The 56,842-nt window shown below is 51.2% G+C and carries 47 protein-coding genes; 15 read left to right on the top strand and 32 right to left on the bottom strand.

Going from position 1 to position 56,842, the window contains the following annotated elements; genetic code table 11:
* Positions 1–174: 174 nt before the first annotated feature.
* Both C7T94_RS19205 and C7T94_RS19200 read right to left on the bottom strand, forming a co-directional pair.
* Positions 175–1,431: a tetratricopeptide repeat protein gene (locus C7T94_RS19205; protein ID WP_162618771.1), complete on the bottom strand. Its 1,257-nt coding sequence runs from the start codon at positions 1,429–1,431 to the stop codon at positions 175–177.
* 11 nt (positions 1,432–1,442) lie between these two features.
* Positions 1,443–3,260, bottom strand: a complete 1,818-nt coding sequence (locus C7T94_RS19200; RefSeq protein WP_107217742.1) for a type VI secretion system Vgr family protein — start codon at positions 3,258–3,260, stop codon at positions 1,443–1,445.
* A gap of 324 nt (positions 3,261–3,584) precedes the next feature.
* Here C7T94_RS19200 and C7T94_RS19195 point away from each other — a divergent pair, with 324 nt between their 5' ends.
* Complete coding sequence (locus C7T94_RS19195) at positions 3,585–4,985, top strand: alpha-L-fucosidase (protein ID WP_107217740.1); 1,401 nt, start codon at positions 3,585–3,587, stop codon at positions 4,983–4,985.
* 19 nt (positions 4,986–5,004) lie between these two features.
* On the opposite strand, the gene C7T94_RS19190 is transcribed toward C7T94_RS19195, so the two are convergent.
* A complete protein-coding gene (locus tag C7T94_RS19190; protein WP_107217738.1) occupies positions 5,005–5,898 on the bottom strand; it encodes a LysR family transcriptional regulator in 894 nt (297 codons plus the stop codon).
* Between the two features lie 84 nt (positions 5,899–5,982).
* On the opposite strand from C7T94_RS19190, the gene C7T94_RS19185 reads away from it, so the two are divergent.
* From C7T94_RS19185 to C7T94_RS19175, 3 genes are read left to right on the top strand one after another with little or no spacing between them, the layout of a single operon-like run.
* On the top strand, positions 5,983–6,705 hold the full coding sequence (locus C7T94_RS19185; RefSeq protein WP_204353331.1) for a class I SAM-dependent methyltransferase: 723 nt from the start codon (positions 5,983–5,985) through the stop codon (positions 6,703–6,705).
* 23 nt (positions 6,706–6,728) lie between these two features.
* Positions 6,729–7,313, top strand: a complete 585-nt coding sequence (locus tag C7T94_RS19180) for a DUF4269 domain-containing protein (RefSeq protein ID WP_162618770.1) — start codon at positions 6,729–6,731, stop codon at positions 7,311–7,313.
* Between the two features lie 35 nt (positions 7,314–7,348).
* On the top strand, positions 7,349–8,191 hold the full coding sequence (locus C7T94_RS19175; protein WP_107217735.1) for a CvfB family protein: 843 nt from the start codon (positions 7,349–7,351) through the stop codon (positions 8,189–8,191).
* A gap of 33 nt (positions 8,192–8,224) precedes the next feature.
* On the opposite strand, the gene C7T94_RS19170 is transcribed toward C7T94_RS19175, so the two are convergent.
* The 11 genes from C7T94_RS19170 to C7T94_RS19115 form a co-directional block, all read right to left on the bottom strand.
* Entirely contained in the window at positions 8,225–8,914 is a 690-nt protein-coding gene (locus tag C7T94_RS19170) for a GDSL-type esterase/lipase family protein (protein ID WP_107217733.1), read from the bottom strand.
* Positions 8,915–8,917: 3 nt separating this feature from the next.
* Positions 8,918–10,261: a glycerol-3-phosphate transporter gene (gene glpT / locus C7T94_RS19165; protein ID WP_107217730.1), complete on the bottom strand. Its 1,344-nt coding sequence runs from the start codon at positions 10,259–10,261 to the stop codon at positions 8,918–8,920.
* Between the two features lie 36 nt (positions 10,262–10,297).
* The gene (locus C7T94_RS19160) at positions 10,298–11,215 is read right to left on the bottom strand and encodes a glycerophosphodiester phosphodiesterase family protein (protein WP_107217728.1); all 918 of its coding nucleotides are present in this window, start codon (positions 11,213–11,215) and stop codon (positions 10,298–10,300) included.
* A complete protein-coding gene (locus C7T94_RS19155) occupies positions 11,212–12,141 on the bottom strand; it encodes a DUF6528 family protein (protein WP_107217726.1) in 930 nt (309 codons plus the stop codon). Before C7T94_RS19155 ends, C7T94_RS19160 begins: the two co-directional genes overlap by 4 nt.
* Positions 12,134–13,546: a calcineurin-like phosphoesterase C-terminal domain-containing protein gene (locus C7T94_RS19150; protein ID WP_107217750.1), complete on the bottom strand. Its 1,413-nt coding sequence runs from the start codon at positions 13,544–13,546 to the stop codon at positions 12,134–12,136. The genes C7T94_RS19155 and C7T94_RS19150 overlap by 8 nt, the downstream gene beginning before the upstream one ends.
* 150 nt (positions 13,547–13,696) lie before the next feature.
* Positions 13,697–15,355: a DUF5689 domain-containing protein gene (locus tag C7T94_RS19145; protein WP_107217748.1), complete on the bottom strand. Its 1,659-nt coding sequence runs from the start codon at positions 15,353–15,355 to the stop codon at positions 13,697–13,699.
* A 14-nt stretch (positions 15,356–15,369) separates the two neighbouring features.
* Positions 15,370–16,929 carry a SusD/RagB family nutrient-binding outer membrane lipoprotein gene (locus tag C7T94_RS19140; RefSeq protein ID WP_107217725.1) on the bottom strand — a complete coding sequence of 520 codons (1,560 nt, stop codon included), beginning with the start codon at positions 16,927–16,929 and terminating at the stop codon, positions 15,370–15,372.
* A gap of 13 nt (positions 16,930–16,942) precedes the next feature.
* Positions 16,943–20,254 (bottom strand): SusC/RagA family TonB-linked outer membrane protein, encoded by a 3,312-nt coding sequence (locus tag C7T94_RS19135; RefSeq protein WP_107217723.1) that lies wholly within the window; start codon positions 20,252–20,254, stop codon positions 16,943–16,945.
* Between the two features lie 465 nt (positions 20,255–20,719).
* The gene (locus C7T94_RS19125) at positions 20,720–21,316 is read right to left on the bottom strand and encodes a biliverdin-producing heme oxygenase (protein WP_107217719.1); all 597 of its coding nucleotides are present in this window, start codon (positions 21,314–21,316) and stop codon (positions 20,720–20,722) included.
* A 25-nt stretch (positions 21,317–21,341) separates the two neighbouring features.
* Entirely contained in the window at positions 21,342–21,761 is a 420-nt protein-coding gene (locus C7T94_RS19120) for a response regulator (protein ID WP_107217717.1), read from the bottom strand.
* An 11-nt stretch (positions 21,762–21,772) separates the two neighbouring features.
* Positions 21,773–23,986: an ATP-binding protein gene (locus C7T94_RS19115; RefSeq protein ID WP_107217715.1), complete on the bottom strand. Its 2,214-nt coding sequence runs from the start codon at positions 23,984–23,986 to the stop codon at positions 21,773–21,775.
* 525 nt (positions 23,987–24,511) lie between these two features.
* On the opposite strand from C7T94_RS19115, the gene C7T94_RS19110 reads away from it, so the two are divergent.
* The 3 genes from C7T94_RS19110 to C7T94_RS19100 all read left to right on the top strand — a co-directional run bounded on the left by C7T94_RS19110 (position 24,512) and on the right by C7T94_RS19100 (position 26,853).
* Positions 24,512–24,880: a response regulator transcription factor gene (locus tag C7T94_RS19110; RefSeq protein ID WP_107217713.1), complete on the top strand. Its 369-nt coding sequence runs from the start codon at positions 24,512–24,514 to the stop codon at positions 24,878–24,880.
* A 49-nt stretch (positions 24,881–24,929) separates the two neighbouring features.
* A complete protein-coding gene (locus C7T94_RS19105) occupies positions 24,930–26,330 on the top strand; it encodes an exonuclease domain-containing protein (RefSeq protein WP_107217711.1) in 1,401 nt (466 codons plus the stop codon).
* A 139-nt stretch (positions 26,331–26,469) separates the two neighbouring features.
* Entirely contained in the window at positions 26,470–26,853 is a 384-nt protein-coding gene (locus tag C7T94_RS19100) for a response regulator (RefSeq protein WP_162618769.1), read from the top strand.
* Positions 26,854–26,861: 8 nt separating this feature from the next.
* Here C7T94_RS19100 and C7T94_RS19095 read toward each other — a convergent pair whose 3' ends face one another.
* Positions 26,862–27,320 carry a DUF5362 family protein gene (locus C7T94_RS19095; protein ID WP_107217707.1) on the bottom strand — a complete coding sequence of 153 codons (459 nt, stop codon included), beginning with the start codon at positions 27,318–27,320 and terminating at the stop codon, positions 26,862–26,864.
* 146 nt (positions 27,321–27,466) lie between these two features.
* Here C7T94_RS19095 and ychF point away from each other — a divergent pair, with 146 nt between their 5' ends.
* On the top strand, positions 27,467–28,567 hold the full coding sequence (ychF, locus tag C7T94_RS19090; protein WP_107217705.1) for a redox-regulated ATPase YchF: 1,101 nt from the start codon (positions 27,467–27,469) through the stop codon (positions 28,565–28,567).
* Positions 28,568–28,658: 91 nt separating this feature from the next.
* On the opposite strand, the gene C7T94_RS19085 is transcribed toward ychF, so the two are convergent.
* Entirely contained in the window at positions 28,659–29,861 is a 1,203-nt protein-coding gene (locus C7T94_RS19085) for a C40 family peptidase (protein ID WP_107217703.1), read from the bottom strand.
* Between the two features lie 145 nt (positions 29,862–30,006).
* Here C7T94_RS19085 and C7T94_RS19080 point away from each other — a divergent pair, with 145 nt between their 5' ends.
* The 3 genes from C7T94_RS19080 to C7T94_RS19070 all read left to right on the top strand — a co-directional run bounded on the left by C7T94_RS19080 (position 30,007) and on the right by C7T94_RS19070 (position 32,861).
* Positions 30,007–30,486: a GtrA family protein gene (locus tag C7T94_RS19080; protein ID WP_107217700.1), complete on the top strand. Its 480-nt coding sequence runs from the start codon at positions 30,007–30,009 to the stop codon at positions 30,484–30,486.
* Positions 30,487–30,761: 275 nt separating this feature from the next.
* Positions 30,762–32,384, top strand: a complete 1,623-nt coding sequence (locus C7T94_RS19075; RefSeq protein WP_107217698.1) for an ABC-F family ATP-binding cassette domain-containing protein — start codon at positions 30,762–30,764, stop codon at positions 32,382–32,384.
* A 36-nt stretch (positions 32,385–32,420) separates the two neighbouring features.
* Positions 32,421–32,861: a hypothetical protein gene (locus tag C7T94_RS19070; RefSeq protein ID WP_107217696.1), complete on the top strand. Its 441-nt coding sequence runs from the start codon at positions 32,421–32,423 to the stop codon at positions 32,859–32,861.
* Positions 32,862–32,949: 88 nt separating this feature from the next.
* Here C7T94_RS19070 and C7T94_RS19065 read toward each other — a convergent pair whose 3' ends face one another.
* Complete coding sequence (locus C7T94_RS19065) at positions 32,950–33,450, bottom strand: FKBP-type peptidyl-prolyl cis-trans isomerase (protein ID WP_107217694.1); 501 nt, start codon at positions 33,448–33,450, stop codon at positions 32,950–32,952.
* 41 nt (positions 33,451–33,491) lie between these two features.
* Positions 33,492–35,516 (bottom strand): thioredoxin domain-containing protein, encoded by a 2,025-nt coding sequence (locus tag C7T94_RS19060; protein WP_107217692.1) that lies wholly within the window; start codon positions 35,514–35,516, stop codon positions 33,492–33,494.
* A 72-nt stretch (positions 35,517–35,588) separates the two neighbouring features.
* Here C7T94_RS19060 and C7T94_RS19055 point away from each other — a divergent pair, with 72 nt between their 5' ends.
* On the top strand, positions 35,589–36,686 hold the full coding sequence (locus tag C7T94_RS19055; protein ID WP_107217690.1) for a mandelate racemase/muconate lactonizing enzyme family protein: 1,098 nt from the start codon (positions 35,589–35,591) through the stop codon (positions 36,684–36,686).
* Positions 36,687–36,721: 35 nt separating this feature from the next.
* Here C7T94_RS19055 and C7T94_RS19050 read toward each other — a convergent pair whose 3' ends face one another.
* On the bottom strand, positions 36,722–37,609 hold the full coding sequence (locus C7T94_RS19050; RefSeq protein WP_239495078.1) for a glycoside hydrolase family 25 protein: 888 nt from the start codon (positions 37,607–37,609) through the stop codon (positions 36,722–36,724).
* 101 nt (positions 37,610–37,710) lie between these two features.
* On the opposite strand from C7T94_RS19050, the gene C7T94_RS19045 reads away from it, so the two are divergent.
* The gene (locus C7T94_RS19045) at positions 37,711–38,541 is read left to right on the top strand and encodes a ThuA domain-containing protein (protein ID WP_107217686.1); all 831 of its coding nucleotides are present in this window, start codon (positions 37,711–37,713) and stop codon (positions 38,539–38,541) included.
* Position 38,542: 1 nt separating this feature from the next.
* Here the strand turns inward: C7T94_RS19045 and C7T94_RS19040 are convergent, their stop codons facing one another.
* The 11 genes from C7T94_RS19040 to C7T94_RS18990 all read right to left on the bottom strand — a co-directional run bounded on the left by C7T94_RS19040 (position 38,543) and on the right by C7T94_RS18990 (position 51,154).
* On the bottom strand, positions 38,543–40,129 hold the full coding sequence (locus tag C7T94_RS19040) for a M1 family metallopeptidase (RefSeq protein WP_107217684.1): 1,587 nt from the start codon (positions 40,127–40,129) through the stop codon (positions 38,543–38,545).
* A gap of 172 nt (positions 40,130–40,301) precedes the next feature.
* The gene (locus C7T94_RS19035) at positions 40,302–41,273 is read right to left on the bottom strand and encodes an MlaD family protein (RefSeq protein WP_107217682.1); all 972 of its coding nucleotides are present in this window, start codon (positions 41,271–41,273) and stop codon (positions 40,302–40,304) included.
* A gap of 6 nt (positions 41,274–41,279) precedes the next feature.
* Positions 41,280–42,050 carry an ABC transporter ATP-binding protein gene (locus C7T94_RS19030; RefSeq protein WP_107217680.1) on the bottom strand — a complete coding sequence of 257 codons (771 nt, stop codon included), beginning with the start codon at positions 42,048–42,050 and terminating at the stop codon, positions 41,280–41,282.
* 1 nt (position 42,051) lies between these two features.
* Positions 42,052–42,834 carry an MlaE family ABC transporter permease gene (locus tag C7T94_RS19025; RefSeq protein WP_204353329.1) on the bottom strand — a complete coding sequence of 261 codons (783 nt, stop codon included), beginning with the start codon at positions 42,832–42,834 and terminating at the stop codon, positions 42,052–42,054.
* A 256-nt stretch (positions 42,835–43,090) separates the two neighbouring features.
* Positions 43,091–43,324: a hypothetical protein gene (locus C7T94_RS19020; protein WP_107217678.1), complete on the bottom strand. Its 234-nt coding sequence runs from the start codon at positions 43,322–43,324 to the stop codon at positions 43,091–43,093.
* 100 nt (positions 43,325–43,424) lie between these two features.
* Entirely contained in the window at positions 43,425–44,285 is an 861-nt protein-coding gene (locus tag C7T94_RS19015) for a glucose 1-dehydrogenase (RefSeq protein ID WP_107217676.1), read from the bottom strand.
* Positions 44,286–44,347: 62 nt separating this feature from the next.
* Entirely contained in the window at positions 44,348–47,173 is a 2,826-nt protein-coding gene (locus C7T94_RS19010; protein WP_107217674.1) for an FAD-binding and (Fe-S)-binding domain-containing protein, read from the bottom strand.
* Positions 47,174–47,338: 165 nt separating this feature from the next.
* Entirely contained in the window at positions 47,339–48,424 is a 1,086-nt protein-coding gene (locus C7T94_RS19005; protein WP_107217672.1) for a hypothetical protein, read from the bottom strand.
* Positions 48,425–48,493: 69 nt separating this feature from the next.
* Complete coding sequence (locus tag C7T94_RS19000) at positions 48,494–48,856, bottom strand: response regulator transcription factor (RefSeq protein WP_107217670.1); 363 nt, start codon at positions 48,854–48,856, stop codon at positions 48,494–48,496.
* Between the two features lie 46 nt (positions 48,857–48,902).
* The gene (locus C7T94_RS18995) at positions 48,903–50,885 is read right to left on the bottom strand and encodes a PAS domain-containing sensor histidine kinase (protein ID WP_107217668.1); all 1,983 of its coding nucleotides are present in this window, start codon (positions 50,883–50,885) and stop codon (positions 48,903–48,905) included.
* 74 nt (positions 50,886–50,959) lie between these two features.
* The gene (locus C7T94_RS18990) at positions 50,960–51,154 is read right to left on the bottom strand and encodes a DUF3606 domain-containing protein (RefSeq protein WP_162618768.1); all 195 of its coding nucleotides are present in this window, start codon (positions 51,152–51,154) and stop codon (positions 50,960–50,962) included.
* 174 nt (positions 51,155–51,328) lie between these two features.
* On the opposite strand from C7T94_RS18990, the gene C7T94_RS18985 reads away from it, so the two are divergent.
* Together C7T94_RS18985 and C7T94_RS18980 are read left to right on the top strand one after the other, a co-directional pair.
* The gene (locus C7T94_RS18985) at positions 51,329–53,038 is read left to right on the top strand and encodes an FAD/NAD(P)-binding protein (RefSeq protein ID WP_107217663.1); all 1,710 of its coding nucleotides are present in this window, start codon (positions 51,329–51,331) and stop codon (positions 53,036–53,038) included.
* A 96-nt stretch (positions 53,039–53,134) separates the two neighbouring features.
* Complete coding sequence (locus C7T94_RS18980) at positions 53,135–53,323, top strand: hypothetical protein (RefSeq protein WP_162618767.1); 189 nt, start codon at positions 53,135–53,137, stop codon at positions 53,321–53,323.
* A 124-nt stretch (positions 53,324–53,447) separates the two neighbouring features.
* Here C7T94_RS18980 and C7T94_RS18975 read toward each other — a convergent pair whose 3' ends face one another.
* Positions 53,448–54,320 (bottom strand): PorP/SprF family type IX secretion system membrane protein, encoded by an 873-nt coding sequence (locus C7T94_RS18975; protein ID WP_107217659.1) that lies wholly within the window; start codon positions 54,318–54,320, stop codon positions 53,448–53,450.
* 17 nt (positions 54,321–54,337) lie between these two features.
* Positions 54,338–56,842, bottom strand: a 2,505-nt coding sequence (locus C7T94_RS18970; RefSeq protein ID WP_162618766.1) for an MBG domain-containing protein, incomplete at its 5' end; no start/stop codon positions are given.

Genomic DNA, 56,842 nt, shown 5'->3' with positions numbered 1-56,842 from the left:
ATAAAGGGAAAGGTTGTCCAGTGAAAATCAATGCCCAGCACGATGTCAAAATGTTTGCTTACATGCTGAACCGCCGTGTTCTTCATGGCCGGTTTTTCAGCTTTGATCAGCTGAAGAGGTACGGTCGGTATGCTCATAGATAGGTATTTTAGCCGGTAACCGGCGGTTCGTCACTTATTTCATTTGTTTAGGCTTTTTCGTGAGATCGATCCAGTTTTCTCCAAAAAGTGTACGCATTTCTTCATCTAATATTTTGCCAGCAGCACTTTTTTCTCCATATTTTTTTAACAGGATCCCCGCAACGTACGGCATGGAACTCTGCCGGCGTTTTTCAGGTTCCATTTCCCGTGCAATTTCGAGGCAACGTTCATAGTACCTGATGGCTTCCGCATCGCCGGTTAAAATTCCTTCCGAAAGCTGGCCAAGCAAGCGGGTACATTCCATTGCAATAAAGTCATTGCCGATTTGCTCTGCAATGTCTACAGCTTTGGAAAAGTACGTCTTGGCTTTCGCCTGCTCAGACTGGGACAAAAGGAAACTCCCATAGTTCATGTGTATCTGTGCGGCTACCAGGTTTTTTTCGCCGGCGGCGGTTATGGCGAGTTGATACTCGGAATGGGCCGGCGCCGTTTTCCCTTCGGCGGCCAGGCACTGTGCCAGCATAAGGCGGGCGGTGACCTCTGCTTCAGGCAATTTCTGGCGTCTGGCAATACGGACTGCCTTTTCAAGCGCCGCCACCGCCAGATTGTAGTTGCCTTTTGAGAGCTGGTTGCTCGCTATCAGGATTTGCTGCTGGTAATCGGCCTCGGGATCACCTTTTTTCGGATTGGTAAATTCTGCTGCATGCTGCATCATGGCGGTCAGATCGGTCTCAATCCTGAAGCGAACGGCATCAGCCGCCTTCTTGTAGGTCTGGTGTTTGTGGTGGTCGGTCAGCACCAGTTTGAGCTTGCTGATACCGCCTTTTTTCACTGCCCGGCCCCAGTCGCTGATCCAGTTTCGCAGCGCATCAAAATCGCTGACCACCGTAGGGGCGATCTGTACAAAAATGTGCTGCTCGGCCAGGTGCGGGTACAGCCTGCATAATTCAGCCAGTGCTGCGACAGGTCTGCCGGCGTCTGTACCAGTTGTAACTGTAAAATCCACACCGGGCCAGGCAGCAGTACCCTGCGGCCAGGATTTAAACGCCTCGGCCCACTCAGCCAACAGGCTCTCCCCATAGGTAAGCGGATCAGTAAAATCCTGGTAATGGATCAGGTATACATCATTTGTGCGCGCATCTTCGCGCAGCTGGTATTTGAAATAGGTTTCAAACAGGTGTACCTCGTGTTTTTCGCCAAGGCAAATAAACAGCGGAGACTGGCTGTTTTCCCTGACCACCTGCTTCCAGCGGCGGTCTATTTTTACCATCTCAAGATGAACAGGATTCACAGCGGCGTGGTTTAGTTCAGTTTGATTGTTCCGCTGCTCACATTTGCATTGCTCGTTGCGCCGATATTGATCGTATCTGAAGCAAAATTTGCTTCAGAGCTGCCACTAACCGCAAGGGTTTCTGTAGCAATATCGAGTGTGGTCGCCTCGATGGCGATCCCCGACGTCGGTGCCCCGCCTTCAGGTCCCACACCCATGCCGAGCGCCGAAGTAGCCGAGTGGCCGATGTTTTCGCCCTGCACGGTGATGTTTTTTCCCTTTATTATGATATTGCCTGACATATCCATAGAGAGGCTGCTCTCCCCGCATTTTATAACGATTGTCTGCGAGGTTTCGAACAAAGCGTTCCCTGCCCCATCAAGCGAGATCACGTTTCCGTCCTTATCCTGAACCGTGACACCCGCACCATCGTCAAGTTTCACTGTATTACCGCTTTTAGAGGTCAGGCTTTTGTTGTTATTGCCAGAGCCGCCGCCTCCACCGCTTTTGCCATGGAAGACAGACCCCATGACGATCGGGCGCGCAATATTCCCCTCTTCGAAAGCAACGACAACCTGATCGCCGGTTTCCGGCACCGAAACCATGCCCCGGTTTGTACCCACCTTGTCTGAACTGCCCGCATCAGGTGCCATGACACGCAGCCATTCTGTAGGCTCATTGTTCTGGGTAGCCCACTTGAACTGTACCTTTACACGGCCCTGGCCTTGCGGATCATTGTTGTCTACCACATTAGCAAGCTGCATATCCGGCCGGGGCCGTTTCTTGTCCTTGACCAACAGCCGCTCGGTCGAAGCGACTACAGCCTGGAAGGAATTGCTGTATTTGCCTGTGCCGTCAATGTGGTGGTGAATGGAGGTGACCAGGAATTTACCCAAGTCTTCAGTTTGAAAAGAAAGTTCCCTGCGTACACTCATGGCCACATCGATTACCTTGCCGATTCCGACCATTGGATTCGTTCCTGCCGCATTGACCTGCAGAAGCCCGCTCACATGCGCTTTCTCATCGTTAGCAACATGCTCCCTGATCTCCGAATTACTGGCCACGCGGATCGCGGTGGGCTGCGTAAATACCTTGCTGTACATGGCGTTCGATGCCCGGACAGCATGCACCAGATCAGGCTGGCCATCGGCCTGGCCCGGACTTTCACTTTCCAGCATCTGGTCCTGGCCCGGGTTGTAAGCGAATTTTTTATGTTTAATCGGAGCGACCGCTATGCCGTAATCAAGACTGTTCAGGTCACGTCCGTAAAAGAGCCGAACTTCCTGCTGCTGATCAGGTCGGCCAAAGCACAGCTGCTGTCCGTCATAAAAAAACCATTCATGATACTCTGCCGAGAGCCTGTTCAGGAATTCAAAATCACTTTCCCGGTATTGAATTACATAATCCAGCGGCGCCTTCCTGCTGGCGTTCGAGACGATCCGCAAATCATTTTCCGGTGTTTCGCGCGTAGCGATCTTTACAATGTCATCAAGGGTTTTGTTCAAGTAAGAGCCCAGGTCTTCGCCCCGGTCTATTAAGATACTTGAGCTGAAGCCGGTTACAATGACGTTACCATGAAAACCGTGCGTTTGCGACAGCCTGACACCTGTTACCAGGCCTTTAAAATCCTGCATCTGGTCCTGGCTGTATCCAAAAGACACGCTGACCGGCTTTCCGATAAATTGCCTGCTCTCATTAAGAGAAATCAGACCCGGCTCGCCGACCCGGTCATTGTAAAGCACCAGCTCAAAAGTGTGGTGCGCATTAAATTCCTGGCTGAGCCTGAACGACGAGTAATTCAGGACAGGAGTATCTTCGATGTTGATCTCGACGATAAGCTTTCGTTCCATATGTTTTTCATTTAGGTAGATGGATCATTTCAATACTCCGGGGGTAGCAACCGAAGTATTAAATCCAGGTTTAGAACAAATATAACATTCAGAATCGGGTATTTACCTTTTTCCTTGTGCCAATCTGTCAAATCGGTCTTCGTATTTCGGCGCAGGCCGGGTTCAGAAAAGCTGCCAAGTTACTGCGCACAGCGATCAAGGTCATTGTAAAAAGCCGACATTTACGTCGTTGCAGCCGCGGTGTCCAGCCCTGTTCTTAGAGTCACCTGCTGTTGAACCACCTTAATGGAAAAATCCTTATTTTGCGACAAAAAATAGGATTATATGACGCGCTTTACAAGATCGCTTTTTTGCTTCATTCTTACCTTTCAACTCCTTACCGCCATCCGGGCACAGGACAAAACGGCCCTGCCACTGACTAGCCTGCAACAGCAATTCGTTGATTTAGGCTTCGGCATGTTTATACATTACAACATCCCAACGTATATGCAAGATGACTGGGCAGATCCAGACGCCCCGCCCGCCATTTTCAATCCGAAAAGGCTCGACACAGACCAGTGGGCAAAGGCTGCTAAATCAGCCGGCATGACTTACGGCTGCCTGACAACCAAACACCACAGTGGGTTTGCCATATGGGATACAAAAACAACGGACTACAGCGTGATGAACAGTCCGCTAAAAAAAGATGTAGTCAGGTTGTACGCAAATTCCTTTCGCAAGGCCGGTCTGAAAGTGATGCTTTATTATTCCATCCTGGACACCCACCACAAACTGCGTCCCGGCCACATCACCCCCGCGCACATTGCGATGGTTAAAGCACAGCTCACTGAGCTGCTGACCAATTATGGCCAAATTTCTGCCCTGATCATCGACGGCTGGGATGCGCCATGGTCAAGAATTTCGTATGATGATGTTCCTTTTGAAGAAATTTACAAACTGATCAAATCGATCCAGCCAAATTGCCTCGTTATGGACCTGAATGCGGCCAAGTACCCGGCCGAGGCTTTATTTTATACCGACATCAAATCTTACGAACAGGGCGCCGGACAGCACATTTCAAAGGAGTCCAACCGCCTGCCGGCGCTTTCCTGCCTGCCCATTAATACCGCCTGGTTCTGGAAGCCTGACTTTCCTGAGAAACCGGTAAAAAATGCCACCCAACTGGTACATGAGATGCTCATTCCTTTTAACCAGTCTTATTGCAACTTCATTCTTAATGTTGCGCCAAACCGCGAGGGCCGTATAGACGATAATGCCGTAACAGAATTGGCAAAAATCGGCAACCTTTACAAGCGGGCTGCAAACCCTTCGAAACTGCCTGCCTATGATGCCCCGCTCATTTCCCCGAACCTGGCAAAAAAGAAACCTGTAAACGGTTCCTGGAGCGATGACATGTGGATCATGGATTTTGCAAACGACGACAGTTTTACCACGGCCTGGCGTTCGCACCGCAGCATCAGGCAGCCCTGGATTGAAGTTGACCTTGAAAAGGAATCGCCGGTAAACACCGTTTCAATTACAGAAGCCAAAGCCAATATTTCGGGGTACACACTGGAGTATTTCACCGGGAACAGCTGGAAAACGCTGGAAAAGGGTTCGCAGCCAGGGCGTGTCAAAATACACCGTTTTGACCGCGTCTGGGCTCAAAAGGTCCGCATACGTTTTACGGATTTCAGCACGCCGCCGGCTATAGCGGAAATCGGCATCTACAACGAGCGCAGGTAGGGTTCCGGCCCGGCCAACTTTAAGTTGTGCGGCTGCTGGCAGACCCGAAACGGTCGGCATAATCGTCGAGAAACAGCCCGACGGCCGCATTGGCCCGGGGCTGCCGGCAAACCAGGACCACCTCTGTATAAACCGGCAAGTTGACTGGAATAAAACGCAGGGGCAATTCGGGATGCTGTGTTTGTACGGCCGCAGGCAGGATGGAAACGCCAAGTCCCTGAGCCACCAGCCGCAGGATGGAGTAAACGTTGTTTACCTCATGACTGATATCCGGTTCGAAACCCATGCGGTGGCAGATTTCCAGCAGTTTGGCATGATACAGCGGCGCATAGTCACGGCTGAAAAAGACAAAGGGCTGCACACCCAGCCCGGCCGCACCGGTATCTGCCAGGACCATATCCTGGGGCAAAACCATCACAAAGGGATCCTGAAACAGGGATCGAACCTGCAGGCCCGCAGCCTGGACAGGGGCACGCATAATACCCGCATCGAGCTCACCGGTTTTGATGGCCTCCACCTGCCTGAGGCTGGGCATTTCAAACAACTTGATGCGCAGCAAAGGATACTGTTGCCTGACCTCCTGCAGGCTTTCAAGCAGTTTCGGATGGTAAGTTGAACTGATGTAACCGATTCGGAGTTCGCTTGCAGGGGCATCATGTAAAGAACGGGCCATGGTTTTGCTTTCTTCCAGGCGCGCGAAGATCTCGTCTACCTGCCGTTTGAAATAACTGCCGGCTGCAGTCAGCTGCACCCGCTTGTTGTTTCTTTCAAAAAGCCGTACGCCCATCTCCGCTTCAAGTTCCCGGATCTGCCGGCTTAAAGGCGGCTGCGAGATGAACAACTTTCCAGCTGCTTTCCTGAAATGCAGCTCTTCGGCAACTGTTTTAAAATACAGGAGGTGTCTTAATTCCATGATACCTTACTCATATCGTTAATTGCAAATATTGATATTTTTAAGGTATGGAGCAACAGCCTATGTTTGCTGCAAATCTGATATATGGAACATTTCGAAATTAAAAAATCTACGACCGACGAGATCAGGGCACGATTTGATGCTGATGTAGAACGCTTTTCAAACCTGGAGACCGGTCAGCAAACCATTATGGATGCGCCGCTCGGCCTTGAACTGATTACCGGTGCAGCAGCCCGGCTGCACTGGCAGGCAACCGCAGTGCTGGATATTGGCTGCGGGGCCGGTAACTTTACGCTGAAGCTGCTTGAAAAACTGCCCGGATTGGACTGCACGCTGGTCGACCTCAGCAGGCCCATGCTGGACAGGGCAGCAGACCGCGTTTCGGCTGTGACCAGCGGCAAGGTCATCACAGTTCAGGCAGACATCCGCACAGCAGACCTGACTGCGCAAGGCTATGACATTATCCTGGCCGGTGCCGTCTTTCATCACCTGCGCAGTACCGAAGAGTGGCGGGCAGTCTTCAGCAACATGTATCACCTCCTCAAACCCGGAGGCGGCATCTGGATCTCCGACCTGGTGAGCCATGAACCGCCGGCGCTGGAAAACCTGTTCCGGGAACGGTATGCCGATTACCTGGAGAACATCGGCGGACAGGCATACCAGCAGCGGGTTTTTGCGTACATCGATGAGGAAGATACTCCGCGGTCAACCGCTTTTCAGCTCCTCTTGCTCAAAGAGTGCGGATTCAGCGCCGTCGAGATCTTGCACAAGAATACCTGCTTTGCTGCATTTGGCGCGGTGAAATAAGGCAGGACACCTATATTTGCTCGGTGAACAGGTTTGAAGATATAGACTACTTAAAAGGGGGAACGGCTTCGCAGCAGGAAGTTTACGACCTGCTTTGCCAGGGCCGGTACCTGGAGCAACTGCAGCATTACAGCGTAAGGCTTACAGGCAGCTTTCCGATCGCCGTAAACATTCCCGGGAGCGATGTAGATCTGGTCTGCAGTTTTTCTGACGGGGCCGGATATGTCCGGCACCTGGAGCAGTCTTTCGGGCAGATGCCGGAATTTCGTATGCGCTGCACAGATAAATTCGGCAGCGAGGCCTGGATTGCCAGTTTCAAAGACGGCAACCTGCTTTTAGAGATTTTCGGCCAGGCGCTGCCCGTGGGCAGGCAGCTCAGTTACCGGCACCTCCTGATAGAGGACCGTGTGCTCCGCAAATACGGCAACGAATTCCGTGCAGCGGTTATTTCGCTCAAACGGCGCGGCGCCAGTACAGAAGAAGCTTTCTGCAAACTGCTCGGCCTTCCAGGCAACCCTTATATTGCCTTGCTGTCGCTCGAAAACAATGCCGCGCTGCCGCCATGGCTGCCTTCAGACACAGGAGATCGGCCTGTACATGGCAAGTAAAATATCCGTACCTTTGAAGCCCAAGTAAACAGAATATGATAGACATCGGGCGCTACAACACATTAAAAGCTGAACGGAAGGCAGAACAAGGCTGGATTCTTGAAGACATTGACAGCGACGAGAATGCGCTGCTGAGCTTCCTCGAAGTTCCGAAAGGGCTCAGGGAAGGCGACCTGACCGAAGTCTTTATTTATGCAGATAAAGAAGGGCGGCTCATTGCCACCACCAAACGTCCGTTTGCCTGTGTCGGCGATTTCGCTTACCTGAAAGTTGTATCTGCGGAAGAGTCCGGTGCCTTTCTGGATCTTGGCATTTCAAAAGATGTGTACGTTCCAAAAAAGGAGCAAAAGCGGCCGATGAAAGCAGGTGAATGGCACGTGGTTTACGTTTATCTTGATGCAGTCGACGAACGGTTGCTCGCCTCGTCGAGGCTGACCAATCATGTTGAGAAAGGAAAATACAACTTTGAAGAAGGCGATGAGGTTGAGCTGCTTATCACCGAGCGCACGGACCTGGGCTACAATGCCATTATTGACAACCACTACCCGGGGCTTCTTTACCACAATGAGGTGTTTACAGACCTGCATCCGGGCGAGCGGCACAAGGGCTGGATCAAAAAAATACGTGCCACGCATGAAGTGGACCTGACATTGCAGCCTTCAGGTTTCGGGCACATTCTTAACACGCGCGCCAGCCTGCTCGAAGCCCTGAAAAACAACGGCGGTGTGCTCAGGCTGGGCGATAAAAGCACACCTGAAGAAATTTACCAGCAGCTGCGCATTAGCAAGAATGTCTTTAAAAAAGCAATCGGCGGCCTGTATAAAGAACGGCTTGTCGAGCTCGGCGATCACGAAGTTCGCCTGATAGAAAAAGGATAAACCGGCAGTCGGCTGGCCGCCGGTTCAGGTTATTTACTGCAGGTAACCGCCTTTTTTGAGCACCTCTGCCCAGACCTGGTACCCGGCGGGGATCAGGTGCAAGCCATCGGCCGTCAGTTCTGCCCTGAGGTGTTTTTCTGCGTCAAGAAAATGCGGGTAGAGGTCGATCACCGTTACACCTTTTGCAGCAAACTTCCTGATCTGTTCATTCAGCCACAAAATGTGATCGTCTTTTCCATAGTGATTTTTAAACTTCTGAAACGAGCTGTTGACCGGAAGAAGGGTATAAAAATAGATCTTCGTTTTCCGGGACCCAAGCCTGATGCGGTCAATGATCTTATTGTAATTTGCAAGGATAATGCTGTCAGGGATATTTCTGGCCACATCGTTGATGCCGATCAGCACAAAAACTTTTGCAGGTTTTCCTTCAATGACCTCGTCCAGGCGTTCAAGCACACCAAAAGTAATGTCGCCCGAGATACCGCGGTTCTTTGCCTGGGGCAGACCGAGTAAGGTGGACCAGTTCGCGCCTGCGGTGATGCTGTTGCCGAGAAAAATAAAGTCTTTCTTGCCGTTTGGTTCGGCTCTGAAAGCAGCTACTTTCTCGGCGTACTTTGCCGGGCGGTAGGTGCTGTCCCATTTTGCGGTGACCTGCCCGTTCGCCTGTACGGCAAGCACGCCCGCAAGCAGAAAGAAAAAAACAGACTTTTTTAGATAGTTCATATGTTATACAAGTTTGAGGTTTCTTTTTTCCCGGTTCCAGGTAAAGGCTGTAAAAACGATGGCCAGTACACAAGCGGCTACGATCACTTCGAATCCGCCATCCCAGCCGAAGGCATCGACAACGTGACCAATGGCAATGTTGGCAAACAGTGCACCGCCCATGTAGCCGAACAGGCCTGTAAGGCCGGCAGCGGTACCAGCGGCTTTTTTAGGCACCAGGTCCAGCGCCTGTACCCCGATCAGCATAACCGGTCCGTAGATCAGAAAACCAATGGCGATCAGTGCGGCGTTATCGATCCAGATGTGACCCGGAGGATTTTTCCAGTAAACAAGGACGGCAATGAGCACCAGTACCATATAGATGATGGTTGCGGGCGCCCGGCGGCCCTTAAAGACTTTATCGCTGATCCAGCCGCACAACAGTGTCCCGGGAATACCTGCATATTCGTAGAGGAAATAAGCCATACCTGATTCTTTCAGATCAAAGCCTTTGGCTTCTTTCAGAAAGGTTGGCGACCAGTCAAGAATACCGTATCTGACCAGGTAAACAAAGGCATTGGCAAAGGCAATGTACCACAGCATGCGGTTGTTAAAGACGTATTGAAAAAAAATCTCCTTGGCAGAGAGCTCCTTCTCCTGCGATTCCGAGTAGTTGCGCGGATAATCATTTTTGTAGGCTTCGATCGGCGGCAGACCGCAGGATTGCGGCGTATCCCTGACCATGATAAATGCGATCAGCGCAAAGACCAGTGCAATCATTCCTGGGAAATAGAACATGCTCTGCCAGTCGGCAAAGATCTCGATAGCCAGGATCGCGATCGGACCAACCAGGCCGCCGCCTACATTGTGGGCTACGTTCCAGATTGACATCATGGTGCCGCGCTCCTTGATGGAGAACCAGTGTACCACAACCCGGCCGCAAGGCGGCCAGCCCATGCCCTGGAACCAGCCGTTAATAAACAACAGCACGAACATGACCCCGATAGACGAAGTGGCAAACGGGCTCACGCCCATGAAAATCATGGTCAGCGCTGACAGGACGAGTCCGGCGGCAAGGAAAATTCCCGCATTGCTCCGGTCAGAGACATTACCCATCAGGAATTTGCTGAGGCCATAGGCTATAGACACCCCAGACAGGGCCAGGCCAAGATCGCCTTTTGAGTAACCCTGTTTAATGAGGTCGGGCATCACCATAGAAAAGTTTTTTCGCACGAGGTAGTATCCGGCGTAGCCGAGAAATATACCCAGGAAAACCTGGATACGCATTTTTTTGTATTCCGGGTCAATGCGGTTTACCGGAAGCAGCGGCTGGTGCGGTGCCGGTGCAGGAAATAATTTAAAAGACATTCGGTGTTGGCTTGTTGATCGGTGTGTGAGTTGGTTTTAAGGTGCGAGCAGGTCAGGATAATCTGATATGATGCCATCTGCGCCAAGGGCTTTCAGGCGCTCAACGTCTTCTTTGGTATTGGGTGTCCAGGGCAGTACCCTGACGCCTTTTGCATGACAGGCGGCAACCAGGTCGGCGGTCACCGCATTATGATCAGGACTATAAAACACAGGCATGAAGCCCAGTCGTTCCAGGTTTTCAGTAACCTTCGGCGCCTTTTTCCTGTCAAGCAGATAGGACAGCATGACTTTTGGATATTTCTCATGGATGTATTGAAGGGCCCGTACATCAAACGATTGGATAATGGTCCGGTTCAGTACCTTTTTCGCTTTCAAGATCGCAATAACATGCTCGCAAAAATCCGGGATTTCTGGATGTTTTACATTGTCGCCGCCCGCCTGCGTTTTGATTTCCATATCATAGAACATCTTCCGGCCTTTTATCGCCGCATGCCCTTCAGCAGCTGTGATCAGATCTGACAGCAACGGAATGTGCGTTTCTACTTTTCTCTGGCGGGGAAACTGGGGGTGCGGCTTCAGCCCGGTTTCATATTGCTTCACCACTGCATAGTCCATGCTGTACCAGTAGAGTTTTTTTCCTTCTTCAGCGGTTATTTCGGCTCCCGCCGGAGGGGTAACAAATTGCAGGTTCACATACGGATCATGCGTAACGATGACCTGTTTATCTCTGGTAACGCCGAGATCCATCTCAAGCGTGGTCACGCCCCTGTCAATCGCATCCAGCATCGCTGGAATGGTATTTTCCGGCATCAGGCCGCGGCCGCCACGATGTGCCTCGGTACTGAATCCAGGCAGGCGCTTTGCCAGTCTGACATGCGGTTGTACGCTTGAACAGCTGCTTGCAGCCAGCGCTGCAACCACGAGAAGCTTGGGCAATTGTTGGTGAATTTTCATTTACAGGTTTTAAAAGTGTGTGTGTCAGGATAACTGAAAGCATTGGGCAGATCCCAGCGCGCTTTATAGATCTTAAGACCTTCCAGGTCAAAGATGACGTTACTTTTGGCGTCAATAAGTTGGTTGTTGTACCACTTTCGGTTGGTATCGATGGCGCGCAGCATCATCAGCGGATACCTTTCCGGTCCGGATGAAAGGCTCTTGATGCGGTCCAGTTTTGAAACTTCAGTGAGCTTTTTACCAACCATGTCCACCAACCATGTGTGGTCATGGGTCGACAGCCAGAGCCGGTCCTGGCCAAAGACGGGAAAAAGGTCGTGCGAACCGCCATCCGGAAGCTCGATTTGCTCCTTGATCGTCAGTTCCGGCGCATCGCAGTTCATGTTGTAACTCAGCCCGTACAGAACCTGCCCGCCTGTAGCCCACAACAACTGGCGCTTGCGGTCCCACACTACGTTGTGTGCATCGGGCATTTTGATGCGCGACGTGCGGACTGCAGCGGCAGCCACCGCTGTATCGGTGCGGATCAGGGTCAGGTAACCGCCGGTACTGGATGCAGCAACGATGTTGCCATCGGGCAGGAGTTCTGCAGAATGTGTATTGCCGCCGGCATATACCATGAATACAACTTTTTTATCGGCCAGGCGAACCAGGGCAACGCCTCCTCCCGAAGCGGTGATCAACAGGTATTGTTGCTGGTAGACCGGCTTCACCTCGCTCAGGTTGCTGAACCACTTGCGGGCGCTGTCAGGTACATACTGGTCTACGCGCCACTCCCAGTCTACTTTCGTCTTGCCGGCCTCTGCCCGGATTACCCGGCTCTGGCCTTGTTCTACAGCATAAAAAAACTTAGCCTGTGCACTTGCCTTCAGTGCCGGCGTGCAAGCCGAAACCAGCAGAATCAGATATAAACAGTTTTTAAACATCCTTTTTGATCTTATATTTTTCGCCAAAGCGGTCGGTTACCACCACTTCGACGTTTTTGACGCTGGCAGGCAGCTGCGCCAGGAACAAATGCTCGGTGCGGTGCGGCTCAACGAACGGACGTTTTTTTGGCATGTCCTGACCCCTGTACAAACGTACACATTCGGGATCAAAACCCTTGGTCATTTCCATGTTACCCATCTTCCGGCCATCGGCCAGGTATTCAACTTTCCATTGCGGATCATAGTTCCAGACGTTAGCGATCAGCCTGACTTGTTTCGCTGTGCGTTCCACGTCTAAAGACACCTGGTGTGTTTTCGGCAAACCAGTGCCTTTATAATACCATTTAACGTTTTTTCCGTTCACTTCGTAAACACCATAACCCCGCGGACTGCCGTCGCTGCATACGGGCCCGGTCCACCAGGCACCGCAAACGGTACCATGGTTGTGCTCGTAAATGTTTTCGCTGATCTGCACATTCCTTGAATAGTGCGTGTGTCCTGAAAGAATATGCACATTTTTGTATCCCTCCAGCAGGGCATACAGCGCTTTGTTGTTTTTAACAGAATTGTGCACCGGAATGTGCAGGCAAATAAACAGCAGGTTGTCTTTTGGAACTGTTTTCAAATCCTGCTCCAGCCAGGACAGCTGCTGTTCGCTGATGTACCCGTCATAGGTACGCTCTACGCCAAGGTACCGCACATCATCGAATACGACATAGTGCGCTTTGCCCCGGTTAAAGGAATAATAGGTTGGGCCGAATTGCTGTTTAAAGGTTTTGTCTGAGGTTTCGTCGCCACCCTGGCGGTAATCCATATCATGATTGCCGAGCGCCTGGAAAAACGGAATGCCCATTTGTTTAACTGCCTCGTTGTAATCGGCGAAAAGGGCATGATTATCCCAGACCAGGTCGCCAACTGCGATACCGTGCACCGGAATGTTCCCCATGCTGCGTACCAGTTCCTGTACATCGGGTACGGAGGTAGCCATCATCTCCTGGACATCGGCCTTGGTTTTCACCTGCGGGTCGGCCCAGATAAGAAAGTTGTGCCGGTCGTCATTTCGTTTCAGCTGAGTCAGGTTAAAGTCGTACGCGTTGCGCACACCCAGTGTGTCATATTGCCTGGCCAGGTTATAATCTGTTTTGAATTCATAGCCGGCCGGTGTACTTATAAAAACGAATGAGGCTTGCTCATGCGGTTTCAGGCTATACTTGCCTTGTGCGTCTGTCCTGACAACGGTATACCCGTCTGAGACAGACACACCGGCAATTCCGCGTCCACCTGCTGATACGCGGCCCTGAATGGTTGCTGCACGCTCAAGCCCGGCAAAAGCGCTGCTGTTTAAACTGATAAAAGCACTGCCCGAGAGCAGGCCCAGACGCTGTATAAAGGTTCTTCTTTTCATTTGTGTTTTGGTAGTGCGTACGGCCAATTTATGACCCGGCGGGTTGATCTGCCGCTGGCCGCAAAAAAACGCCGAATACCCGGTTCCCGGGCATTCGGCGCAAAAATCAACTATCTATCCTCCCGGATGAGAAACATTTTATCCCCTCGTTTAATTTACCGGTATCAGTGTGGTTGGCGCAATCGTGTCCCGGCGCGCCACATTACCGACATCGTTCAATATTTCCTGGATGGTTACGCCTTCCAGGTCTGTACCTGTTGCAGTTTTTGTCAGGTCGATATCCCGCTGTGCCCGGGCTTTTTTCCACCGCCCGGTAATGGTGTTGTAAACACCACCGAGTTTATTGAAATAGCCCTTATCACGGTCGCCCTCAGGATGGTAAATCATGCCGATGGTGTTGGTGCCGCTCAGGTAAAAAGGCTGTTGGCGTTTTGTAATTGGATCGATCCGCTTATAGAAATCAGTCCTGGTCACTCTGAAGCCGGCAGCCGGCGACGCACTGTATACGTTTCCGCCGTTGCCGATAAAAATACAATCGATCGGGATGCTGTTTGCATCCACATTGGTCCCTTCAAAGAGGGCGAAACCGGATGTATTGCCACTGTTGGCCAGCAGGTTGGTCGTGTACAGGCCAAAGCCTTCGCCGTTCCCTGCGGGGTTTGCGGCCGGCGTGGAGGTGGTGTAATTTTTAGCTTTGATCCATTTCAATGCACTGATCGAAGTGGAGTTCGCACCGTTGATCAGCCTGGCAGAGCCGCCCACATAAAAAAACTCCCCTTTCTTTACAGTGCCTGAGTTGAGGTTAAACTTGTAAGACCGCGCAGTCTGGCCCGCAGGGGTACGCGGCGCATCGATGCCGATGGCCCAGCCTTTTGTTGGGAACACACCGGTTGGCACTGAAGTTCCGGCATTGTTGGTTACAACAACAGAATAGGGCGTCGTAGCGAAGTTGATGTCGCGCGTAGCCATGAATTGCATGTAGTCATAATTGCCGTCGCCCCCCTCAGGATCCTGCATGTAACCGGTAATGACGGCTGCCGCAGGCGGTTCTGCCGCGGTGCTTACCGGGTCCACATTGTTGAAAGTGTTCATGGCCAGGTATGGTGAAAGTTTACCAGCCTGGTTAACGGCACTCAGCACAATACCATAGTAATTTGCACTGAAATTCAGGCCTCCATTGTTGGCAAAATTCGCTGTTGATCGCGTGCGAAGAACGAAATCATCAAAGCCATCATTAATCACCTTGTCACCGGCATACTTGTCTGTTGGCTGTGGCAGCGGATCAAACAGTGCATCGACAATGACGACAAAGGTGCTTTCATATTCGTCCGGTTTGGCAAGGATCAGCGAACTCGGTACGGGATTCAATGGTACAGGCACATTGCTTGCTATTTTGGTAATATCGCTCATTGTTACCCCTTGCACCTGCAGGATGCCATCGCGGCGGGTCAGTGTTTTGCCCACCATCTGAACGGAGATCGAATCGCCGGGAACAAACTTGGCGGCATCTGCACCCAGTGCAATGGCAATACCCCTGAATTTGTTCAGCCGGCGTTTGTCCTGGATGATGAGTAGGCCTGATGGAAGGTTACCACCTGAATGGTCTGATATAACCAGGCCGGTAATTTGCGTGGAGCCCAGCATGGTCTCCTCGTTCAGCGCCAGGTCAACGCCGCTGTACAAGCCGCGCAGGTCGAGCAACGGAATATATTTATAGACTTGCCCGCCCGGATAATTAGATTTTTTACAGGCCGTCCACAACAAGGCGCTGGCTGCAAAAACAAAACTGATATATAAAATCTTCTTCATGTCGATACGTTTATTTAGTTGCTTTTTTGCCACCACACATTGGTTGAAATAAGGTCTGGTCCCTGGGCTGCAACTGCCGCAGCGTAATTGGTTGGATTGGCTGACTGCACGTAGACCGGATAAACCATACGTGCCGGCATCACACCGCCATTTCGCAAGCCCGGTCCTTTTGGCAATACCGGATGCCCGGTGCGGCGGTATTCAAACCATTGCTGCAGATCGGTCGAGAACAGTGCAAAATATTTTTGAATATGGATCTGTTCCATCTTCACGTCAAGCGATCCTCCTGCTTCCCACATGAGGTCAGCATTCTCAATATATTCTGCAAACCTGGGTACACCTGGCGAAGCAGAAAAGGCGGGTACCCAATAGTTGATGGCAGCAGCGATCCCGTTGTAATAATAAGTTTCTGCCGAACCGCTGATCCAGCCTTTCACAGCAGCTTCAGCCAGAATAAACTGCAGTTCCCCATAAGTCATCAGGATTCCGGTAAGCGGATTCACCTGAAGCGAGCGCGTTCCGTTGGTTGTGTTGTCAAAGGAAATGAAGTACGCCTGCCTCACAAAACCTGAGCCTACCGCATAACCGCTGGGAACACCCGAGTATCCTGAAGGTCCCTGCGATATTCCGAGCCTGTTTACACCGTTGTCGCCGTTTGGCGCGCTCGCGTCCAGGCGCGGATCGCCCCAGTCGCGCAGGTGGTCAATAAAGAATGACGCCATAGAAGGTGCCCGAAAGTCCTGTGCACGTACACCATTTACAAACGGCGAGGTATACGGGTCTGACGTATTCGAACCGCCGTTCCACCTGATGAATGCCGCATCGGCATTGCTGGTCATAATCGGGTAGTTGGCCCGGTTGGTCTCGGCAATTTCCTTTATTTTAGCTATAACCTGTGCTGAAACTTCCGGTTTGCCTGAAACACGCATCAGTAAACGCAGGTACAGGGTGTTGCAGAATTTGCGCCACTTGGTAATATCCCCCTTGAACACCGGATCGGAAATGGGCAGAATAGGCGTTCCGGCACTAAGCAGCGTGTTGGCTTCTTCCAGTTTTTTGAACATATCCAGGTAGATGTCTTTCTGACGGTCGAAGGCAGGCTCGAGAATTCCCTCCTTGCCCTTGTTCGCCTGCAAGTAAGGCACATCGCCGTAGGTATCGGTCAGTAAGGAAGACACCCAGGATTGTGCAACCAGCGAAATACCCTGGTACGACTTGTTGGCAGATGCCCCGGTCGATGCCAGCTGGTACACGTCTTTCAGGTTGGTAAGCTGGGGATACCAGCTGTTCCAGAGGTAATCTGAGAATGTGTTCCTGAATTCATACCTGAATACGGTTGCATCACCATCGCTGATCGAGACAGTAACCTGCATCAGTTCATTATTGAAGTTCCGATTGCGCAGCATGTTTGCGTTCATCACGTTAATAAGTGCCGGCGCCAGTAGTTTTTCAGGGGTGGTCTCCAGGATGTTAATCGGATCGGTATTGATCTCGGTAAAGTCCTTATCACAGGAACTGAGCAGCGAACTCATCAAAATCAAGCTCCCCAGCGCTGTATGTTTTAAATTTTTCATGTCTCTTTAATTCTTAAATGCCAATAACGAAGTTGAAACCAAATGTCCTGGTCGACGGGAATTGAGCCACTTCGAAGCCCTGAACAATGTCGCTGCCGGCAAGTGTTCCAAACTCCGGGTCGAACATTGGCCATGGAGACCAGATAAACAGGTTGCGGCCATACACACCGAAACTCATCGAGTTCAGGCCAAGCGATTTGGCCACGCGCGGACTGAATTTGTAATTAAGTGCAGCCTCGCGGAATTTAATATAGTCTGTGCTGAAGGTGTTGCCCTCGGCGTTATCGGTTCCCATATGCGAACGGTAATACTCATCGATATCATTTGCAACCACATCGTTCGGCCGGAATGAGCCGTCGGGGTTTTGCACCACACCATTGCCGATAATGCCGCTGTACCGCCCCGGGAGCGTGCTGGTGGTCTTGCCCTGTTCAACAAGTTTGTAGTTGGTCAGAGAGTGGCCCACAGCGCCCATCTGCGCATCGAACAGGACATTCAGGCTAAAATTCTGATAGGCAAACTCGGTACCGAGTGACGCGCGGTATTTCGGGATGGTGTTGCCCAGGTAAACCACGTTTTGCGAAATTTTAGCAAAACCGGTTGTGCCGTCGTAGATCACATTACCCTGCGGATCGCGCTCATAACCACGGCCATACAGGTCGCCCATTGAACCGCCCACCCGGGCTACAATCTGACCCCCGCCTACCGGACCGGTACGCAGAATGACTGAACTGTCTGCCAGCTCTTTGATCTGGTTGCGGTTGGTAGAGAATGTACTGAACATGCGCCAGTTAAAGCCCTTCCCTTTGCCTTTGATAATGGTACCGTTTACTGAGGCTTCAAAACCGCTGTTATCTACCCGGCCTGCATTGATCAATGCCGAGGTGTACCCCGACGAACGGTCAACTATCCTGGTCAGGATCTGGTTTTTGGTATTTCCCGAGTAAAAGGCTACATCGACATTCAGGCGGTTTTTGAAGAAGTTTACTTCTGCGCCGACCTCGAAGGTGGTTGTTTTGAGCGGCTGAAGATCCGGGTTTGGCAAAATAGACGGGTTTAGCAGCGCACTGTCGGGGTATTGCCCACTCGCAGCCAGCCCATACGTATAAGCCGTACGGTAAGGTGTGGTACTGCCGCTGCCTACCTGCGAAACCGAAGCGCGCAGCTTGGCGAACGAAATCGCTTCTGGAAGTTTAGTTACTTCAGACAGTACAAAACTGCCGCTGACCGAAGGGTAAAAGAAGCCTACATTATCTGTACGAGTCGGCGTGGCCAAAACGCTGCTCCAGTCCTGCCGGCCGGTCACGTCAAGGTACAGGTAATTTTTATAGCCTAAAGACACACTGCCGAAGAAACTGTTAATGTTATACCGGCTGGTGTCCGGGATGGACACGATCGGGAACCGGTTGTTGGTCAATTCATAAAGCTTAGGAATGACCAGGCCATCTGCGCGCAGATCCGAACGGTTGTACCGGTTTTTCAACTGGCTGCCGCCTACGAGCGCATTCACGTCGATTTTACTGAACTTCTTGCTGTAGCGAACCAGGAACTCGTTATTGGTTTCGCTGCCGCGTATTTTTTGTTCACGGTGTGAACCATAGGGCAGTTTGCTGCCGGCATCATACGGACGGTCCTGTGCACGACGCTCACCAACCCAGTCAACGGTTGACCGCAGCTGCAGGCTCAAAGCCTTGGTAAACTGGTAGGATGCAGTTACGTTGGCGGTTACATTATGGCGCCCTGTCCGGTTTATGAACTCATTTGAAATGGCATATGGGTTTTCAGGGAATGAACTGAATGGATACTCTATTTTAAGGTTCTCCTGGCCATTCTGCCAATAGTTCTTCAGCCAGTTCAGGTCGGCATTGGGCTGCCAGAAAATGAACCAGTACATCAGCGACTGGTTGCCGTATCCCGCGCCCGGCAGGTTATCGCTAAAACGGTTACCATAATTGAGCTTGGTGGTCAATTTCAGCTTTTTTGTAATGTCTGTCGTTGTCGACAATGCCGCCGTTGTACGCTCGAAACCGGTATTCGGAATAATCCAGGTGTTTTCCTGGTTCGTGAGCGAAAGACGGCCTGTGGTGCTACCAATTTTTGTATCAATGCTTAGCGAGTTGCTCAGGTTCTGTCCAGTTTCGAAAAACTCGCGGATCTGGTTTTTATAAGGCACCCATGGCGTACGGACAGAAGCCTGACCCTGTTTCACCGGATCATATTGATAAAACATCAGGTTGGGGTCGAACCGCGGGCCGTAAGCAGAACTTGTTCCGCTGGTGCTGAGTCCGTCAGGGCCCTGGTCATAAGAATAATAGGTAGCGCCGTCTGTGCCCTGACCATATTCATACTGCAGATCGGGCCAGCGGTTCACAGATTCGAGTGAACCATTAGAGGTAAACTTGATACCGATCTTATTTTTCTTGTTTTTCGAGCTGCCCGATTTGGTGGTAATGATAATTGCACCATTGGCGCCCCGTTGTCCATATAACGCAGCGGCACCAGGTCCTTTGAGCACCGAAACGCTTTCAATATCTTCCGGGTTGATGTCGTTCAGCGAACTGCCATAATCAGCGGGCATGTTATCACTGCCCGTTCCATAGACGTTGTCAGAGCCGTTGGCAGACCGGCGGCCGCCACTGTTATTGATCACCACGCCATCTACAACGATCAGTGCTTCGTTATCTCCTGTCAGGTTGTTCTCACCCCGCAGGATGATTTTGTTTGAGCCCGCCGGACCGCTGTTTGAGCGAACCAGGTTCAGACCAGCTACCTTGCCCGACAACGCGTCTGTCCAGTTACTCGAGACGGCACGCGTCAGGTCAGTGCTGTCCACTTTGGTTACGGCGTAACCCAGCGATTTTTCTTCACGCTTAATGCCCAGGGCGGTAACAACAACCTCATCGAGAGCATTACTGGCCGGCTTCATGCGAACGAGCACATTTTGCGCTGCAGCAGTAAAACTTCGGCTTAGCTGGGTGTAACCAACAATACTAAAAGTGACCTGCCCCCCCGCAGCAACACTGATCGAGAACGCGCCGTTTACGTCGGTGGTTCCCAGCACCTGGCGTTGTGCATTCATAATGTTTACACCGATAACCGCACTGTTATCAGCATCGTCCACTACCCTGCCCTTTACCACCAGGTTTTGTGCGCGGACTCCCAGTCCGGACAACACAAGCACAAAAGCGATGAGCAGCGCCCGCCAGGATTTGCCGCTTGCAGACGAACCGGCATCGCGTGAGCGGCCTCGCGGGCTTTCCGCTTGCAAGACCCCGGTTTCCAGGGAGTTGCAGACAGACAAAGCTTGAGTAGAATTTTGATTCATAAATTCAAATAGAAGATTAATAAATAGCGTTATTTCGTTTAATTTCGTTTTACCAGGCATAACTACCTGACGGGCACCGCGTAAATTTTGTATGTTTAATGGACCGGCCGGGATACAGACCGGTTTTCTTTTGCATGACGTGCCTTCTCAAAATTTTTATCTGAAGACGCCTGTGCTTCATAAAACTCACTGCTGGTTCATATTTGGTTATTTCGTTGCTTCCGGTATTTTTCACTTCTTTCGCTCAAACGTCCATTAACAACAAAACGAAACTATACATAATTATTCGTAATGCAAATTTTTTTTGAACTTGTTACAGAAAGAGTTGAAGGGTCCCGCAGCAACAGCACACCCAGGTCGTATTTTAATTAAATTAAAGTAAATTAAACAAAATAACAACTAATATTAAATCTTAGTAACAAAAAATGCCCTTTCGGGCATGGCTACAGTAGAAAATAAATAAAATTAAACAGCAAAAGACCCGCTCACGCGTTGCGAAATCAGCAGCAGGTTATCGAACATGGAGTTTGCAGCATCAAGGCAGTTCTGTGCTTTGCCGGGTGAGACATATATTTCCAGTACAGACTGAAAATGTTTCCACCGCGCGGCCAGTGCATCTCCGTAAATACCATAATATGCAAAAGAAAGACCTTCAAAATGCGGAATCTGAACCAGCTGCCTGCGGATCATGTTTCCGCCAAGCGTGGCGCCTTCAAGCACATACAAAGCGCCAAGCTGCGACGCAGCAGATTTTTGCGGGAACACCATTTCACCAGGATCAATTCGGGGGAATCTGGCAGGATCCAGTTTCGCCTCTGCAGCATCCTGCCTGAGTGCCGGCAATTTTTTCCTCGAATCCAGACCGAGTTCTGCAGCAATTTCCGGGTCGAAACCGGCGAACAGCCCGGGCTCGATCAATTCGTGCGCCAGCAGGTTCACAGCCAGGATCTGCCTGTACTGGTCAAAGCTAAGCGACCTTGACATAATTTCATGAACAAACATGGCTGACTCGAGCGCCTGGTGGCGGTCGGCTGTCTCTGAACGTAAACGTTGTGTGATCATTAAACTTTATACGGACCGGAAATTATCAGTTGACGCGCAAATGGTGATTGAACCAAAATTTCTGTACAGAGTCAATACACTGAAGCAGCTTCTCATAACCATCGGGTTTGGTGACATAAGCGTTTGCACCGAATTCAATCGACGCACGCACATCTTTCGGACTGTCTGAAGTTGAGAACAGCAGCACGGGAACGGTCTTCATTGCGGGAATTTCACGAATGAAGCGCAGGATGTCGAGTCCGGAAATATTAGGCAGGTTCAAATCGAGCAGGATCAGCTTCGGAACTGTTTTTTCATCAATCAGGCGTTTGAGTGAGCTGATCGCTTCCTGCCCGTCTGAGGCAACCCTTAAAACCAGGTTGTCTCCTATTTCCTGTATCGCGTTTTCCATGAAAAACACATAATCGGGATCGTCTTCTACGTAAAAAATATCTGGTGCCTTCACCGTCTGTTCTCCTATCTGTTTCTAAATGCAACAAAAAAAGTGGTACCTGTTCCGAGTTTGCTTTCAAACCAGACCCTGCCCTGGTGCCGTTCAACAATGCGTTTCACAATGGCCAGACCAACGCCAGTTCCATCTATATCTGCCACATTATCCATTCGCTTGAAGAGTTCGAAAACCCTGTCGTAATAACTGACGTCAATTCCTATGCCATTGTCAGCAATACTGTAGACGGTCTCACCGCCCGCGACCACACCGTTTATCTTCACCCGCGGCGCGGGATTTTTAGACGAGTATTTGACCCCGTTGCCGATAATGTTTGAAAAAACCTGGCTGAGCATGGTGCGGTCGCCACGTAACGGCGGTGTCGCACCAACCTCAATTGTCTCGTCTGCCGCCTTCATGGCCGTTTTTATTTCCTGGGCAATCTCCCCGATCAGTGGTCCCATTTCCACATCTGTCATAACGATTTCCGCACGTCCGACTTTTGAAAGATTGAGCACTTCACGGATCAGGAAATTCATTTTCTCGGTGCCTGCGACAATCCGGTTAATCATTTTGCGGGAGCTCTCGTTCAGGCCGAAGTTTGTTTTTAACAGCATTTCTGCATAGGTCCTGATCGAGGTAATGGGCGTGCGCAAGTCGTGTGAGATCGTATAACTAAAGGTGTCCAGCTCTTCGTATGCGGCCTGAAGTTTTTCATTTAGTGTCCGGATGGCGGTTGCTTTGTTGTTGATGTCTGCAATGACGATCTCCCGCAGGCTCAGTACCGCGGTGATTTCCTCCTGTGTCCACCGCTCTGAGGTATTCCTGACTTCCTGCGTCCAGGATTCAAAGGATTTCCGGGGCGAGAGTTGCATCAACCCTTCCGGTCCCGGTTCAGCAGGTTTTTCAGGATTCCCAGCCCACTGCACCAGGCTGATCCGTTCGGGCTTGAACCAGATCATCATTTCGCTGAGTTCCCGGCTGATCAGGCAGGACAATATTCCGGCAGCCTTTTCTTTAAAAGCAGAGGCAGGCCTGTAAATTTCGGGCAGCTGATGGGTATGGTAAACCGAGTCGCCCATATTTTGTTTTAGCCAGGCAGCCAGGGCAAGGACTTCGGTTTCAGCCGGCGTCTGGCCAACCAGTGTAACCGTATTCTCGAAAAGCAGCGCCGCGCCATGTGCCTCGGTGCAATTAACCAGTGTGCGTTCATGGCTGGTTAGCGCATCGACGAGGTTTTTGTCTTTTGCCAGGTAGGCGGCCAGCATGGCTGCACTGCTTTTGAAAGCCGCCACCTTATCGGCATCTTCTTCCTCTTGCCTGTACTCTAAGGCTGAGGAAAGAATCTGTCCCAGCAACTTGGCGCCTTCGCGCGCCTTGTAATCAATGTATTTAGGGCTGTAGTTGTGACAGGCAACAAGGCCCCACAACTGGTCATGCGCAATGAGCGATATACTGAAACTCGACGCCACGCCCATATTTTTCAAGTACTGGATATGAATGGGAGAAACGGCCCGCAGCTGGGCGAAGGTCAGGTCGAGCGGCTCTTCTGTGTTTGCAAGGAGTGCCGCATCCTGGCTGTGCACATCGGCAATCAGCCTGGTCAGGTTCAGTTTATACAGTGCGCGGGCCTGTTTAGGAATATCGCTTGCCGGGTAATGCAAGCCATAAAAAGAGTCAAGATGCGCTTCCTTCTCTTCTGCAATAACTTCACCATGGCCGTCTTCCAGGAACTTATAAATCATGACACGGTCGTAGCCGATGATCCGTTTGATCTCAGTAGCGGCGCTGTGCAGCAGGGCCTGAAGATTCTTCCCGCCAAGCATGGCAGATGCAGAACGCCCCACCGAACCCTGGATGTCGTATTCAAGGCTGGCAGGCTCAAATTCAAGCAGAATAGTACCCTTGTTCAGGCTGCAGATCAAATAAAAAGAAGCCCCCGCAAGTGTGATGGCGTGCGGATTAATGGCATCAAAGCTCTGACGCTGCAAGCCAAGCTGCAGCAGCTGCGTTACAGATAAGTTGTCATCATGTTTAGTCAGCAGATTCTCCAGCACCGACAGGGGGCTGCCGGGCAATGTATCGGGATCTACGGGCAGCCAGGAACCGATATGATCACTAACAGCTGTAATGATAAGTGTCTTCTGCGCCACAGCGACAGCGAAACCGTGAGACTGGATCTTCCCCGGTATCTGGATCGGCTCTCTGTCACAATTGGTCAGATCGGCCTGGAATGTACTCATGCAAAAAAATTAGTTTACAAAACTATCAGTATTTGCGAAACTTCAAACCCGGGAAACAAGAAAGGTGTAACTGCCGGGAAGAAGACGAAAAAAACTGCTTTCGGGCGCATTCGGCTTCGAACCCCTGATTACTGCACAAAAAACTGGACATTATTTCACAAAAACAGACACTTTTTCGGCGTTGCGGCTGCTATCCTGCTTTTAAAACGGGGGCATCAGAAAGTTATCAAACAAAAAAGTTGTACGGAATCAAAAAATTGCTCTGGCCAGGATTTTTTTTTAAGCTGCAGTCCAGACACTTAGAAAAAGTGGTTGTTTTGACAGGGAATAAACCCGCAACAGAATTTAACCTGGCACCTGGTTTGTAAAGTATCTGCCGAGAGCGTTAATTTAGATGACGGGGGTATCCATTCTGGATATCTCCGTTTTTTTTTGAACTTATTCCGTTCGCGGTACAATTTCATTATTAAATAATCGATACGATTGATATCTTTGCAAAAGATTATCATAGACACTTAACGATCCTTGTCAAAAAAGAAGATACTGGTTATCGAGGATAACCATGCCATTTTAGATGTCATAACGCTCATTCTGCAAAGCGAAGCTTTCGAAGTATCCGGCCTGAACCGGGGTCTTGAAATGATGCGCCATATCGAGACTTTCGAGCCTCACGTCATTGTTATGGACATCATGCTGCCTGACAGTGACGGACGTACGCTCTTAAAAGAACTGCGCGGCAATCCCCAGACCGCAGAGATTCCCGTACTCATGATATCTGCGCGTTACCATTCCGGCAATTATGACGAAGGCGGCCTGAAAGCAAATGATTTCCTGGCTAAGCCGTTCGATATTGATGCGCTGATGGACAAGATCTACGCGCTGCTCCCTAAATAAATTTTAATTTAATACTAATTATTTTAGTAAATCTTCGTAATTTCGGCATATGCTGTACGCCGTTGTCGATATCGAAACTACCGGGGGGTATGCCGCTGCGCATGCGATCACGGAAGTAGCCGTTTTCATTCATAATGGAGACAGCGTGGTCGAATCTTTCCAGACACTGGTAAATCCTGACCAGCATATTCCTGCGCATATTACCGCCCTGACCGGCATTGACAATGACATGGTCGCCAGCGCGCCGTTGTTTCCTGAAGTGGCAGAAAAATTATTCGGCATGCTGGCCGACAAAGTTTTTGTTGCACACAATGTAAATTTTGACTATTCCTTCCTGCAACATCAGTTTGCGCAATGCGGCTATCGCCTGGATTGCCGTAAACTCTGCACGGTCAGATTGGCCCGTAAAATTTTTCCTGGCCTGCCCTCCTACAGCCTGGGCAAATTATGCCATTCGCTTGCCATTTCCATTACAGAACGTCACCGCGCAGCAGGCGATGCACGTGCCACGGCAACACTCTTCGGGAAATTGCTGCAGGCTGATGCTGAAGCCGTCGTGCCGGCCATGCTGAAAAAAAGCTCAAAAGAACAGAACCTTCCGCCCAACCTGAACAAGCAGGATTTTTTATCCTTGCCTGATCAGCCAGGGGTATATTATTTTAAAAATGCAAAAGGCAGGATATTGTATATCGGCAAAGCGCTGAACCTTAAAAAACGTGTAACCGGCCATTTTACCGGCAATGGCAAGTCCAGGCAGCGGCAGGAGTTTTTGCGTAACATTTACACGATCGAACATCAGGTTTGCGGCAGCGAATTGATGGCACTGATTCTCGAGGCTACTGAAATAAAAAGGTACTGGCCGGAGAACAACCGCGCAATGAAGCGTTACGAACCCAAATACGAGCTCTACATCTTTGAAGACCAGAAAGGTTACCTGCGGTTGGGCATTGACAAAAGCCGGAAAAACCACATGGCGCTGCACGATTTCGCCACCATTACCGAAGGTTACAACTTTTTGGAACGCCTGGCAACCGAACACAGGCTCTGTCATAAACTTTCGTTTCTCCAGAAAACGGCCGGAGGTTGCCAGGCAGTAGCATCAGGCATGTGTTCAGGAGCTTGCCTCGGCCACGAAAGCGCTGAGGCGTACAACCGACGCGTAAACCAGGCGCTTGCGGCGGTTCAGGACACGCTGCCTTCGTTCATGATGCGCCAGCCGGGCAGAACGAGCGGTGAGACGGCCTGCCTTTGGGTAGAAAAAGGACGTTTTTACGGCATGGGTTATATCCCTGACGATCTCGATTATAGCCACGTGTCTGAACTAAAAAATTATCTGACGCCCTACCCGTCCAACCGCTACATTCTCAACCTGTTATTTGCCCAGGCAACCCGTTTTCCGCAAAGCGTGGTCACCCTTGACGGGCTTAATATGGAATTAATTGCCTGTTAACGTTGCATGTTTGAACATAAAAACAGAACTTAGCTGTTCTACTAGACACAGCAATCTGTAACCATGACCACCGCGTTTCTGCCGTACGCTTCTGCCTTCTGCCTTCCGCTTGGAAACGCCCGTGCTCAAGTCGCACTTCATGAAAGGAGGCCAGCCAATGGCCGGTAAACGCATTTTGGTTTGCGACGATGACGAGGCCATCCTCGATGTCACCACACTTGTTCTGGAAGACAGCGGCTATGAAGTTACCCCTGTTATTGAAAGCACCAGAATTTATGAGGTTATTGACCGGTTCAAACCAGACCTGCTGCTGCTCGATCTGTGGATGCCCGATCTTTCAGGCGAAGACATTACCCGCTTTGTAAAAACAGACGAAGCGCTGCGCGGCATTCCTGTAATCATCATCTCGGCCAGCAGCGAGGGCCGCAGAATCGCAGAAGAGATCAGGGCAGACGGTTTCCTGCCAAAACCATTTGATATTGATAGCCTGGTCGAAATGGTAGCCCGGTATACCAGTCAATAAGTACGCTTTTAGCGCCCGCCCATAAACATAACCGACACAAGCGATAAGACGTATAGGACAATTCCAACCATTGTTGTAATCCCCCAGAACTTAAACAGTGATTTCAGCCTTGAAACAGCCAGATCCAGGCTTTCCTGATTTCCGTATAAAACCCCCTCAGCAGAAGCAGAGGAATACTTGAAGAGCAGCAGGCTGGGGTAAAAAAACAGCAGTCCGATCAGCAGGTAAAGAACCATGATGCCGGCGCTTCCCAGTTGCGCAAGCGGTCCCAGCTGCGCAGCGACGGCAGCATCTGAATTGATCAACGCGCTGACTCCGAACGCACCTACCACCATAAAAAAGGTCAGGACAAAACCGATCACCGCAAGAAACCGCGACCACCGGCCTATTTCATACAGGTTGCTGCGCATGTCTTCGGTTACGATTAGCTGGGGGTTTTGTTCGGTTTCGGGTTCAAATTCGTTCATTGTTCTGTAATTGGTGGTTAAACATAACAAAATAACCAGTGCGGCAAAAGGGATTTTTTCATAAGCAGGGTAAATTCTCTTATCTTTGCACCCATTTCAAACCAGAAAGGATATTTTTTACCTTTCCAGCAGTAATATACAGATACATGGCTTTACAATGTGGCATCGTTGGCCTTCCCAACGTCGGCAAATCTACACTCTTCAACTGTCTCTCGAATGCAAAGGCGCAGGCAGCAAATTTTCCTTTTTGTACCATTGAACCCAACGTGGGTGTGATCACTGTTCCCGACGAGCGGCTTACCCGGCTCGCCGAGCTCGTACAGCCGCAACGGGTGGTTCCGAATACGATTGAAATCGTTGATATTGCCGGCCTGGTCAAAGGCGCTTCCAAAGGTGAGGGACTGGGCAACCAGTTTCTTGGAAACATCCGCGCAACCAATGCCATTATCCATGTACTGCGCTGCTTCGATGACGGCAATGTGATCCATGTCGACGGCTCGGTCGATCCGATCCGTGATAAGGAGATCATTGACACCGAATTGCAATTGAAAGACCTGGATACCGTCGACAAAAGGATCCAGAAGGTTGAGAAGATGGCCAAAACCGGCGGAAACAAAGAGGCTAAAAAAACTTTTGACATCCTCTCTGTCGTCAAGACCCACCTCGAAAGCGGTAAATCTGTACGTACAGCCCCGCTTACCGAAGAGGATTTCCTTTTTATCGAAGAACTGGGCCTGCTCACCCAAAAACCGGTATTGTATGTCTGCAATGTAGAGGAGACTTCTGTTGTTGCGGGCAATAACTATGTGAACCTGGTTAAAGATGCGGTAAAGGACGAAAAAGCAGAAGTGCTTGTTATTTCTGCAAAAATAGAATCTGAGATTGCCGAGCTGGAAAGTTACGAGGAAAGGCAACTGTTCCTGGCCGACCTCGGGCTCACCGAATCTGGCGTCAACAAACTGATCCGGGCGGCCTATCGCCTCCTGAACCTGTCAACCTACTTTACGGCCGGTGTACAGGAGGTTCGTGCATGGACCATTACCAAAGGTTTCACTGCGCCACAGGCTGCAGGGGTGATACATAGCGATTTTGAGAAAGGCTTTATCCGCGCCGAAGTCATCAAATACGAAGATTTTGTTAGCCTTGGTTCGGAAAATGCCTGCAAGGAAGCCGGAAAACTGGGTGTAGAGGGCAAGACCTACCTGGTAGAAGACGGCGACATCATGCACTTCAGGTTCAACGTTTAACCCAATCAGGCGGCAGGTGTTTTCAGGATTGTTCCTGAGCGCCTGGCGTTCTTCCATTATCCCAGCCCAGGCTACCGCGGTCTTTGGCCGGTTAGCGCGCTGCGTTGTACCAGGGATGCGCCGCAACCGGAACAATACCTGTTGTACCTGCCTGGCCCAGGTAACGTCGTGCGGCGACCAGCGTGCGGCTTTGAAAATCGTCGTAATTTTTGGCGCCGGGCACCATGCTGTTGACCCGCACCATTCCAGCCGACTGTATAAACTCCCCATTCCCGATATAAATAGCTGTATGCGAAATACGGCCGCTTTTACCCCGGCTTTTTGCTGCCGAAAAGAAGAGCAGATCGCCTGCCTGCAGGTTCTTCAGGCTTTTTGCCAGGTCGAGGCTATCGCCTGAGAGGATCGCTACTTCCTGGCCCACAAGTACCTGCTGCGACGCATCGCGCGGAATGATCACACCGTTCAGGAAAAAACTGGTCTTGGTAAACCCGCTGCAGTCTACTCCTTTTACCGAAGTTCCGCCCCAAAGGTACGGAACACCCAGCAGCGTGCGGGCTGTTGCCAGCACATTGGTCGCAGTTGGCTTAACGGTACTGAGCCAGGCGCTATAAGGCTGAACAAGCTCGTTCGGCACATATGCCTGTCGCCCGTCTGGAAAACGTACCGCTGTATATTTCTTTTCTTTTTTGAGCGCCTGTAAAATGTTACCGGCAACGAGATCAGATACCCGCGGCGCATCTTTATTGGCATGGCTCAGTGCATGCCCGTAGTCTGCCGTGACGATCACTTTTTCTGCCTGCTGCCAGTTTTTAAAGTCAATTTCATGAACCGGAACTACTGCCGCTGCGTCAAGCCAGGAGACATACCCGTCAGGTGTGCGGACCAGGTAATATCCTGCCTGTTTTTTCAGCAGCGCGACAGGCATGCCGAGCAGGCCCTGCGTCATCATTTCGGCAGCGTTGCGCGGCTGGGCGCGGTTGTTACTGACAGATACATTGATCAGGCCCCTTGCCGGTAAACCGGAAGCTGTATCGGGCAACAGGACCATGCGGGCGGGGACTTTCCCGAAATTTGCTGTAATGCCGGCGGTATACTGCTCAAAAGCAGGTTTGCTGCTGGTTTCAAACAACAGGCTGTCGTTCCTGAACCGGTAATTGAAATAATCGTTCCGCGCATCTGGAACCAGACGCTGCTGCATCTGCAGGGAATAGGTGCGCAACACCGTCGTATCAAGCTGCGCCCAGGCGCCGGCTGCAGGCGCAAACAAAAGAAAAATCAGGCTCTTCCATTTCATCTTACAAGATTAAGCAATAAATCAGAAGGATACGAAAGACATCAAAATTGATACTTGTATCACACCGGCCAATAAATTTATTTTCGAAAAACCGCAGGGATATCTAACTTGCGCCCGTTTTACTGCCGGTTTACCGGAAGCACGCATGCGAAAAACCCTGCTTAAGTTTATCGACTTTTTTCACCCGCCTTTCGCCAGGCTGATTCCGTTGCACACCTTCAGGTATCTTGCCTCCGGCGGAACTACGGCCCTGATGGGTGTGGTCATCTACTATATCGCCTACAACTTTATTCTCGGCCAGCAGGATGTACGCCTGCCGTTCGTGCTGGTAACTGCCCCCATCGCCGCGCTGATCATCGAACTTTGTATCACCTTTCCCATGGGCTTCCTGCTAAACAAGTACCTGGTCTTTACACAGTCTACCCTGCGTGGCCGTCAGCAACTATTTCGTTATGCAACCGTTGTATTCATAAACATCCTGCTGAACTATGCCCTGATCAAACTTATGGTTGAGACGCTGCATTTTTACCCCACCATTGCAAAGTTTACGACCACCTGCCTGCTCACGATTTTCAGTTATTTTTCTCAAAAACACTTTTCCTTCCGCGTGGGAAAAAAACCCTGAGCAAACAGGAATGGCGCACTGCTTCCTGGTCTGGAATGTCAGGGCTGTGCCTTTCAAGCGTAGCCCTGATGGGAGCGGCAGCCCCGACGAAGGAGGGCTAAAGCGTACAGCAGGACCGCCTGTAAAACGGGCAGTGTCGCTGCGCTTCAAAAAAACACCGGTTGGCTCATTCCGCAAAGTCGGCTGAAAACGGTGCCCATGCTCAACAGCTGTCACGGCCACTCCTTCTGTGCCCGCACAAAAATCCGTATCTTTGCAGCTTATTTGCAATTCAGATGATTTCAGTATCCAATTTATCGCTGCGTTATGGCAAGCGGACCCTTTTCGAAGATGTTAACCTGAAGTTTACCCAGGGAAACTGCTACGGCGTAATCGGTGCCAACGGAGCGGGCAAGTCTACCTTTCTTAAGATCCTTTCGGGCGAAGTAAGCCAAACTTCGGGCTCGGTGAGTTTTACGCCGGGCGAGCGCATGGCTGTTCTCAAACAGAATCACTATGAGTTTGACGATTTCAGCGTCATCGAAACGGTCATGATGGGCCACAAGGAGCTCTATGAAATCATGAAAGAAAAAGACGCCATTTATATGAAAGAGGACTTTTCAGAAAAAGACGGCGAACGCGCCGGCGAGCTTGAAAATCTCTTTGCAGAAATGGATGGCTGGAACATGGAAAGCAATGCAGCGACCATGCTCAGTAACCTGGGCATTAAAGAGTCTGATCATTACAAGTTGCTGAAGGAGCTGGATGGTAATCAAAAAGTACGGGTGTTGCTCGCTCAGGCCCTGTTCGGCAACCCGGATATCCTGCTTCTTGACGAACCGACCAACGACCTGGACATTGATACAATTGCCTGGCTGGAAAATTTCCTGGCTGACTATCAGAATATCGTCCTGGTGGTCTCTCACGACCGTCACTTTCTTGACGCGGTTTGTACACACATCGTAGATATCGATTTCAGCAAAATGACCATCTTTACCGGCAACTATACGTTTTGGTATGAATCCAGTCAGCTTGCACTGAAGCAGCGCAGCGACCAGAACAAAAAGCTGGAAGAAAAAGTGAAAGAGCTTCAGGAATTTATCCGCCGGTTCAGCGCCAATGCCTCGAAGTCGAAACAGGCCACCTCACGTAAGAAAGCACTCGACAAAATTGACCTGAACGAGATCAAGCCCTCAAGCAGAAAATATCCCGCCATTATTTTCAACAATCAAGGCCGGGAAGCCGGAGATCAGATTCTGCAGGTTGAGAACCTGGGAGCCAGCCTGAATGGCGAGGTGCTGTTCGATAAGGTAACCTTTATGGTAAACAAAGGCGATAAAATTGCCATACTCTCCCAAAACAGCCTGGCTACAACCGCCTTTTACAACATCCTGGCCGGCCGGGATACCGATTTCAGGGGTGAATTTAAATGGGGTGTGACCATCCAGATCGCCGATATACCGAATGATAACTCCGCCTACTTTGCCGGCAAGGACCTGAACCTGGTCGACTGGCTGCGTGAGTATTCAGACTCTGACAAAGATGAACAGTTTATCAGGAGTTTCCTGGGCCGCATGTTATTCTCGGGCGAAGAAGTACTGAAAAACACCAAAGTGCTGTCAGGTGGCGAAAAAATGCGCTGTATGTTCTCCCAGATGATGCTCAAACAGGCCAATGTACTGTTGCTTGACGAGCCAACCAACCACCTCGACCTTGAATCCATCACAGCATTGAACAATGGCATGCAGGATTTCAGGGGCAGCCTGCTTTTTACATCGCGTGACCACGCCCTGACTGAGTCAGTGGCCAACCGCATTATCGAAATCACGCCAAAAGGGACCATCGACAAACTGATGAGTTATGACGAATACATCACAAATCCTGATGTGCTGCGCCAGCGGGAAGAGATGTACCGTTAGGGACAGAATGATTATATTTGTTAGAAAGGATGAACCATGATACGTAAAGCCCTCATTTTTTTACTGCTGTGCGCCGGCCTCTCGGCCAGGGCGCAGCACAACCCTGACGACCTGATCGAGTCGGCCAACTGGGACGTGATCGGCAGTGTCGATTTTAAGACACCGAATGACAATGAGATGTATGCGGTTTACAACACCAACATCCGTAAATATGAGAACAAACCTTTTGAGCTGTACGGGTATATCGTTCCCATCAAAGACGGGATGAAACAGCAAAAATTCATGCTTTCCACCCTGCCAATCAACCAGTGTTTTTACTGTGGCAAGAACGGTGTTCCTATCATGGTCATGGTTGAACTTACCGAAGCGGTCAAGTTTACGTACAAGCCGATCACGGTAAAGGGTATCCTGAAGCTGAACAAGGGAAACGCTATGGATGGCCCGCCGATCGTTCTCGCTGCTGCAAAATCGATCTGACCGCAAACGTTAATTATTAAACAAAAAAAAGCTGCTCTCCATTTGGAAAGCAGCTTTTTTGTTGCGCGCAAGTGGTGATTTGCGAAACCTAGTGGCCTGAATGACCATCTACGCCATGCGCATGTCCGTGGTTGAGCTCATCTTGCGTTGCCTCGCGCACTTTCAATATTTCTCCGCTGAAAATCAGATTCTTACCTGCCATCGGGTGGTTCAGGTCTACCGAAACGATTTCTTCAGTTACACCGGTTACGCCTGCGCGGAACTGGTTGCCGTTGTTATCTTGCAGAGGAATCACATCACCTACGTTTGGCAGTTCCACTTCTTTAAACATATCTACAGGCAGATCAGCATACGCACCCGGGTCTAACTCGCCATAACCGTCTGCCGCACTCAGCTCAAAGCTGTAGGTGTCGCCTTCCTGAAGGCCGGCCAGGTGCTCCTCGAATTTCGGCAGCATCATACCCACGCCATATAAGAAAACCAGCGGTTGTTCAGAATCGGCTTTCTCTACAAATACCTGCTGTCCTTCTTCGTTGGTTGTGTGCAGTTCATACGTTATTCCGACTACTGCATTGGGTTGAATTTTCATGTAATTTTGATTTTTAAGATAATGAACCGTTCGAGCACGGCTCAGGAATTCGTTGTCTGTATTAATTTGTAGGCCTCATCTGCCGTCAATACGGGCAGCTGGCATACCTTGTTGCGGCAAATATAGATTTTTGTTTCTACGCTTTGTTTATCTTTTAACAAAGGCAGCGCGCTTTTTGTTCCGCCGAGCAGAATTTTGTTGGGAATGTAATACCGGTTAAGCTTTCGCCTTTCTTCACCGGTATCAATGCCGCTGAGCGCGATTTCGTTCCAGCCTTTTACCTCGTTCAGCAGCTGGATCGCCCAGTTTGAAAAACCGGAGCCATAAGATTTCATCTGCGGATGCGCGGCGGCAAGCATGGCTGCAGCTTTATCGCTCAGCTCGTCGCGGTCAAAGCAAATGCCGAGCCGGCGCAGGTTCTGTGCCATGGCAGAATTAGAAGAAGGAATGACATTGTCCAGCACCTCATGTTTCCTGGCTATTAACGCTTCATTGCCTACCGGGGTGTAAAACAGCAGTGGCCCCTCAGGATCAGTAAACTGTGCCAGAACGGTTTCGGTCAGGCTAAGCGCCTGCAGCAGCCAGCGTTCATCAAAGCTTGCTTCATACAATGCAAAAAGTCCGTCGATAAAAAAAGCATAATCGTCCAGAAAGCCGGGAATGGATACTTTCCCATCCTTGTAATTTCTGAACAAGGTCCCCTGACCGTCTACCATCCGGTCAAGGATAAAATCGGCTGCCCGGGCGGCAAGGTCATAATGAGCGGGCTCGTCGAATATCTGCGAGGCATCGGCCAGTGCCCTGATGGTCATGCCGTTCCAGGCCGTCAGGCATTTGCTGTCAAGGCCCGGACGCACCCGCGTGCTGCGTTCGCTGAGCAGCAATTGATTGGCACGGGCTACTTTTTCCTTCAGTTCGGCCAGCCCCACTTCGAAAGTCCTGGCAAACTCCTCATCTGTTTCCTTCCGCAGCAGGATATTGGTTTCTTCCTCTTCCCAATTGCCCGCGGGCGTAACGTGGTAGTAATGCGACATGAGCGGTGCGTCCGGACCCAGCAGCGCGTCAAACTCTTCCCGCTGCCAGACATAAAATTTCCCTTCAACGCCCTCGCTGTCGGCGTCGAGGGCTGAATAAAACAAGCCTTCTTCAGAAAGCATTTCGCGCCTGAGCCAGGCAATGCTGCCTTCGGCAACTTCCCTGAAAAGGTTGTTTCCTGTAAACTGCCAGGCTTCGGCATACAGCGCAATCAATTGGGCATTGTCATACAGCATTTTTTCAAAATGCGGCACATGCCAGCTACCGTCTACCGAATAACGCGCAAAGCCACCACCAATCTGGTCATAAATGCCGCCAAGCGCCATTTTCTCGAGTGTAAGCATCGTGGCAACATGGGTGGCATTATCATCGAAAAGATGGCTGTACCGCAGCAGGAATATCCAGTTGTTGGGCAGCGGGAATTTTGGGGCCCGCGTGTATCCCCCGTCGGTCATGTCAAATGTCCTTTTCCAGGGTTTGATGATGTTCCGCAGGTCGGCCACAGAATATTCGGGCGGGTTGAGCACCGGGATAAAGCGCTCACTTTCGCTGATGCCTGCGGTTAGCCGTTCTGCATAAGAAATGGCTTTCTCAGGCTCTTCCTGCCAAAGCCTGGCCACATGCATCAGCACATTGATCCAGTCATTCTTACGGAAATAGGTGCCACCATAAATGGGCCGCTGATCGGGCAGGCAGATGCAGTTGAGCGGCCAACCCCCGCTTCCGGTCATGAGCTGTACAGCATACATGTAGATCTGGTCAATATCAGGCCGCTCTTCGCGATCAACCTTGATGCATACGAAATGTTTATTCATCACCTCAGCCACTTCTGCCAGCTCGAAACTTTCGCGCTCCATGACATGGCACCAGTGGCAGGCCGAGTAACCAATGCTGACCAGGATCAGCTTTTGCTCTTTACGGGCTTTTTCGAGGGCCTCGGGGCCCCATTCAAACCAGTCTACTGGATTATAAGCATGCTGTAACAGATAGGGCGACGATGCATGAGTCAGCCGGTTGGGTTCGTGATTCATCTTATAAAGGTACACAGATTTCCCTGCGTTTGTTTTATATGGATTATCTTAGCGACTCAAAATACCGCCCGAATGAAAATTACGCATACCGAGATCTACCGCTTCAGCATTCCTATTGAGCCCTTCACCATTGCTACAGGCACGCTCGAATTTGCACAGAATGTACTGGTCCGAATCTATACAGATGCCGGGATTTATGGCTGCGGTGAGTGTTCGGCCTTTCCGATGATCGTTGGCGAAACGCAGGAAACCTGCCTGTCTATGGCGCGCGACTTCGCAAAGATCTGGAAGGGAAAAGATCCGCTTCAGATCCCGGAGCGTATGGCCGACCTGCTTGCCTACGCAGCCCACAATCCGACCATCAAAAGTGCGTTCGATATGGCCTTGTTTGATATTTCGGCTAAACATGCGAACCTACCACTATACCGCTTCCTGAGCGGTGAAAAGAGGCGTATTGAAACCGACATGACCATTGGCATTGCCAGCCCCGAAGAAATGGCGGCCACCGCGGCGGCTTATGTAGACCGGGGCTGCAGCATCATTAAGATCAAACTTGGCAAAGACGTCGCGACCGATGTTAAACGTGTGGCGGCCATCCGCGCGGCGGTGGGACATGATGTGACCATTCGCCTGGATGCCAACCAGGGCTGGTCTTTCGATGAGGCTCTCCGTGCTCTGGCCGACCTGGCGCAATATGATATTGAATTTTGCGAGCAGCCCATGCGTACCTGGTATGATGACCGGCTCCCGGAGCTGAAATTAAATGTGCCCATCAAGATCATGGCCGATGAAAGCTGTTACAACCACCATGACGCCCGCCGGCAGATCAACACGCAGTCCTGCGACTACCTGAATATCAAGCTTGCCAAATCAGGCGGAATCCTCGAAGCGCAGAAAATACACGAGGTGGCCCTGCAAAGCGGCGTAAAATGTATGATCGGCAGCATGATGGAGAGTAAGCTTGCGCTCACGGCCAACCTGCATTTTGCCCTCGCCAGCCCGAATGTTGTATTTTTCGACCTTGACACCTGCCTGCTCGGGCACAAAGTTGATCCGGTTGTTGGCGGACTAACCTACACCGGTTTTGAGCTCGATGTGCCGGAAACAGCAGGCATTGGCGCCGATGCAGACGAATTTTTCCTGGAAACCTGTGAGCAATGGGTTGTGTAAGCGGGAAGTACCCAGAACTTACCTGAGGCCAGCCACTACCTGATGCGCAGCTGCTCAAGGGCCAGGCTGTCGCCGTTAAATGCGTTAAAATCTACAACATGCGAAATGCCGTCTACTCTCGCCTTATCTGAATGCTGCCAGAAATGCCAGCGGGTTTGGGCGGGAACCCGAAGCCGGGGTTGGTCGTAATGGGCAATCCATAGCGGATATTCCTTAAAATATTCGGCCAGGTAATCACTGTAAAATTGCAGTCCGGTATAGATAATCGGTTTTACTCCGGTTTTTAATTCCATATAAGCCAGAAAATCTGACAATTGCGCACGCATCTGCAGCGGCGTTACACCGTCCAGGCTTTCCACATCGACCACCGGCAGCAGGTCATTTTTCTCAAAACCGACCACCTGCAGAAAGAAACGTGCCTGCGCCTTTCCATCGCGTGCGGGCCGGAAGAAATGGTAAGCTCCGCAAATGAGGCCGGCTTTGGGCGCTTCGCGCCAGTTTCGCTGAAAGTACCGGTCCACTTTCAGCAGGCCTTCTGTCGCCTTGATAAAAGCGAAACGGATGCGCACACCGTCTTCTTCCATGCGCGCCACCCGCTGCCAGTCGATCCGGTCCTGGTAATAAGACACATCGATGCCATGAATGCTATGTTTACGCGGAATGCGGATACCAAAACTTTCGTATTTGCGATAGGCGGGATCGCCGGCCGGGTCACGTGCCCAGTTCCAGGCGGCTGAAAAGGCCTTCAATACATACCCATAATACAATGGCGACAATAATACCAGGCCCAGACAGGCAGCGACCAGCCAGGCCGTTGCAGAAACCGAACGTTTTCCTTTTTTGCGGGATTTCGAATTCGTTTTCCTGGCCGCCTGGGCCGGTGGTTTCTGTCTTGGCTTTTGTGTTCTGCGGGCTTTATCCACACACAAACATACACATTGCCCGGGTTCGCCGCCATAGTGAAATGAATGTTTGGCCGCCATGACGCTGGGCGTGACCAGGAAAGATTTTATTATTTTGCGTCATGCTTCAGACAATAACCTACCCCGCCCTGCTCAGGCTTCTGTTTTTGATGGCTTTGTTCCTGCCGCAAACCAGCCAGGCCGGAAAAGTTAAAGTGCTTGCTTTTTATACCGCCAGGAACGACCAGGCGCACATTAGTTTCGTTGCCGAGGCCAATGCCTGGTTTTTGCAGGCCGGCAGAAAATATGGATTCAGTTACCGCGCTACAAACGACTGGTCCATGCTTCATCCCGACACGCTAAGAAACTATGGGTTGGTGATGTTCCTGGACACCCGGCCTGAAGAGGCGGCCCAGCGCGCAGCCTTCCGGGATTATATGGAACGGGGCGGTGCATGGATCGGCTTCCATTTTGCAGCCTTCGCGCTCAGTCCTTCAGCCTTTCCTGAGAACTGGGACTGGTACCACCAGGAATTCCTCGGTTCGGGTGCCTATGCGGGCAACACTTGGCGGCCCGTTCCCGCAACGCTGCGGGTAGAGCAAAAAAAGCATCCCTATTTTAAAGGGTTCCCTGCCACCTTCAGGTCATCAGCAAACGAATGGTACCGGTGGAAAAACAACCTGAAGCAAAACCCCGATATCGAGGTGCTGCTTTCCATCGATCCCTCCAGTTTCCCCCTGGGAACGGGTCCGAAAGCACATGAGATCTGGCACCAAGGTGACTATCCCGTGGTGTGGCGCAACAAGAAGTTCCGCATGCTCTACATCAACATGGGGCACAACGACATCGACTACGAACATGCGCCGCACAACAAACCGCTTTCTTCAAGCTTTGCCAGTACAGAGCAGAATGCGCTGATCATTCGCGCCATCCTGAAGCGTGCCGGCCGCTGATTTACCTGAAATCGCCTTCTTTATTCAGCAAACCGAAGTATTGATCCAGTTTCATGCCCAGGCTTTCTTCAAATGATTTTTTCAGATCGGCCGGTTGCGGGTGCTTGCCGTTCCACTTGCTGAAATAGTGCTGAAACGCTCTGTCAATTTTTTCGCGTCCCACCTGCGTTTCGAGAATATAGATCCATAGCGCAGGTTTGAGATATGAACTGATGCTATAGGCATCTGAGCCGGCGAACTGCTCAGACGATTTATCGATCGGATCGGGCATCGGGATGTTGGCCATGGCATTGTACACCGTCGCCTGAAAATCCTTTGTGGGCAGCGCTTTGATGTTTGCCGGAATCTTGTCGCCGAAGATCGAGTTGGCTTTATACTTCTCTGCTTCATACCTGAACTGGTAATAGGTATTCAAACCCTCGTCCTGCCAGGCATGTTTTCGTTCATTGCTGCCGAGCATGCTCATGAACCAGTTGTGACCCACCTCGTGTGCAATGACACCGTCCAGCGATTCGATCCTGGCATCCGGGCTGGTAATGAGTGTAATGGTCGGATATTCCATGCCCCCGCTCGAATTGTTCTTAGGCCCTTCAATAACCTGAACGACGGGGTACGCATAGGTTCCTACCCATGCACTGTATTTTTTTACGGCATCTTTGGCGTAGTCGATGCTGTTGACCCATAAAGTGTTGGGTTTGTTGTGATAATAGGTAAAGGCCTCTACCACCTTGCCTCCGGCAACCTGTGCGGTATCATATTGTATAACAAGGTCTTTATCGGCAAACCAGGCAAAATCGGGAACGTGCGAGAGGGTATAGTTCAGCGTTTTTGTTGCCGATTTGACCACCGGCTTATACAGTTCGGGCTGGCCCGTGCGGGTCTTGGCATTTTTTGAACCGAGCAGTTTGTACTGGTCGGCTTCAGGTTTGGTATTCAGGATGCCCGATGCAGCCACCACGTAATGTGAGGGCACGGTAATATTCACGTCGAAATCTCCGAATTCGCTATAGAACTCGCCCATGTCCAGGTATGGAAACTCATGCCAGCCATCGCGGTCAAAAACTGCGGGCTTCGGATACCACTGGCAGAGCATAAACTGGCCGTCAGCAAAACCGGAGCGCGAAAAGTAAGAAGGTAGTTTGACCGTAAAGGGAGTCGTAATGGTACATGATTCGCCTGCGCGAAGCGGCTGCGGCAGCTTCACCTTGATCACGTCAATATAATCCGGATTGCTGTGCGGCTCGGTCACGGCTGTTTTTCCGTTTACTTTGAACGCAAGGCCTTCAATGCTACCCGGGGTATATTTACCGAGTTTTTCAGACCGGGAGGTATCTGCCTTCAATTGCTTAAAAAGGGCCGTACTTTCATTTTTATAAGCATTTGGCCAGATGTGGAACCAGATAAACTCGAGTGTTTGGGGCGAATTGTTTTTATACACGATCGTCTCGTTTCCCTTCAGGCTGTTGTCTTTGACGTTCAGGCTCACATCGATTTTGTACTTCAGGGCTTGCTGCCAGTAGGTGGTGTCCTGCGCAAAGGCAGGCAGGCAAAACAGGAACAGGATCAGAAAACTAAAAGGTCTCTTCATGAATGTGGGGTATTGTGATGATTATGGGATCAGTACCGAAAGATACACAATCGCTATTGAATTGTAAAACAAGCTTATTCATGGCAGGCTGCAGGTGCGGCCCTGTCTGCCGGCAGCATCAATCTGCCGGCATGATGGTTTGAAACCTAGGTCTGGCAGCAAACGCCGCTTGCTATTGGGCTTTCTGTGCCTCTTTTTTCCTGAAATAACCCCTGAAAAGAAAATTGCTTTGCAGGGCCTTGAGGTTTTCGTCAAGCTTCTGGCTGCTGCTTTCCAGGTTCTGCATAATGCTGCGCACCTGCTCTGCTGTTTTGGCATCGTTCAGCAACATGCCCGCAGCGTTATCGGTTTGATTCAGTTTACCGCTTGCTTTGTCAAGGTTGGCGGTAATGGCTGAAGCAGAGCGCGCTGTTTTCTGCAGCTCATCAACCGAGGCGTTGAGCTTGGCGAATACGGCCGTATCAGTAAACAATTTGTCAGCCAGGCCATTAGGCGTGTTAACCTTGCGGCTAAAGGCCCCCAGCTGATTAGCCATGGCATTGACAGCTCCGGAGGTTTTTTGCAGGTTGCTGACCATCGTACGAAAATCGTTTGCAATCTGCTCATCTGTGAGCAGGGCGCCGGCGGCACCCTTACCTTCCACCAGGCCACGCGACAGCGTTTTGAAATCGGTGGTGATCTCGACCAGGTTTTTGTTGTTAACCTGCAGTGTTTTCATTACATCGTCGGTACTCAGGGTGGTGTTGACCTGTAAGCGATCCCCGTCTTCAACAAAAGGGAACTTTAAAGAACCCCCGGTCAGTACAATGATCTTATTGCCGATAAGTCCGTCAGAACTGATACTCGCTTTCGCATCTTTGTGTATATACCGGTGTGCTTCTTCCTCGATGCTGAGAAAGACCTGCACCTGCGAGGTGCCGAAGAAGCGTATCTTTTTGATCGTTCCGATCTTCACACCAGAGAACCAAACGTTGTTCCCGGCTTTCAGGCCCTGGATATCATTGAAGACAACGTCGACGGTAAAGCTCTTAACAAAGGCTTTTTTCTGCGTACCAAGAGTAAAAACGCCTACAACGAAGATGACTAGACCGAGGAAAATGAAAAGTCCTACGGTAATTTTGCGGCGGTTGTCTGTTACCTGCATAATTGCTTATTGGATAAAATTGTAATCGTAAAATGTTTTGACGCGCTCGTCGTTGGTATTGAACACCTCTTCAAAAGTGCCCTGGCGCTGAAAGGTACCGTCAAGCAGCATGGCTACGCGGTCACCGACGGCCTTGGCACAGGTAAGATCGTGCGTTATAACAATCGAGCTGGTATGAAATCGCTCCTGCACCTCATTGATCAGGCCATTGATTTCCAGGCAGGTGATCGGGTCGAGACCAGCGGTGGGTTCATCATAGAGCATAATTTCTGGCTGGAGGATCAGCGTACGGGCAATGCCGATCCGCTTGCGCTGGCCACCTGAAAGTTCAGACGGCATTTGGTCAAGGGTTTGCAGCAGGCCCACCGCATCGAGCACCCGCTCTACCTGCATGGCTACCTCTCCACGTGTCAGTTTTCTGCGGTTGCGCACCAGCGGGAACTCGAGGTTCTGCCTGACCGTCATGCTGTCGTATAATGCACTGTTCTGAAAAGAAAAACCCACCTTCAGGCGCAGGGCAAGGAGCTCTTTGTAACTGATCTGATCTACTTCGCTACCCAGCACCTTTACGCTGCCGCGGTCTGCAGTAAGCAGGCCAACGATGATCTTGATCAATACCGACTTGCCTGTTCCTGATTTACCGAGCACCACGAGGTTTTCACCCCGGTAGAGGTCGAGGTCAACACCCCGTAAAACATGGTAAGCCCCGAATGATTTATGCAGGTCCCTGATTTCGACGACCTTTTCGGCCGGGGTTGAATTTTGCCTGTTTTCCATCCTAATTCCTGAACAAGCCGAAAAACTGAACGGTTATGACTTCCTCTACGAAAACGAGAAACATTCCCGTTACAACGGCCGCATTGGCTGCCTTGCCCACGCCTTCGGTACCCTTAGAGGAGTTATAGCCCTGGTAACAACCCACCATTCCAATTGTAAAGCCGAAGAGTACGGCTTTAATGGTCGAGGCGGTCACATCCAGGAAACTGATCGATTCCAGCGCAGAGGAAAAAAACGCACGCCAACTTGTCTCTTCATTGGTGTAAACGTTCAGGAGCGCCCCCAGCATGCCCACCATGGCGGTATAAAAGGTTAGGATGGGAATGGTGATGGTGGCAGCAAGCACCCGGGTAGAGACCAGGAACTTAAAGGGATTCGTAGCAGAAACTTCCATGGCGTCGATCTGCTCGGTAACCCGCATAGAACCCAGCTCGGCACCGATACTCGAACCCACTTTTCCGGCAGCAATAAGTGCGGTAAGCAACGGTGCAAGTGTGCGCAGCAGGGCAATACCGACCAGCGACGGGAGCCAGGACGTGGCGCCAAACTCTGCCAGCGAGGGGCGTGATTGTTTGGTAAAAACGACCCCGGTAATGAAACCTGTCAATGAGATCAGCAGCAGGGAACGGTAACCGATGTCGTAACACTGGCGCATCAGCTCCTTGCCTTCATAGGGCGGCAGAAACCCTTCTTTAAAAAACCGTCCGATGAACTGCCACACATCGTACAGCACCATAAACATCCTGCTGATGCGGCCGGGCTTTTTTTCCTTGTCTTCTGCCATTAGATTAGAATTCCTGTCTTCTTTTATTTAGCGTTGAAAGAATCTGGGTGGACACCGGGATGCAGAAATTCAATCTCCTGATAAATAAATTTGAGCTATAACAAAAAATTGTTCTTTCTGTTTGGGTTCCCGGCATTTTGCGCTGCCAAGGTAAAAAAACTGACGCTTAAATCAGAATAGTCAGGCCGAATAAAACGTTAAATTGACGAACCTGATTCCAATTTCTTTCGCCGACCCTATCGGGACCGCCCGGAAATCAGTCGGTTTCTTCTATGGCCTGCGAAACGGAATGCACACTGACCGGATCGAGGTCGCCGGTCACCTGTTCCCAACTGCCGTAGTCGTCTTGCCTGAGCGTAGTAATGTGCCTGCCATCAAGGTAACAAACAAACTGCGGCCCCTGCGGCCCCTGTTCTTTCTGCACCTCAAGTTCTTCCGGCAGGTGATCGACGTTTGCCTCGATCTTGAAACGTTTTGGTAATTGCTCCATGGTTCAGGCATTTTAGGTTAAGATAACGGAGCGGTGATAACAGTACTACAAGGCTCCGCAACCAATTGTTTTACTAAAGATACGACATTTATGCACGGTATCAGGCATTTACTACTTCGCCGCCATTCGGGTGAATGATCTGCCCTGTCATATAACTGGCATCGTCTGAACCGAGAAACACATAGGCGGGCGCAATTTCGCTGGGTTCTGCCGCGCGTCCTAACGGCACGTCTGAACCGAATTTAGCTACATGATCGGCCGGGAAAGTTGAAGGGATCAGTGGTGTCCAGACCGGTCCGGGAGCCACACCGTTTACCCGGATGTTTTTCGGAGCGAGGGAAGCGGACAGGGAGCGAACGAATGAGACAATGGCGCCTTTGGTCGATGCGTAGTCGATCAGGTGGCCGCTGCCCCGGTAGGCGGTAACAGAGGTTGTACAGATGATGTTTGCACCTTCCCGCAAGTGCGGAAGCGCAGCCTTGCAGAGGTAAAACTGCGCAAAGATGTTCGTGGAAAATGTTTTGTGAAGCTGGACTGCGCTGATGTTCTCAAGGCTCTCCTGCGGATACTGGACCGCAGCATTATTGACCAAAATATCCAGCCTGCCAAAAGTTTTGACGGCCTGGTCAACAAGCATCTTACAATGTTTTTCGTCTGAAATATCTCCCCTTACAAGCAGCACACGTGCGCCAAAGGCACGCGCGCCTTCCTCTGTCGTCTTTGCATCTTCATCCTCGTTCAGGTAACTGATAACCACATCAGCGCCTTCTTTGGCATACGCCAGTGCAACCGCCCGGCCTATGCCGCTGTCGCCGCCGGTAATAATGGCCACTTTACGTTCCAGTCGCAGGCGTGCAGCACGGGGCTGGTAGTCAGGATCAGGCCGCATGTCGGCTTCTTTTCCGGGCTGTTCAGTTTGTGTTTGGGCGGGACGAATTTTTCGGGTAGTCTGTTTCTTCATATCGGGTCATTGCGTACCTCACCGGCAGCTTTAACCAAATAACCAACCGAACCCGAAATTGTTTAGTCTGTACAGTCGTTCACCAAACTTAATACAGACCGGTAATTTTTGCCTACGGCTTCTGAAAGCGCCATTTCGCAGGTTTTTGACGACGAATAATATCCGTCGCAATCGCCACTCACATCTGCAGCCTCTTTCCTGGTCGCCGCATGGGTTAGTTCAGGAAACAAAAATCCGCGGTCGCCCGCCATGCCGCAGCAGCCTGCATGCAAAGGAATGTCTACCTGCACAGCATACGCCTGGGCAATTTCTTTGAACTTATTCTCCAGGCCGGGCAGTTTCTGCAGGGAACAAACCGGGTGCAGCGTAATCCGTTCTTTTTTTCTCGATGGTTTGCACCGCGGCATGACGTATTGATGAATATACTCCACGCTGTCAATGATGGTTAGCGAATCAAACCTGGACTGCCTGAGCGAGTCAAGTACCGGTCTGCAGCTGAGCAGTGTCTGGGTACAGGAACTGATGTCCAGCACAACAGGCACCTCACCACCGCGCGTAGCGATGAACAGCATATCGACCGTTTGCATGCTGCTGTAGGCCCGTGCATCTTTAAAGCCTTTCGACGAATAGATCTGGCCGCAGCAGTTACCGGCCAGGCCGGAAGGAAGTGTAACTGCAATCCCGGCCTTGGCAGAAAGACTGTAAAAGTCGTCCATGACGTTGCGCTCAGGCCGGTCTGCATCGCCCATTACCCTGGAAATGCATGACGGAAAATAGACGACTTCCTGCGCAGACCTGGCTAAAACCGGCTTGCGCAGGGCCGGGGCCGGCCTTAACTGTCCCGTCCACAGCGGGAAACCGGGTACGATTTTTTTCAGGCCTGATGTCAGGTTCGTCATGGCGCGGGGACCAAAAACCCGGTTCACGAGCTGGCCGGCCCCCAGTGCGAACCGCACCGTTTCGCTCACCGCAGCAAAATGGCGGGCTGTAAACAGCGCAACGCGGTTTGCAAAGGCAGAATGGTTTTCTTTTCTCAGCCGTTTAACAAGGTCGCCGGTATTGATATCTACCGGACAGGCCGTTGCGCAGAGACCGTCGACCGCGCAGGTGTCCAGTCCTTCGTACTGGTATTGGTCAAGCAGTGTTTTGTAGGCAGCCGCCTTGCCCTTGTTCTTCAGGCTCACAAGTTCACGGCGCACTACAATGCGTTTTCTCGGCGTAAGCGTAATGTCGCGACTCGGGCATTTATGTTCGCAGAAACCGCATTCCATACACCTGTCTACCTCTTCCTCCACCTTCGGCAGTTCTTTGAGATCCCTGATGTGGGCCGCTGCATCTGTGTTGATGATCACGCCAGGGTTAAGCAGGTTTGCCGGATCGGCAACCGCCTTCAGGCGCCGCATGACCTCGTAAATCACGCCGCCCCATTCGGTTTCAACAAAGGGTGACATGTTGCGTCCTGTGCCATGCTCGGCCTTGAGCGTGCCGTCATAGCGGTTCACAACCAGCTCAACCACTGCCCGCAAAAAGCGGTCGTAACGGTCAATTTCTGAAGGTGTATCAAAAGCCTGCGTCACGACGAAATGGATGTTGCCATCTTTTGCATGACCAAAGATGATCGCGTTTTGATAATCAAAAGCAGAAAAAAGCTGCTGCAGGTCTATGATCGCATCGCCAAGCTGTGCCACCGGAAAGGCGATATCTTCCAGGATAACGGTCGTCCCGCTCGCCCGGACGGCGCCTACCGCCGGGAACATACCCTTGCGTACTTTCCAGAAAAGCGCTTGCTGCACCGGGTCTGAACTAAATTCGGCCGGCGCGAGCAGTGAAAGGGAATCTGATATAGCGTCGAAAGCCTCGAGCAGGGAAAGAATTTCCCCTGGTGTACCTGCCTGGTATTCGACAAGCAATGCGGCTGCACCTGATGGCAGATCTTTCAGGATTGCGGGAAGACCGGCGATGTGTTCGACCGATCGCAGCGAAGCGCGGTCCATGAGTTCTATAGCCTCAGCTCCGGTATTGCTTAAGGGCACGATGGCCTGGCAAGCGGCATAAATATCCGGAAAATAAAGCAGCGCTGCAGACTTTTCAGGGAAATCCGGAACGGTATGCAATACGGCTTCCGAAATGAAACCCAGGGTTCCTTCTGCACCCACGAGCAGGTGCGCCATGATCTCAAGCGGCTCTTCGAAATCGAGAAAAGCGTTAACCGCGTACCCCACTGTGTTTTTGGTTCGGTATTTTTGCCTGATGCGTGCCGCAGCCGTTTCATCGGCCAAAAGCGAGGCCCGCAGATCAAGTAGTTCCTGTTGCAATGCCGGGCATTCGGCGGCGAAACGCTCAAAGTCTGCCGGGTTTTCCGTGCTGAAAACTTTGCCGTCTGGCAATACAAAACGAATGTACTTGAGCGTGTGGTACGCATTTTTCGTTACGCCGCAGCACATTCCGCTTGAATTGTTCGACAGGATGCCCCCCATCATGGCAGAATTGATACTGGCAGGATCCGGACCAATCTTCCGACCATACCGCCTGAGCTGTGCGTTGACGATGGCCCCGATCGCCCCAGGCTGAACGCGAACCTGTTTACCTGCGTCTTCCGGCCTGATCAATGTCCAATGCTGGCTCAGGTCGACCAGGATGCCGTCTGTAACGGCCTGGCCAGACAGACTCGTCCCGGCAGCGCGAAACACCAGCGGAATTTCCAGTTTGTGTGAAAGCGCAAACAATGCAGCAACCTCAGCTTCAGAAACCGGCAGCACAACTGCCTGCGGCCGCAGATAATAAAAGCCCGCATCTGCCGCATAAGACACAACATCTATCAGTTTGGTTTTTACCCGGCCGGGTTCCAGAATATCGAGCAACGCAGCCCGCAACTTTGTGTTTTCCATGATCACTTGGCAGCAAATCTTACCTGACGGCGGCAAAATATTTTTCAAATATTGGAAAAACCTGCATAATCCCGCAGTCATTTTCCTTGTTTTCTGCAGTTACCGGCAATAACTCCAACGCGGATAGTTTTTAGAACCCCTGGCCCATGAGGTTTAGCGATGACTTCATCGAGCTCCAGCCGCTTGCCCGGCCGGCAGAGCCCTGATTACATATAAGCCATTGTTGCTGCTGTCCTCGCCATTTGTCGGAAATGCATAACGCAAAAAATGTACACCGGTTTGTTCCGCGAACACTGCGGGAACGGAAAATACCGCCAGAAAATTCTGCAGGCCTTTAAACGGTCCGACCGGTTTCTCGCCCCCCGAACGGAACCTGAGTACATCACCAGCCACATTCACCTCACAGGCAAGGTCAGCGCGCCAAGACAAAGGAAGATCAGTAAACGCAAACCGGGCCATGATCTCTGTTTTCCGGTAGCCCGCTACGCGGACCGGCGGACTTTCGGGATAACCCAAATTTTTTTCTTTCAGATCAATGGTGTAATAAGTCTGCAGCCAGCCATCGGTGGTCGCCTGCAGGTCCGAGTAGGTACCACGTTCCTGGTCTTTGAGCAGGTACATCTGGCTGTACTTTGCCGGATAACCATCAAACCTGGCGCCAGCTACCTCGCCGATGTGGTCGAGCCGGCCTTCGGCCTCGCCGGTTTGCAGCCGCGTCCATTCACCTTTAACCCTGAACATAATGGGATCGCCTGCTCCGTAGAGAACAGAGAACCCGAAAATCACCACCTCAGCATTTTTATACAGCGAGTCGAATTGCGCCTGCCAAGCTGCCTTTGACAACTCCTGATTCTGGTTGACCTCCGCTTTATAAAGTTTTTTCTTTGGCACAGCTTCGCTCAGGTCGTAAGCTCCTGTCTGGTCAAAAACGAAATAACTGAAGCGTGGCACGTACAGGCTGTCTGACTCCAGCGCATAATCCTGCATGCCTGAACTGTTCAGGCGAATTACGCGGCCGTTCGCGACGACCAGAAAAAAACGCTTCCCGGGATGGTAATTGATTGCAGCCGAATACGTGGTTATGCGCACCATTTCAACGCTGCCCGCCCTGGCGCCCTGGCGCAGCGGGACGTACCCGGCCGGATCCGCTCCAAGAGACGAATAAATGTTAATGGCAGTACATTGCTGGAGCACCGCAGAGAGCAGCAACAATAGGGCAATGGCAATAAAGATAAGTTTGAAACGCTTCATCGAATCGTATGCTACAGCTTAGGGCGGCCGGCTAACGCCTTTCTTCCGGTTCGGTATCGCAGCGGTTACTCACGCTGAGATTCGTGCCTCGATTTTTTCCCGCAGGGCCATGATGTCAAATGGCTTCGAAATAAATTCTTCGGCGCCGCTGTCTGTGGTTATGTTTTCATAATGCATGTTTGCAGACATCAGCAGGACCGGCACCGACCGGAATGCGGGCAACGACTTGATCTCCCGGCAAATGTCAACACCGTTCCCATCGGGCAGCTTGATGTCGAGCAGGATCAGATCAGGGGGTGCGGCCCGCAGTCCGGCCAGAAAATCGCCGGCATTTGCAAATGCATTGACCACGAATGGCGGCTCGTTCAAAAACATTTCCAGCATTTCCCGGATATCCTCATCGTCTTCTACAATAAATATACGTTTTGTCATGTTGTATGCTTTTGCTGCCCTACCCCGCAAAGGCAGCGTTATTAATTTATATTTCGGGTGCAAGCGGGATCCGAAAACTGAACACCGACCCTTCCCCTTTCACACTCTTAACCCAGATGCTGCCATGGTGCCGCTCTACTATTTCCTTACTGATGAACAAACCCAGTCCCAGTCCGGAGATGTTGCGCGGTACCGATTCAACCCGGTAAAACTGATTGAATATGTTGTTGATATGTTCAGGTTCCATGCCCAGACCGCGGTCCTGCACATGAACGGTGAGCTGGTCGCTTACCTCGAACGACAGTTCAATCTGTTTCCGGTCTGGTGAGTATTTGGCTGCATTGGTAAGCAGGTTGCTGAGCACTTGTTCCAGCCGGAGTTTATCGGCCTCAATGAATACCTCGGCCGGCTGCTCATAGTGTACCTGATGCTGCATGCCCGAAGTGCGGAGCGACTCGATGATTTCGCGTAGAAACGAGAAAAATGCGAAACGACTGTAATTCAACTGCAGTTTACCTGCCTGTATTTTCGAGATATCGAAAAGATCCGTGATCATGGCATTCAGCTTTCTGACCTGGTTCATCGCCTTATCCACGAACAGACGCTGACCCGGTTCAGAGATTTTAAGCTGCAGCATTTGCAAATAACCTGTCATACTCGTTAAGGGCGTTTTCAGTTCGTGCGTAGCCATGGCAATGAACTCGTCCTTTTTATGACTGAGTGTTTTGACTTCTTCAAACAGTTTGGAGTTGTCGATAGCGATTGCCGCCTGCGAGGCAATTCCTGTAACCAGGTCTTCATGCTCTTCTTTGAATACTCCGGGCTCCGGATGGCCGAAAAATAAACCACCGGCTACATTGCCGGCTGAAGAGATGACCGGAACAGCCAGGTAACTGGTAACAGGCAGGTGACCCTGCGGCATGCCATAATGGGGCGCATTTTTGCCGTAGCGATCATCTTTGGTAATGTCATCCACGCGGATCACTCCATGGCCACTGAAGGTAGGATGAAAAACAGCCGTATTGCGCGGAAAGCCGAATTTTTCAAAAGCCTCCCTCGGCGCGCCTGACAAGGTAAAAAGCGTCATTGTTTCGCCTTTCTTATCGACCTGGTTGTAAAAGAAGGCGCCGAACTGTGCACCGGTCAGACTGGTCGTCAGGTCAGTTACTTTCTGAAGTATTTCCTGCAGGTCAAGGCTCTCTGAGAGCGTACGCCCGATGGTATTCAGGTAAAGAATGCGTTCAGCGCTCCTTGCACGGCTTTCTTCACCTACAATACGTTCTGTAATGTCCCGGGCTACTTTTGACGCGCCGTAAATGTTGCCGAACTTATCTTTGACCGGCGACACCGTGAGCGAGATGTCGATCTCATGACCGTTTTTATGGAGCCTCCGGGTTTGGAAATGATCTATTTTCTCACCCCGGCGAATGCTGTTGATAATGGTCTCCTCTTCCTGCTGAAGCCGCGCCGGAATCAGGATGCTGATGTGTTTTCCCACAACCTCGTCTGCTGTATACCCGAATACCCGCTCCGCTCCTTTGTTCCAGCTGCGAATGTTGCCTTGCAGGTCTTTACTAATAATGGCATCTTCAGACGATTCTACAATGGCCGACAGCACAGCATCTTGCGTGCTGTTTTTGTAGGCGGTAATGTCTGTAAGCGTATAATAACCACCGGCGGCACTTTCGCCGCTCTCCAGGATGGCACAATGGATGACCACAAATTTAACACCGCTGTCGGCACATCGAATCATAAATTCTGCCGGGGCAACCGCCCTCCCTGCACTTAAGCTAACAGCAAGCGGATGGTTTTCAGGTGCTACCGGCCTTCCGTCAGGCTCAAAGAGTGTTCCGGGAATGTTCCAGCGATCGTCTTTCGCCGGCCTGCGGCCAAGCAGGTTGTGGGCAGCTTCGTTTGAGAAGCTGATTGCGCCCATGCTGTTACAAAAAAATACCGGAATCGCCGCGTTTTCGAACGCACGTACCAGCTCTGTGCCAGGGTTACCGGAAGATGTTGCGGAAAGTTCCATGGTTCCATCAATTGACAGCACCAAAATAGCCTTTATTTGCGAACCCGGTAAAACCGGAATGAAAAAGAGAAAAATTAGTTGGCCGCGGTTCCCGCAAAGCCGTTTACAGCGCGCAGGTAAGCCTCGATCTTGGCCGGATCTACATCACGCAGGGCGCGAATAGCTGCTTTCAACGATACTTCACTGACATTCAGACGCCTTGTCCAGTAAATCCTGGCCTGTTCTTCAGAAATATCCACAGTTTCAGGGCGATTGGAAAAATGCTTCATAGGGAATAGTTTTAACAGCTTTTTGGCAAGCCTCGTTTTTAAAACAGGCTGATGTAACAAATTGTTTTAAAAATTGTTTGATTTTTTCCTGACCCTCGGCCGGCAAAAACATATCTGCAAAACCGGTGTTTTTTGGTGGCGGCAGTTTTTTGCTGATACTGTAAATTAGAAATTTTGAAGAAACACCTTCGCATAGGCATTGTCGGCGGCGGCCCGGCAGCTTTACTTTTGTTAAAAAACCTGATCAATACCGGCCGCGAAGATCTCGCTGTCGATATTTTCGAAAGAAAATCAATATTAGGAGCCGGCATGCCCTACAGCCGGGATGGATCCTGTGACGAACACGTCAGCAACGTTTCGGGAAACGAGCTGCCTCCCCTGCCGGTTGGCCTCGAAGACTGGTTCGGGACATTACCTTCAGACACCCTTGCCCGTTTCTCCCTTAACAAAGAACAGTTCACAGCTTATAAAGTGGTGCCGCGCCGCTTGCTGGGGGCGTATCTTTGCGATCAGTTCAATGTCCTGCTCAGCGAGGCAAAAACCCGGGGATTGCCGGTCGGCGTACACCTGCATGCAGCAGTCACAGACATCGAAGATTGTCCTGAAAAAGACGCCGTACAGGCACGCCTGGCAGATGGCCGGCATTTCGAATTTGACCACATTGCGATCTGCACGGGCCACGATTTTCCTGAGCACTGCGAAGGCCGGATCAGCGGCTGGTTTGACTCCCCCTATCCGCCCGAAAAATTGAAGTTCAGAACGCCGCACCCCGTTGCCATCCGTGGGGCATCTCTGACCGCCATAGACGCGATGCGTACGCTTGCCAGGCAAAATGGCCAGTTCACGACCCATACCAATGGTAAGGCCAGGTATACCTGCGACGAAGAAAGCAATGGGTTTGAGCTGGTCCTGCACTCGCGCAACGGTTTGTTGCCGGCTGTGCGTTTTCATCTTGAAGACCGGCGGCCTCAGCAGGACAAGCTCCTTAGTAAGGAAACGGTAGCAGCCAATAAAGCTGCGAATGGCGGCTTTCTTTCGCTCGATATGGTATTCGAAACAGCGTTTAAGGAACCCTTTAAAGAAAAAGACCCCGGTTTTTATGCCTTCATCGCCGATATGCGGCTGGAAGATTTTGTGGCGGCCATGATGAAACACCGCGAGAACAAAGACCCGTTTGAGTTGCTGCAGGGCGAATACCGCGAGGCTGAAGAATCCATTAAACATAAAAAGTCGGTGTATTGGAAAGAGATGCTGGCAGACCTGAGTTTCACCCTGAACTACCCGGCCAAATATTTTTCGGCAGAAGACATGCAGCGGTTGCAGCAGGTGCTCATGCCGCTGATTACCATTGTCATTGCCTCGGTACCGCAAAGCTCTGTTGAAGAAATGCTTGCGCTGCACCAGGCCGGTTTCCTGAAACTTGTAGAAGTTGATCCCGACAGCCATGTCGAGCCCGGACCACAGGGCGGGGCAGACTACTATATCAATGACCAGGCTGCACCCGTACACTACGAAACCTTCGTTGATTGCATCGGGCAACCAGCTATCCCCTTTGGCCAGTTTCCGTTCCAAACCCTGCGTGAAAAGCGAACCGTAACCCAGGCCAGGCTTCAGTTTCAGGACCCTGAAATCGGCCGCAGGCAGTTAAGCGAAGGTGTAGCAGGCATCTCTGCAGATCAGGACGGCAACTATTTCCTGGATGTTCCGGGTGTTGCCATCGACGATTCGTTTGCTGTCGTTGACGCTTACGGCGCCCGGAATGAACGGATTTTTCTGATGGCCGTGCCCTATATGGGCGGGTATAATCCCGACTATTCAGGACTGGACTTTTGTGACACGGCGGGCAATACCATAGCCCGGGCCATTACGGGCATTTCTGAATAACAGGTGCAGGTGTTTGCCCAGGCAATGAGCAGTTGCATTTTTTCGAAACCAAAATCCGGCGATCCTGTTGTTGAGAAAGAACTAAAAAACATCACCATGAAAAAGACCATGTTAACCCTGCTCATGAGCGCATTTTGCCTGAGCACCTTTGCCCTGCCACAGCAGGACACAACCAAGAAAAAACAGGACACAACAAAAAAAGAACGGAAAACTAATCCTGGTAAACGCGATACCGTGAAGCGCGACACCTTAAAAACACCGCCGGCCCAGGTCAAAAAAAGCTAGCGGCGAAAGCCAACAAGAAAGACAAAAGGCCGTACACCTGATGGTGTACGGCCTTTTTTATGTGCGGCGTTCTTCTTGCTGCCGGTACGCCTGACATACAGGTTGCCGCATCGGCCGTCAGGCGTCAGAATTTCAGCCTGAGGTTGATCTCGAAGTTGCCATGCGAATAATTTCGCAGTGCCGAGGTATTGATCGTGTAGCTGGCGGTTACCAGGTATTTGAGACGATAGTCCATCCCTACGCCGAAAGTGGCGCTTTCGCTGCTGTGGTAAAGCCCGGTAAAGAGCAGCTGCCTGTCTAACAGTTCCAGCTGTGCTCCTGCATCCCAGATATCATCCTGTTCCTGCAGAATCCGGTAGGCCACCAATGGCTCTACCAGGCTTTCTCTTGCGCCATTCAGCGGGATGCGGTAACTTACTGCCGAATAAAACCTGGCTACATCTGCAAAGCGGATATTTTCTTCTTTAAAGAAATTCCTCACATTCGGCACCGCAGCATGTATGGTGAGCCGCGTGTTCGTGTAAGCCACGCCGAAATCGCCATCCAGGTGCGTGTCGCGGTCATTGTACTGCCCGGCCAACACGTCGTTTGGATCGCCCTGGATATCGCCGATGCTCAGACGCTCATTCATGATACCTGCTGAAACACCAAAATTAAGTTTCTGGTCCTCGGCCAGCGTTACGTGGTAAGCAAATGAGGCGGCCACGCGCGTCTGGCGTTGCAAGCCGGCCTTATCATTAAAAATATTAAGGCCCAGCCCGACCTTATCGAACCCGTAGTCATAGGTCAGCGCCTGGCTGACCGGGCCGCCGGGCACCCCGCTCATCTGGGTACGGAAACCTGCATTGAGCCGGCTCCCTGCTTCCAGGCCGGCAAAAGCCGGATTCAACTGGTAACGGTTGTTAAAATATTGCATGGTGAGCGGATCGATCTGGGCCTGGGCGGCCATTGCCCCGAACTGGAGCAAAACAACGATCCATAGTTTTCTGATATTCATGGTCTGCACAAGTCTTGTTAGTTATTTTGCTGTCTTAACAGGGTGATGAACCCTTTTTTCACGGCCTTGCCTGCACCGAAGTCAATCACATAATAATATGTGCCTTCTGCAAGCGGGCTGCCGTTAAAAGTTCCATCCCAGCTGTTATCATATTTTTGTTTACTGTAAACCTGGCGGCCGGCCCGGTCAAACACGCGGACCACGTTATCAGGATATACATCGATATTTTTAACCACCCAGGTATCATTTACCCGGTCACCATTCGGCGTAAGCAGGTTGGCCGGCTCAACGGCAAAATTCTCTAGCACTTCAATCCGGATGCTGGCAACCTGGCTGCAGCCTGAAGCATTCGTTACCGTTACGGTATAGGTGGTTGCCTGCGAGGGCCTGATGGTGAGCGTGGCGGTATTCTGGCCGCTCACAATGCCGTCGGCACTGCTCCAGCTGTAGGTGGTGCCGCCCGACGCGGTAAGCACCAGTGTTTCGCCCTTGGCCACCGGGCTTTGCTTGCTGCTGGCAATGGCAGCAGCCGGCAGCGCCTGAACGGTTAGCGTTCCGGCTTGGTACTGGAAGCTATAGTTCGCTGCAGAACCACCGGTTACATTGATCGGATAGGTTCCCGGCTGCGCACTGTTACCGGCGCTGCTTGCCGCTACCGGTTCGCTGGTCAGCGCCGTAGCGGTCTCGCCACCTGCAAAGCCGCTGTAACTTACCGTAAATGCCGGATTTGCTGTTCCGACGCAACGGGAAGCGTTGTTTGCCCTGGCGGTAAGGACTGCTTTGCTGATCACCAACGTTCCGTTCTGGTAAGCTGGTGTGTAATTCTGCGAAGTTAAACCGGAAGGAATAATGGTATAGCTACCCGCATTTCTGGCTCCTTGCGATGTACCTGCATAGGCAACAGTTCCCGAAACACTTCCGGCGGCGTCATCGCCGGTTGCGAAGCCGGTATAGGTAACCCCATTGCCGCCGGCAAAGACCTGTGCATCGTAGGTTTTAGCGGCATCATTTGCCTTTACGGTCAGCGCAGCCTTGTTGATCGTCAATTTGCCCGGAACATAGGTGATGTCATAATTTTCTGCTGTAAGCCCCGCCGCAATCATTGTGTATTCACCTGCGTTCACAGCACCCTGTGCTGTGCCAGCCCAACTTACCGTCCCGGAAACAGCTGTTTCATTGTCAGCGCCTGTGAAGCCGGTAAACGTGACGCCGTTTCCGCCGGCATAAGGCTGCCGGTCGTAGACTTTAACAGCAGGCCTGGCGGTTGCTGTCAGACTGGCTTTTTGTATGGTCAGTTCGTTGCCGGTAAAATTGATCTGGTAGTTCCCTCCGGCACTGAGGCTACCCTGTGTGATGGCGTATTTGCCTGCATTTTCTCCGGGAGCCCGGACCAGGCTACCTGAAAAGCTATCGCCGGCGGCCAGGGCCGGACTGGCTGCATAAGTCAGTGCCGGGTCGGCGGCACCGTAAACCTTTGTTGCCGCTGCGGCCGATATATTGACCGTCCGTTGACCTATGGTCAGCTGTGACTCTGCAAAGTTCAGGGTATAATTGCTGCCGGCTGTCAGGCTGCCCCGGGTAATCGCGTACGTACCTGCGTTTTCACCCGGCGCACGTTCAAGTGAGCCGGTAAAGCTGTCGCCCGAAATGAGGGCCGGACTGGCGGTATAGGTGAGCACTGGATCAGCTTCACCATAGGTCTTCGTTTTTGCGTCTGCAGTAACGGTGACAACCTTCGGCGCAATGGTCAGATCTGCGGCTGTAAAGGTGAATGTATAATTATTGCCGGCACTTAGCGTACCCTGTGTGATGGCATAAGTGCCTGCGTTTTCACCGGGAGCACGGCTGAGCGAGCCTGTAAAACTAACACCCTGGCCGGGTGCCGGACTGACTGTGTAAGTAAGCGCGGGATCGGCATCGCCAAACGTCTTGGACTTTGCATCGGCAGTAACGGTCACCGCCTTTGGCACAATGGTCAGTTGCGCACCCACATAGTTGAGGATGTAATTACTGCCTGCCGAGAGGCTGCCCTGGTTGATCGCGTATGTACCGGCGTTTTCGCCCGGTGTCCTGGAGAGAGAGCCGGTAAAGCTGTCGCCAGTGATCAATGCTGGACTTGCGGTATAACTCAGCATAGGATCAACTTCACCGAAGGTTTTTGTCTTTGCCTCGGCTGTTACAGTAACCGGCTTCGGTACGATGCTGAGATCGGCTCCTGTGAAACTAACCAGGTAATTGCTGCCGGCAGTCAATGAGCCCTGCGTGATGGCATACGTTCTAACATCTTCTCCCGGGGTGCGGGTAAGCGAGCCGGTAAAGGCATCGCCGGTTTCCAGACCGGGCGCAGCAGTATAAGTCAGCGCAGGGTCGGCTTCACCATAAATTTTGGTTGCAACACCTGCAGTCACTGTGATTGGTTTTGGCGTGATGGTCAGATTGGCGCCGGTGTAATTGAGCACATAATTGCTTCCGGCACTCAGTGAACCCTGCGAAATGGCATAAGTACCAGCGTCTTCGCCCGG

It is taken from the genome of Pedobacter yulinensis, assembly GCF_003029735.1.
GTDB classification, from domain to species: domain Bacteria; phylum Bacteroidota; class Bacteroidia; order Sphingobacteriales; family Sphingobacteriaceae; genus Pedobacter; species Pedobacter yulinensis.
Note: the sequence above shows the minus strand (reverse complement) of the source record. Positions and strands in the feature narration are given on the sequence as shown.

Bases quoted from the DNA above. Each gene is read 5' to 3' on its own strand.
- C7T94_RS19155 (WP_107217726.1), bottom strand. From the start codon at position 12,141: ATGTTTAAAAACTGTTTATATCTGATTCTGCTGGTTTCGGCTTGCACG.
- C7T94_RS19115 (WP_107217715.1), bottom strand. From the start codon at position 23,986: ATGAGTACATTCCAGGCCGATCTGACCAATTGTGACAGAGAGCCGATC.
- C7T94_RS19000 (WP_107217670.1), bottom strand. From the start codon at position 48,856: ATGACAAAACGTATATTTATTGTAGAAGACGATGAGGATATCCGGGAA.
- C7T94_RS19080 (WP_107217700.1), top strand. From the start codon at position 30,007: ATGCGAAAAACCCTGCTTAAGTTTATCGACTTTTTTCACCCGCCTTTC.
- ychF (WP_107217705.1), top strand. From the start codon at position 27,467: ATGGCTTTACAATGTGGCATCGTTGGCCTTCCCAACGTCGGCAAATCT.
- C7T94_RS19085 (WP_107217703.1), bottom strand. From the start codon at position 29,861: ATGAAATGGAAGAGCCTGATTTTTCTTTTGTTTGCGCCTGCAGCCGGC.
- C7T94_RS19200 (WP_107217742.1), bottom strand. From the start codon at position 3,260: ATGGAACGAAAGCTTATCGTCGAGATCAACATCGAAGATACTCCTGTC.
- C7T94_RS19095 (WP_107217707.1), bottom strand. From the start codon at position 27,320: ATGAACGAATTTGAACCCGAAACCGAACAAAACCCCCAGCTAATCGTA.
- C7T94_RS19160 (WP_107217728.1), bottom strand. From the start codon at position 11,215: ATGAAAATTCACCAACAATTGCCCAAGCTTCTCGTGGTTGCAGCGCTG.
- C7T94_RS19060 (WP_107217692.1), bottom strand. From the start codon at position 35,516: ATGAATCACGAACCCAACCGGCTGACTCATGCATCGTCGCCCTATCTG.
- C7T94_RS19170 (WP_107217733.1), bottom strand. From the start codon at position 8,914: ATGAACTATCTAAAAAAGTCTGTTTTTTTCTTTCTGCTTGCGGGCGTG.
- C7T94_RS19105 (WP_107217711.1), top strand. From the start codon at position 24,930: ATGCTGTACGCCGTTGTCGATATCGAAACTACCGGGGGGTATGCCGCT.
- C7T94_RS19175 (WP_107217735.1), top strand. From the start codon at position 7,349: ATGATAGACATCGGGCGCTACAACACATTAAAAGCTGAACGGAAGGCA.
- C7T94_RS19015 (WP_107217676.1), bottom strand. From the start codon at position 44,285: ATGAAGAAACAGACTACCCGAAAAATTCGTCCCGCCCAAACACAAACT.
- C7T94_RS19195 (WP_107217740.1), top strand. From the start codon at position 3,585: ATGACGCGCTTTACAAGATCGCTTTTTTGCTTCATTCTTACCTTTCAA.
- C7T94_RS19010 (WP_107217674.1), bottom strand. From the start codon at position 47,173: ATGGAAAACACAAAGTTGCGGGCTGCGTTGCTCGATATTCTGGAACCC.
- C7T94_RS19135 (WP_107217723.1), bottom strand. From the start codon at position 20,254: ATGAATCAAAATTCTACTCAAGCTTTGTCTGTCTGCAACTCCCTGGAA.
- C7T94_RS19070 (WP_107217696.1), top strand. From the start codon at position 32,421: ATGATACGTAAAGCCCTCATTTTTTTACTGCTGTGCGCCGGCCTCTCG.
- C7T94_RS19145 (WP_107217748.1), bottom strand. From the start codon at position 15,355: ATGAAGAAGATTTTATATATCAGTTTTGTTTTTGCAGCCAGCGCCTTG.
- C7T94_RS19150 (WP_107217750.1), bottom strand. From the start codon at position 13,546: ATGAAAAGAAGAACCTTTATACAGCGTCTGGGCCTGCTCTCGGGCAGT.
- C7T94_RS19005 (WP_107217672.1), bottom strand. From the start codon at position 48,424: ATGAAGCGTTTCAAACTTATCTTTATTGCCATTGCCCTATTGTTGCTG.
- C7T94_RS19020 (WP_107217678.1), bottom strand. From the start codon at position 43,324: ATGGAGCAATTACCAAAACGTTTCAAGATCGAGGCAAACGTCGATCAC.
- C7T94_RS18990 (WP_162618768.1), bottom strand. From the start codon at position 51,154: ATGAAGCATTTTTCCAATCGCCCTGAAACTGTGGATATTTCTGAAGAA.
- C7T94_RS18980 (WP_162618767.1), top strand. From the start codon at position 53,135: ATGAAAAAGACCATGTTAACCCTGCTCATGAGCGCATTTTGCCTGAGC.
- C7T94_RS19055 (WP_107217690.1), top strand. From the start codon at position 35,589: ATGAAAATTACGCATACCGAGATCTACCGCTTCAGCATTCCTATTGAG.
- C7T94_RS19040 (WP_107217684.1), bottom strand. From the start codon at position 40,129: ATGAAGAGACCTTTTAGTTTTCTGATCCTGTTCCTGTTTTGCCTGCCT.
- C7T94_RS19025 (WP_204353329.1), bottom strand. From the start codon at position 42,834: ATGGCAGAAGACAAGGAAAAAAAGCCCGGCCGCATCAGCAGGATGTTT.
- C7T94_RS19035 (WP_107217682.1), bottom strand. From the start codon at position 41,273: ATGCAGGTAACAGACAACCGCCGCAAAATTACCGTAGGACTTTTCATT.
- C7T94_RS18975 (WP_107217659.1), bottom strand. From the start codon at position 54,320: ATGAATATCAGAAAACTATGGATCGTTGTTTTGCTCCAGTTCGGGGCA.
- C7T94_RS19030 (WP_107217680.1), bottom strand. From the start codon at position 42,050: ATGGAAAACAGGCAAAATTCAACCCCGGCCGAAAAGGTCGTCGAAATC.
- C7T94_RS19125 (WP_107217719.1), bottom strand. From the start codon at position 21,316: ATGATCACACAACGTTTACGTTCAGAGACAGCCGACCGCCACCAGGCG.
- glpT (WP_107217730.1), bottom strand. From the start codon at position 10,261: ATGTCTTTTAAATTATTTCCTGCACCGGCACCGCACCAGCCGCTGCTT.
- C7T94_RS19075 (WP_107217698.1), top strand. From the start codon at position 30,762: ATGATTTCAGTATCCAATTTATCGCTGCGTTATGGCAAGCGGACCCTT.
- C7T94_RS19045 (WP_107217686.1), top strand. From the start codon at position 37,711: ATGCTTCAGACAATAACCTACCCCGCCCTGCTCAGGCTTCTGTTTTTG.
- C7T94_RS19065 (WP_107217694.1), bottom strand. From the start codon at position 33,450: ATGAAAATTCAACCCAATGCAGTAGTCGGAATAACGTATGAACTGCAC.
- C7T94_RS18995 (WP_107217668.1), bottom strand. From the start codon at position 50,885: ATGGAACTTTCCGCAACATCTTCCGGTAACCCTGGCACAGAGCTGGTA.
- C7T94_RS19190 (WP_107217738.1), bottom strand. From the start codon at position 5,898: ATGGAATTAAGACACCTCCTGTATTTTAAAACAGTTGCCGAAGAGCTG.
- C7T94_RS19140 (WP_107217725.1), bottom strand. From the start codon at position 16,929: ATGAAAAATTTAAAACATACAGCGCTGGGGAGCTTGATTTTGATGAGT.
- C7T94_RS19100 (WP_162618769.1), top strand. From the start codon at position 26,470: ATGAAAGGAGGCCAGCCAATGGCCGGTAAACGCATTTTGGTTTGCGAC.
- C7T94_RS19185 (WP_204353331.1), top strand. From the start codon at position 5,983: ATGGAACATTTCGAAATTAAAAAATCTACGACCGACGAGATCAGGGCA.